Here is a 57671-nt window from a genome sequence, read left to right as displayed (position 1 = left end):
TGAGTTTATTGACTATTTTCTGTGAAATAAATCCTTAGTTATGCTCATCGTGGTGAATAGAACGGGAAATTCTATCAGGACTTACGCACACTCTACGATTCTTGGCGTTCTTGGCGTCTTCTCTACGAGACGCGAAGCGCGAAGGCGGTTCGATAAATTAAGCTTTTTGGCGATTTTTGCGTAAATCCTATCTATAAATGTATGCCACGTCGAGTAGCCCACCAACTCTTGGATCTGCATTTCTCACTTGTGAGAAATGCAGGTTTGTGCCCCTACCAAAAGCCTCTTTGTTGAAGTGAGGGAAACTATTGCATTCTGGCGTTGGCGTACCGCTTTTGTTTATCTGCTGAAGTCGCTATTTAACGTTAAAGTTAAGTCGCTATTAGGATTAATTACAACGACTTGATTGGTAGAAGTGGAATCAACAATGCCGCCAATTGTAGCACCAGCCGCAGCGCCGCCGATAACTTTTCCAGCAGTGATAGTGCGATTACCAGTGATGCCAGAAATTCCAGTGGCGGCAGCAGCCCCAATTGCAGTATCTCTCAAAGTCGAGAGAACGTTACGATTTTGATTTGCGCCAACGGCTGTACCAATGGCAGTACCAGTTAAGACTTTGCCAAGTGTAATATGCTTGTTACCAGTGATGCCAGAAATTCCGGCGGCGGCGGCGGAGCCGACAGCAGCATCTTGGAGAATAGCTGTGATGTTAGGACTACGTACATCTTGTGTAGTTGTGATTGGACGCGAAGAGGCATTAATTGGAAACTGCTGACCATTGATAATCAGCTGACTAGCGACAAATTGAGAACCACCGTCTACAGGTTGCAATTGACCAACAACTTGGCTACCAGCAGGAATAGTTAGAGTTCCCTGATTATTTTTGATATCAGTTGCGACTGTCAGGGTTAGAGGTGCAGTTTCCTTGGGACTAACAACGATTTTCTTGGCATCCAGATATTTAACAGGAATAGAAGTTCCAGAGTTAAGTAGGGCAGTGATTGAGGAGCCAGTCGCATCTGCAATATACTGCCCAGGAATACTAGAGGTTTGTCCAGAGGGTGTTAAAGCTTGACATAAAAAAGCTGAGACTTCAGCACGACTAGCTAATTGATTAGGTCTGAGGGACTTAACATCAGGGTAATCTACGACCAGACGTTTTTCAGTAGCAGCAGCAATACCACTCTGAGCATAAGTAGGAATAGAACCGGCATCAGCAAAGTTTGCAGTTAAGGTGGTAGTCGGAGACTGAGTAGGAGAGTAATTTAAGCCACTAGCTAAAGCGACGAGAACTTGAGCGCGAGGAATATTTTGAGTAGGATTAAAAATCTGTCCAGGGTAGCCGGACAAGAAGCCTGTCTGGTTGGCTGTTGCAATTGCATTATGGGCCCAGTAATTGCTGGGGACATCTGCGAATTGAACTGGATTACGACTCTTTTGTGCATTTGGGAAAGCCTTACCAATCATAGCGGCAAACTCAGAGCGGGTTACAGAGGCATTGGGACGGAAAGTACCATCTGGGTAACCACTGATAATTCCTTGTTGAGCCAGTTGGGCAATACATGATTGTGACCAATTGCCTTGAACATCAGTAAATGTCGATTGAGCAAATGTGGGACTGGCAATAACCAAAGGTGCGAATGCACTAAAAGTCATTTGTAGTAACAAAGATAAGGCAGTTCTCGACTGAGATTGAGATATTTTAGTCATGGAATGATTGACCCCAATTAAAAGTGTTTTCTCTTATTTGCAGGTGCTAATGAAGATAAAATGTTGCAGTATTTTTTCTGTAATATCTTAACTGATGCACAATATACTAGTCTGGAATTGAACAGGAAAGTTCCATAAGAGTCAGTTATGTGATTGGGGGTCTAAACCCAATGGCACTAAGATATCGGCAAATCCTTGAGATTCATGGTTTTGGGGTGTGGGGTTGCAGGTATTGGGGTGTGGGAAATTAATTCGATATTGCTCTGTTTGACGTACTAAAATTCAATTGTCTTAAACACTACACCCAACACCCTACCCCCAACACCTTGTCCAAACTAGGTTTCACGTTTTATTAGTGCCATTCGTTAAATGGCGATCGCAACTTCATTTTGAAGTGAGATAAACCTGTTAACGAGTTTAAACGATGTAGCATTAGCCCTTAACAATCAAAGCAGTAGCGATAGAGTTAAAACCTATTCCTACTCCGGTTGTAGCGCTGGTTCCGAAAACAATGAACACTTGCAAAGTTTTTTCAAAACATTGTTGACAAGAGTGTGATGATTAATTAAAAAAGTCAATAGGCTCAATGCACCGCTCTCATCCTAAAACCAGACTTGAATCTTCTCTGGACTTGCTTTTGACGCTTCTAAGTATCCTTGTAATTTTTCTTTAAATGCTTCCCTTTTCTTTGGATCTTGTTTGTCCTCTAGACTGTATTTAGCCCAAAGGTAAGCGGATTTTTTTTGACTTTTACGGGTACGAAACCCATAAAATCGGGTTATCAAACAGCCTTAATTGGCGGTTTAGCAGCGACGGCTGCATTTATTTTGGCGCACTTATTTAAGTGATCGTGTCTCAGAGAGTACCGACTGAAACTTCCGCCCCATTGCTTTTGCTTATATCAGGGCAAACACATCACCAAACCATTCATTGAGATGAAAATCACAAACCAATGCTCACCGAACCTCTAAAATCTGTTGCGATCCCAACACCATTACGAAACGCTGAAGTTGTCTGGTTTGACGACGTTTGTGGGGGAGATACACAATATTTAACTAGACGAAAAACGCCGGAGCAACTATGAACACTGCGTTTCGGAAAAAGGTGCTTTAAGAAATTGCTTGAAGCCATTCTCTGCCAATAATTTTCTCGCTTGGTTAAATGGCATGGGGTCTACAAAGAGCGATGCCTGCGGTGTTCTCGAAGAATCGCACACTCACTCTATGCGATCGCTCCCTAGCGATAGCTACGCCCGCCATGTACCACAAAATTTTTTTGCAATAGGTCTAATTGTTAACAGTTAACTTCAGAGCTTAATTTACCTAATAAAGTTAAATTTTCAAATCTATCAACTCCTTTTCAGCCTGAAGCCAATGTTCTACAGACTTGCCATTTGGATAGCCCATTTGTTGCCAGATTTCATAAGCTTTCAAACGGATTTTATTGTTATCTGGGTAGTTACTGATAAAATATTCACAGGAATTAGTAGTAAAATTATAAGGAGCTTCTCCAAAAAAATCCTGCCGACCCAGAATTTCATCTGTAAAACGGGAACAATTTTGTTTTATTGGGCAATTTTGTCCTGGACACATCGTAATATCGTAAGCCATATATATTTTTCCTCTCAAAAGGAACTTATTTAAAATTTAATTGGACGGATATTGTCTAGATGAAACTACATTATTTGAGCATAAGTATTTGGTTAATAGCACTGAGCCGACCCCCAAAATATGATGTCAAATTGGAGTAATTGTAAAGCAATCACCTCCGGCATCATCAGCGCGATTGCCCCTTCATTCAAGCGATCGCCCCAATCAAGCGAGGAAAAGAGAGTGATCGCTATAAAGTGGGCGGGTACGCCATATCACCTTTACTATTTATTTTCTAGTACATTACTAGCCAGTTGTGGCGTTCGCGCAGCGTCTCCAAGAGTTGCGATGACCGAGCGCTGTGAATTGGCTGCTCTTGTTCTTCTACAGCGTTGGATCAACAACTGGCGATTTGTGGCTGTTTTGTTCTGTTGATATCTCATTTAAACGGCAATTCAGAGACTTGTTATGCCAAATTGCCAGAACCTTTGAACATAGCGCCGTCACTTCAAATTGTTCACAAGTTGAAAACCAATAGAAGCGATCGCCGCCGGCAAGCAATGCGATCGCCCGCTCAGATTGTTGGGCAACAAGGTGAGCTTACTTAATTGGTATTAACAGATTAATGATGTTTGTGTTTCCCGTGATGCTTACCCTCTTTCCAAGGTTCGCCAGAAAAAGGTTGTACGCCAACTGCTGGATAGCTGTCATGATTAGGACTGAATACTTCAAGTGCAGCTTCAGTCACATATCCCAACGTTTGTTCTAAACTAGAAATACCAAATTTAATAGACATTTCACGAAATCCTTTACGCGAGATATGCTTATTTAAGCAAGCCATTATGTCAGTCACTAGAGAAAAAAGTCATGACTATAACCAGGAGTTTAGTCACGGTTATAGTTGTGACTTAGAGACGGACAAAAAATCAAAAAAAGCGACACCGATAGCGCAGCGGTAGCGTAGCGGTAGCGTAGCGGTAGCGAGTCCACCAGCGTCCGCAGGAGCGTCGCAGCCCGTCGTAGACATCGCTCTCCCGATTCAAGCGAGGAAAACATTAATATCGTTTTAAACTCTCACGAATCAACCTTTGGTGATGAATTTACCTACGAGATTATCAAGCTTGATAAACTGATTTGAATCCGCTTCGGGTGTGTCAAAGTTACCAGCGATGGTGCTGTAATCTACTGTGGCAGTGCCATCACTAAAGTTGTAAATACCACCACCATCGCCAGACTCTTCTCCACCAGAACTGAGTTCGATCCCGAAAGCTTTATTCTGCCTAATAATGCTGTTGCCAACCGTTAGGGTGCCATCATTGTAGATGCCACCGCCAAAGTGTGCCTGATTGCCACTAATGGTGCTGTAGTTCAGTGTGAGGCTGCCTAATTGAGTATATGTAACAGTGCCAGAATAGTCGCCAGAGTCATCGGCATTATTGTAGATGCCACCGCCGGCAGTAAGTGCCGTATTGTCAGTTATACTGCTATAACTTATGGTAACGATGCCAAATTGATTGTCGCTACCGTCCCCATTAGAACTAGAGTTGTAGATGCCGCCACCATAATCGCTGGCATAGTTATTACTGATAGTGCTGTTAGTAATCGATAGAGTACCATTATTGTAGATACCACCTCCAGTGGTTGCCCGATTGTGACTAATAGTGCTATTTGTTACCGTGAGTTTAGAGATATCTATATACCCTGGCTGATGATACCCTGGATAATAAATGCCAACATCGTATATACCACCGCCCTCGCCGCTTGTCGAATTACCAATAATAGTGCTTTTACTCACCGTTATAGTGCCATCGTTATAAATGCCGCCCCCATGTTCGCTGGCATAGTTATTACTGATGATGCTGTTATTCACCGTTATAGTGTCATAGCTGTAAATGCCGCCACCGTCGTGTTGTGCCCAATTGCCACTGATGGTGCTATTATCCACCGTTATAGTGCCATAGCTGTAAATGCCGCCACCGTCATATTGTGCCGAATTGTCACTGATGCGGCTGTTACTCACGTTTATACTACCACCGCCGTAAATTCCGCCGCCAACGCCGCCGCCGACGTTAGCGATGTATTCTGCTAAATTACCAGTGATGATGCTATTATTCACCGATAGGATGCTATTCCCATCATTGTAGATCCCGCCGCCGTACCATTGTGATAAATTGCCACTGATGCGGCTGTTATTTACGGTTATAGTGCCATAGCTGTAAATTCCGCCGCCATACCATTGTGATGAATTATCACTGATGGTGCTGTCGTTCAGTGTGAGACTGCCACTGTTGTAAATACCACCGCCTTGAGCGTCATAATAAATTGATGAATTATCAGTGATGGTGCTGTGGTTCAGTGTGAGACTGCCACTGTTGTAAATACCACCGCCAGCGACAATAACTGCATTAGAAGAATCACCATCATATAGTGGTACCGTGTCAGCAGCAATAGTCGAATTGTTACTTATGATACTGTAATTCAGTGTGAGACTACCACTGTTTAAAATGCCACCGCCCTCACCAATGCTAAGTCCGTGGAGGGTTGCGTTACTCTTTACAGTGTTGCCAGTGATGATGCTATTGCTCAAGTCAAGGACACCTTCATTGGAGATCGCACCACCACCTCCGGCGCTATTGTAGCTATTGGTAATAGTCAGCCCATTGATTGCAGATGTTACACCACTGCTAATATCAAAAACACGGTCAGCACTATCATCCTTAATTGTTAGTAAGCTGGCATTTGTGCCTTCAATGGTCAGGTTATCTGTGATACTCAGACTACTACCAGTCAAACTAATGGTATGAGCCAAACCATCAGTAAAGAGTCCACCAAAATTGATAATGTCTTTTCCTGTCAGGGCATTGGCATCTAGAACTGCCTGCCTTAGTGAACCTGCACCACTGTTGTTAGTATTAGTGACGGTAAATGTAGACATTCAGATGACTCCTATTTTTTTCTCGTTGTATAAAAATTGATATCAAGAATCATGCTGATATTACTACGAATCTGCAAGCATTTTTTCTACTGCTACCATCTGTGAAACGTCAAAGCCAATTTCAGTCAATCGCAGAGATATGTTGTTCCCACAATCGCGCCAGATTGGAGCCAATTTTTGTGGCAGGTTTATCAAGGAAATGTGGGAGCGGTGGGGGCAACCGTTTAGTTAAAAAAAGTAATGAGGTTATTCCACCTTCTCTGCTAAATAACAGTAAACATACTTTAGTTACTCATAAGTCTTAGTTAAATACCTATATGGGCATGATGCGAACGCTCTTTTTTCCTCTTTGAATTGGGAGCGGTCAAGCTACTGAATAGTAGTTTGACTCCGCATCCCAGGCGGTGGAGAAGTCAGCACTCCGAGAATAACGAAGTAGTTACTTTCTAATCTTGAGAGCTTTTCCCTGAACAGTTGGGGCAGAGGGAACACCTAGTAAACTGTTGATAGTGGGGGCTATATCGATATTGTGAATTGTGCCGATATTGCCACGGCGCTTGATGTCGGGGCCTGCGGCATAGAAAATGGCACTGAGATTAGGTATTTTGGGATCGTAGCCATGCGCCCCATAGAAGTTAGGCACGGAAAAAACTGAATTATCCGCGTCGCCTAAACGAGTTACAGCCGGAGTTTGTCTTCCGTCAAAGTTATATCCTTCACCCATGATTGCAAAGACATCACCAGTATCTTGACCAACAAATTCACTTGTACCCAGTCCAAAACTTGGGTCGTTTAAATTAGTTGGTAGGGGACGAGGGTATATCTGATCAAAAACTGCCTTTTTTTGTCGTCCAAGGACATAGTTAGGATTGGTGTCTACTAATTCTCGCAAAGCTGTGATGATTTGTTGTTGTAGAGTTACATATTCAGCACGAGTCACAACGCCGTTGGGTTCACGCCCTTGAAGATTGATATATATGTTGGCGGCTGGACCTGATGTCACAGCACGGACTCTAGTTAAGTCAAAACCTCTACTTCTGAGGTAGTTATTAAGGTTAACTTCTGTATGGAAGGCAGAAAAACCGTGGTCGGAAACAACTATGATGTTACTATTAGGTTGACCTTGACGATTTGTACCTACTGCGTTCATGATGCGTTCTACAGCATTATCAGCAGCCCGGTAAGCTGTCTGTACATAGCTTCTATATCGAGTGACTTTGGCTTGATCTTGTCCTACGCCAATAGAGGATGGATTTGTGGGGTCACTGGGCTGGCGAGAATCACTTAAGAGAAACTGGTGTTCCGATCCATCTGGTTGTTCAATATAAACCATAACTAAGTCGGCATCAGGGTTTTGGTTGATTGCTCTCAATGCCAGTCGAGTTTGATAGTCTACAAACAGTTTAACTTGGTCTTCATAAATAGCTTCTAGCTCCCTGTCGGGGAAAGTTGTAAATCCAGGGCTGAGGCGTTCTGGAATCCGAAAATCAGCCTGGGGTGCCCAGAAGCCTACGTTCTTGAGAATGTCATCAACACTAGTTTGTGCTGCCGGATTTTGAGGAATCGCGTTAGCAGAATAACGGGCAATCCGCACGATGTTCAGGTCAGGGGCAAGATTGCTGACGTAAAATGCTGCTCCTGCCTGCTTGGAACTACCTGACAAGTAAAATAGACTAGAACGGCGATCGCACGCTCTAACATAGGCAGGGCCAGTTGCAGGTAAACTAAAAGGCCCGACTGGAATACCAATTTGAGCATCAAAGAAGACTAACGTATCATAGTTGGTCTTGCGATCGTTACTTGTATCTAATGCCGCAACTTGGATATCATAGCTAACGCCACCAACAGTAAAGCGATCGTTTAAAGCAGCTTGCTGAATCGGGCTATAGGAAACTCTTCCGGCATTATTGAGTTGACTAACTATTTGGCTAGAAGCCGCACTAAAATTTGCGGCGGTTAAACTAAAACCACTCGCACCTACCCCAGCAAAAGCACCAAAAGGAACTGTGTACGATACAGTTCTTCTGTTAGCAGGTTGAATAATTGGGCTATTGGCTAAACCCGGTACTCGTACATCAACTCCATCTGCACCGGGAAAGGTAGCGGCCACAACTTTCTTCCCATTTTGCTGGAGTCCAACCCACACAGGTTCAGCAGTAGGTTGTAAACTGGCAGCAGCCCCAAAAGTTGAATAACCACCGATGGGAGCGCCAAAACCACTGATATTAGAAGTAAAGGGACTAGCAACCAAGTGGAATGTGTTACTGTTAATGTCATTGCGAGCTGCGGTTGAACCTGTACCAATTGCTATATGACAAGCCGCAGTTAGGGATGCACTACAAGTAATGTTTCGCTCTGCGTAAACTCCTTCCCTTTTCAGAAGTCCCAATCCCTGTCTTCGACTCAGCACACCTTTTTTAAGATACTGTTCCACAAAATCTGGTGTTGCGCCATCCAGGGAAATCAAAATCACTTTCGGGTGTGGTGTACTTGATACGGTTTTAGCCACTATGGAATGTACAGTTAAGCTGAAGAAAAAAGTCACAAGCACCACAATGGATAGGTGCATAAGTAACTTATGTCTCAAAGTCTGCCATAGCCACTCAAATGCTTTGTTTATTCCATTGAATTTTAAATATCTGCTCACTTGTCCTCCCTAAGTAAAACGCCATAACTTGATTAAGATGATTAATCCTCAATTTATTCAAGGTATCTTAACGAAAGACTATGAAAATCTTAAGTAAAGGAGTACGGTACACGCCTAGAGGATGGCTTTTTCATCATTCCACCTCTTGAACAGTGCTTGGTAGAATTATTACCAATCGCTTTTTGGCTGTGCCGACAACAAAATACGCCCACTTCTGGCTGACATAAGAACGTGATGTGTAGTCAAATTCAATTCAGCATTTATAGGGTTTGCCGAACCAAAAAAATTGCAGTTTTCTACACCTTAGGGACTTCCAAGAAATAAATTATCCAAATAAACGAACCACAGAGGCGCAGAGAACACAGAGAGAGGAGAAATAGAGAGGGTTTTTGGGTCAGTTTTGGGACATTTTTTTATTTGGAAGTCCCTTAGAAACTTATCTCATATTGACCAGCTAATCAGCTCAGGAGCAGGATAAGGTGGGCATTGCCCACCCTACTACTACAACGGACGGTAGACGCGATAATTGATTTCGGGGAAGATATTATCCATTAACTCGACTTTTTCTAACCAACCACTGTCAACTTTGCCGATTTTAACGTCTTCATAGAGCTTATTAAACCGCATTAGGTGCGATCGCGTCCGTCTAACCGCATAGGGTACCATTGTTCCCGTCCGCATAATAAATGCCCAGTCAGAAGATTGTGCTAATAACAATTCCCGCGCCGCTTGGTTCAAGGCTTTCACCCCCAATTCATCCTCCGGTTCCAGGTGCGAAATTTCAATCATTCGTTCAGCAGCTTTGTGCAAATGCGGATAAATCCACGCATTTGTTTCATTCAACCAATACTCGTGGAAACCCTTAAAACCCCAACTCGACTGCGAAGGACGACAGACTTGCTGAGTTCGCTGATCCCGCAAATAGTCTGCTAAATGGGTCATTTGATATGTTCCTTGGTCATACCACGACTTGCGGAATAAATAATCAATAAACCAAGGGCCTTCATACCACCAATGTCCAAATAACTCTGCGTCATAAGGCGAAACGATAATTGGCGGTCGCTGCATTAGAGCATAAAGATGCTCAGATTGCCGCTCTCGGTTATACATAAAGTTAGCAGCGTGTTCTGCTGCCTTTTCCTTAGCCCAATACGGATCATACAGCGCTTTATCTGACAGCCCTAAGCCACGCCCCGTAATTTTGTGATACTTAATACCCGTATTTTTCCGTTGACCATTGGGCATAATGTAGGGCTTGATGTACTCATATTCTGCTTCCCAGCCCAAATCTTTGTAAAATTCTCGATATTCCGCCGCCCCAGGATAGCCCACTTCCGAAGACCATACCTGTTGGGAAGATTCATGATCTCGACCAAAGACAGCAACACCTGTTTCGGTATAAATTGGGGCATAAGTGCCAAAACGCGGACGGGGACGGGCGTAAAGAATGCCATGCCCATCAGTGAGGAAGTAGCGTAACCCAGCATCAGCGAGCATCCGCTCTAAACCTTCATAATAGGCGCATTCCGGCAACCAAATGCCTCTGGGTGCTTGTCCAAAGTTTTGTTCGTAATGTTCGCAAGCTACCTGAATTTGCGCCCACACTGCTTCTGGATACATTTTCATCAACGGTAAATAGCCGTGGGTAGCGCCGCAAGTGATGATTTCCAGGTTGTTACTGTCTTGGAACTTCTTAAAAGCTGTCACCAAGTCGCCGTCGTAGCTTTCCCATAGCTGACGCGCTTCGCTAAACTCAGTAGCGTAATGTTCGGCTAAATAACGAAGATGCCCATTATTGATATTATGTTTTGCTTCTAGTTGTATAAGTTCTTCTAGTTGGGCTAAGTGTGCTTCATAGCGTTTTTGAAGCAGAGGATCGCGAAGCATCGACACTAGAGGTGGTGTCATACTCATCGTGATTTTAAAGTCGATACCGTCTCGCTTTAAGCCTTCAAATACTTTCAATAAGGGGATGTAGGTTTCTGTGATGGCTTCATAGAGCCATTCTTCCTCCAGCACGTAGTCACTTTCTGGGTGACGAACGAAGGGCAGATGTGCGTGGAGTACAAGCGCGACGTAGCCGATAGCCATAGTGATTTTTGGGGTGATACTTGTAAGTTGAAGGTCGAGAGTTTTGGCTGAAATTAACAATATTTTAAGACTTTATGGGGATCGTAAGAATAGTTTTCAATTGAGTTAAATTCAGTGCTTGTAGAGGCATAACCATGTTCATTGGTGTCAAATTAACGTAGAAGTCAGGTAAGAGAAAGCGTTCCAGAGTTGTCCTCATCCCCTAACCCCGAATCCCAACATGGATTCGGGGAACTAGAGAATTTGCTCCCCTCTCCCATTTTGGGCAGAGCAGGGTGGTTTCATCCAAAGAAAGAAAAAATTGGCATTAATTCCTCTCACCATTTCAAAATCAGCGAACGTACAGTGAGGTTCAAGGGACTGACAAGAAATAAATTATCCATCTTGTGGGGTGGGCAACATGAGCGCCCTAAATCTGGGACGGATGTGGACACCCATCCCACAAGAAAATTTGGGATGTTTTTTTATTTGTCATATCAAGTCCGGATAATTAGTTATGATTCCCACAGTCATTGCACCCCACCCCCAGCCCCTAAGAGCCGGCTCTTAGGGGAGACAAAGCACAGCTTTGGCGGGGTGGGGTTCTTCGGGTTTAGTAAGTATTCAAGCGGACATGATATCAGTCCCCAACTAGAAATATTTTTTATCTCACGGAGAAGCCCCCAGACGCAGAGAGAAAGTTTATTCTCAAGAAATCCCCCCAACTTTCTGGAAACGACAGTTGGGAGGAGCAAGTTTTAACTAAACTGTATGGTTTTATGAAGAATAAGCATCCATTGGCAGACAAGAACAAACAAAATTCCGATCGCCAAAGGCTGCATCAATGCGACCTACAGTAGGCCAGAATTTATACTCACGAGTCCAAGGTGCAGGATAGGCAGCTTGTTCACGAGAATAAGAATGATGCCATTCTCCGGTGATGAGATTTTCAGCTGTGTGGGGTGCGTTCTTCAAAACATTATCTTGGATATCAACCTTGCCAACTTCTATTTCGGCAATTTCTTGGCGAATAGAAATTAACGCATCACAGAAACGATCCAACTCTTGTTTAGATTCACTTTCTGTAGGTTCCACCATGATTGTACCCCCTACAGGCCAGGAGACAGTTGGCGCATGGAAACCGTAGTCCATCAGACGCTTGGCAACATCATCAATTTCGATCGCAGCTGATTTTTTGAGCGATCGCAAATCTAAAATACATTCATGGGCAACTAGACCATTTTTCCCCTGATACAAAACCGGATAGTACGATTCCAGTTTCTTGGCAATGTAGTTAGCGTTGAGAATCGCCACCTTAGTTGCATGGGTTAAACCATCTGTACCCATCATTGCAATGTACATCCAAGAAATCACCAAAATACTCGCACTACCCCAAGGCGCAGCAGCAACCGCACCAATATGCTGGGTACTGGAAATTTCCTCTTTCCTAGTCCCCAGTCCCCAATCCCCAGTCACTACAACAGGATGTCCCGGTAGAAACGGCACAAGATGAGATGCAACGCCAATTGGCCCCATACCAGGACCACCGCCGCCATGAGGAATACAAAAAGTTTTGTGCAGATTTAAGTGACAGACATCCGCACCAATATCTCCAGGACGGCAAATACCCACTTGGGCGTTCATATTTGCCCCATCCATGTAAACTTGTCCACCGTGACTATGAACAACAGCGCAGATTTCTTGAATTGGCTCCTCAAAGACACCGTGAGTTGAGGGATATGTTACCATCAAGGCGGCTAATTCATTACTGTGTTTTTCTGCCTTAGCCCTCAGGTCATCAACGTCAATATTACCTTGTGAATCACAGGCAACAGCCACCACCTTCATCCCACACATCACCGCACTTGCCGGATTTGTCCCGTGTGCCGAAGTGGGAATCAAACAAACATTACGGTGTGCTTCACCTCGATTTTCGTGATATTGGCGAATCACCAAGAGTCCCGTATACTCACCCTGAGAACCAGCATTTGGTTGCAGAGAAATTCCGGCAAAACCAGTAATTTCAGCTAACCATGCTTCAAGTTGCTCAAACAGGATTTGATAACCTTGCGTTTGCGACGCAGGTGCAAATGGATGAATCTTGCCAAATTCCTCCCAACTCACCGGAATCATTTCAGCAGTTGCATTCAACTTCATTGTGCAAGAACCCAAGGGAATCATCGATGTAGTTAGCGATAAATCCTTGCTTTCCAGCTTGTGCAAATATCGCAACAACTCAGTTTCTGAATGATAGCGGTTAAAGACTGGGTGAGTCAGATAGGTGCTGGCGCGGGCAAAGGTTGAGTTTTGTAGAGATGATTTGCGCCGTGCTGCAATTAAGTCGCCAATTTCTTTAAAACCGAAAAACAGACTATCAGGCGCTGCAAAAATCTCCAAAAGCTCTATTAAATCATCTGCTGTAGTTGTTTCATCTAGAGAAATACCAACAGCAGTGTCATCAAAAATTCGTAGGTTAATATTTCTTGCTTGACAAGCTTCGAGAATTACTTCCAAGCTGCGTGTTCCCAATTCCACCCGCAGTGTATCAAAGAAATGTTCAGAACTAATTTTGTAACCGAGATGCTTTAGTCCTGCTGCCAACATTAAAGTTAGCTGGTGGATATTCTCTGCAATTTGCTTCAGTCCAGCAGGCCCATGATAAACGGCGTACATACTCGCCATTACCGCCAGTAGAACCTGTGCAGTACAGATATTACTAGTAGCTTTTTCGCGGCGGATATGCTGTTCGCGGGTTTGCAACGCCAGACGTAATGCAGGCTTACCTTGGGCATCTTTTGATACACCCACAATTCGCCCTGGAACCAGCCGTTTATACTCTTCCTTCGTAGCGAAGTATGCCGCATGAGGTCCCCCAAACCCCAAGGGAATACCGAACCGTTGAGTACTACCGACAGCAATATCAGCGCCAAATTCCCCAGGAGGGGTCAGTAAAGTTAAACTTAAAGGGTCTGCTGCTACCGTCACCAATGCACCCTTAGCATGGGCTTTTTCGATAAAAGCGCGGTAGTCGTAAATGATGCCATCACTTCCAGGATATTGCAGAACAGCCCCAAAAATTGGTTGATCAAAATCAAATGTTTGATGATCGCCGACAATGATCTTAATCCCTAATGGTTTAGCGCGTGTTTGCAACACATCGATAGTTTGGGGATGGCAATCACCAGAGACAAAATAGGCATTTGCCTGATTTTTGGAGACACCATAGCTTAGGCTCATTGCTTCGGCTGCTGCTGTAGCTTCATCAAGTAACGAAGCATTGGCAATTTCCAAACCTGTGAGGTCGATAATCAGGGTTTGAAAATTTAGCAGCGCTTCTAATCGTCCTTGGGCAATTTCTGGCTGATAAGGAGTGTAGGCAGTATACCAACCGGGATTTTCCAAGATATTGCGTCCAATCACAGGTGGGGTGATGCAGTCGTAATATCCCATACCAATGTATGAGCGGAAAACCTGATTTTTGGCAGCAACTTTTTTTAACGATGCCAGTGCTGCATACTCACTTTCGGCTTCTGGTAACTTTAGTGGTTGCTTCAGCCGAATTGCCTGTGGAACTGTTTGGTCGATGAGGGCGTCCAGGCTGGGAAACCCCAAAACCTTAAGCATAAGGTGGATGTCATCGGAGTTGGGGCCAATGTGTCTTGGCACAAAACTACTTAACTTTTGACTTTTTTCGTCCAGCACTTGCTGCTCATTAGACTTAAGAATAGGGGCGTTTAATACCACAAATTACTCTCCAGATGGTAGTATTTCATATTTTGCAATAAATACTCTTAAACTGGGGGCTACTAAGTCCACCAAGTCAACAATGCTTGGTTCGTAGTGAGCGCTAAAGCGCTCAAGTCAAGGACTAAAGTCCTGACTACGAACTTATTCATCCATCAAAGTTGGTCTGGTGGACTACTGGGGACTGGGAAGATATTGTATGGGTGAACAAGAGTAATTGTTAGTTACCTCCCCCACTCCCCACTCCCTACTCCCTACTCCCCTTCTACTTGGGCGCGATACTCATCTGCTGTCAAGGCATCCTCAACTTCGCCAGGGTCATTGATACGCACTTTCAAAAACCACCCTTCCCCGTAGGGGTCTTCTGACACTTCTTCGGGAGAACTAATTAAGGCTTCATTCCGTTCTATAACTGTGCCTGTTACTGGTGAATTCAGTTCCTCAACGGCTTTCACTGATTCAATTGTGCCAAAATTTTCTCCTCTAGTCAGAGCATCGCCAATTTCTGGCAGTTCCAAAAAGACGATATCACCCAATTCATGTACGGCAAATTCAGTAATGCCAATGGTGGCAATTTCACCATCTAGTCGCACGTATTCATGAGAATCCAGGTATCTGAAATCTTGAGGATATTCAAAAGACATATCACTTCCTCTCCCTTATTAAAAAAATTATTTCCCCAATAGTCATCCAAGCCATATCTGGTAATGAACCTGACTGTAGATTGAATAACTCACAACACATTATTCCTCAAAAACCTTGGCGCCTGTTAGTTGGCGACACGATTTTTTGACCGATAAAAGGGACGTTTAACTATAACTGCTGGATAAGCTTTACCGCGAATTTCTACTTCTAGCTGCTGACCAACAGTTGCTAGCTGGGTGGGAACGTAGGCTAAGGCAAGGGGATAACCCAGTGTAGGCGACAGGGTGCCACTGGTTACTTCTCCGACAATTTTACTTGCAGATAACACTTGATAGCCGTGACGGGCAATGTTACGTCCTTGGGTTTGCAAACCGACTAATCGGCGTTGCACTCCAGCAGCTTTCTGCTGTGCTAAAACGTCCCGTCCAATAAAATCGCCTTTGGTATCTAAGTGAACTAGCCACCCCAAACCTGCTTCAAGGGGTGTGGTGGTGTCATCGATATCTTGTCCGTAAAGTGCCATCGCCGCTTCTAGCCGCAGGGTATCTCTGGCACCAAGTCCACAAGGGATAACGCCTGCGTTATGGAGACTTCGCCACAATTCTACTCCTACATCTGGATCTACCATCACCTCAAAGCCATCTTCTCCGGTGTAACCTGTGCGGGCTAGGAAGGCAGGTTTGCCTAGTAGGGTTGCTTCCAAATGTCCAAAGGCTTTGATTGGTTGTAAGTCTTCTTGCACTAATGGCTGAAGATATTTAATCGCTTTTGGCCCTTGCACGGCAATTAAGGCTTTATCTGGTGAAAGGTCTTGGAATTGCAGCTTATCCAGGTCAAGGTGTTGCAATAGCCATGCTTTATCTTTATCGGAGGTTGCCGCATTGACTATGATAAATGCCTTCTGTATACCAGTGGTGTCTTCACCTTGGTAATAAACAATGATGTCGTCAATAATTCCGGCTTGGGGATTTAACAATACGGTGTATTGTGCTTGACCGGCTTGCAAACGACTCAAGTCGGAAGGTACTAGTGGCTGGAGTTGGGAAATGAGGTTTTTACCTTGGAGGGTAAATTTTCCCATGTGGGAAATATCGAACATTCCGGCTGTATTTCTGACAGCTTCGTGTTCGCGGCTAATACCACTAAATTGCACAGGCATTTCCCAGCCGCCAAAGCTGGTAAAGCGGGCTTTGAGTTCTACACCCAGTTGATATAAAGGGGTTCGCGCCAAAGATTGGGCGTTGTCTTCTTGATTAGCCACAGATAATTATTTTGCGTAGATGCGGAGCAACTTGCCGTTAGGCATCGCACCTCAACATCTATCATCCTACGAGATGCTTTCTAATTTTACAGTCTTGTGTGTCAAATTGGGCATGGGGCATGGGGCATTGGGTATGGTTATTCTCCTTGTCTCCCATTCCCTCATCTACTTTGTCCTCTTCTGTGAGGTTTAATAGTTAATGGTGGAAGTGTTGAGATTTATTAAGAAGACATTATGAAATATTTGCAACTGTTAGCTAGCTTTGTCTTAGCTATGGTTCTTTTTTTGTTTCCCCTATCGGCACAAGCTGCAAGTTCTTCCAGTATTACCCGTTCTGTGGGGAATGATGAACTTAAGGGTAAGGATTACTCTGGTCAAAGTTTGGTTGGGACTGAGTTTACCAATCTCAAGTTAGAGAATGCTAATTTTAGCAATGCTGACTTACGTGGTGGCGTGTTTAACGGTACCTTATTGGAGGGAGTAAATCTGCATGGTGCTGATTTTAGTGAAGGTATAGCCTATCTCAGCAGGTTTAAGAATGCTGATTTAAGTGATGCTGTGTTGACTGATGCAATGATGCTGCGTTCTACTTTTGATGTCGTGGATATCACAGGTGCAGATTTTACGAATGCAATTTTAGATGGGATACAAGTGAAAAAGCTTTGTGTTAAGGCAAGTGGTGTGAATTCTAAAACTGGTGTGGATACTCGCAAGTCTTTAGGATGTAAGTAGACTCTCACCCCTTCTTCGCTGGTGGAGAGGGGGATCTAAAATGTACCTCTAGATAAAGTACGCTTGGCTTAAGCGAAACTCAACGCTCCTGGACAAGAAGCAGCCGACTGCCTTGGTTGAAGGGAGAAGAAATCTCTAAACAGGTCTAGGCAGGTTTAGGTAAGTATTTTTAAGCAGATTAACTGACCAATACCCTTGAGAATTTGCAAAACGGCGTACAATTCCTTCGCGGATGCAAACGGAGCAAAGACCCTTGACAAATCGTACTGTGGTGTATTGGTTTGCGTCACTTTGACAAATAAAATATCGTCTCCATTCGTTACCATCCCAAACACAGGTTTACTGGGGTTGGGGTTAGCTATCATATAAGCTAGAGCTTGCGGTACAGCCGACCAAACTGAGAGCGTGGTTTTTTTCGACTCCAACACCATCACCCATAACTGCTCTTGTAGCACTAAAACGTCAATCCGTCCGCGCAGTATCTCCTCGCCATCATCCACCACGACTTCCACGGATGATTCAGCCTTAATTCTGAAAGGTGGATCGTAAAATCCAGAGAGTGCAAGTATTGGTGACACCAACAACAATATAACTGTCCCTTCTAGTAAATCACCTCCAGCCCGGTGATAGAGATACCTGCGCCGCACAACATCGACAGAGGCTTTTTCCGCTTCTGTAATTTCAGACAATCCCTCATACCACTCTGGGAAAAACTGCTCGTCTTCAATACGGACAAAACCGAATCGATTTTCTGCATCTTGAAGAGTGGTAATCGCCTCTGTGATTGCTGTCGTTTGTGTCATTGCTTCTAGGTAAAAATTGGTTTACTACATTATCAAAATCAGCATATTTTTATATCCCTAATTGACGCGTAGGCGTAGCCCGTCGTAGACATCGCATTCTACTATGATCATATAGCGGTTTGCAGTTGAGTCCAATACAGACCTAACCCCCAACCCCTTCCCTACGAGGGAAGGGGAGTAAGATTCAAAGCCTCTCTCCTTGTAGGAGAGAGGTTTGGAGAGAGGTCAAAACTGTACTTCACCCAAGCGAGAACCGCTATAAAATTCTAAATTCCTCCTCAAGGACGCTGCAAAAATACCCTTGGGAGGATGGCGCTATTGAGTAAATCAGTATCCAATATATCAGGGACTAAGCAACATCCCCTACAAGGAGACTGATTGGATGAATTTGCAAGCAATATGGAAGTTATTCCAAGAGACATTCAAGGAATGGAGTGAGGATAAAGCTTCACGGTTAGCGGCGGCATTAGCTTATTATACGATTTTTTCTATTGCACCGTTGCTAATTATTGTAATTGCGATCGCAGGTGCAGTATTTGGCGAAGAAGCGGCAAGGGGTCAAATCGTCGGACAAATTCAAGGTTTAGTCGGGATAGATGGCGCAAAGTTCCTCGAAACAGCCATCAAAAACGCTAACAAACCACAAACAGGAGCGATCGCTTCGATCGTTAGTGTTGTAGTTCTGCTATTAGGTGCTACAGGCTTATTTACTGAGTTGCAAGATGCCATGAACACGATTTGGGAAGTCAAAGCCAAACCCGGACGTGGCATAAATAACATGATTCGCCTACGCTTTTTGTCTTTTGCAATGGTAATCGGTATTGGCTTTTTACTTTTAGTTTCTCTAGTAATTAGTACGGCATTAGCAACATTAGTAACATACTTTAGCAACTTGTTACCAGGTGTTGATTTTATCTGGCAGATTATCAATTTTATCCTCTCTTTTGCGATAACTACACTGCTATTCGGACTAATTTTTAAAGTTCTACCAGATGTCAAAATTGCTTGGAGTGATGTTTTAGTTGGAGCTGCTCTCACCTCAGTTTTATTCTCTATTGGGAGATTTTTATTAGGACAATATTTAGGGAATGGTAGTTTTGGATCAACATACGGTGCTGCTGGCTCACTGGTGGTAATTTTAGCTTGGGTTAACTATGCCGCACAGATTCTTTTCTTCGGTGCAGAGTTTACCCAAGTTTATGCCAGAAGGTACGGAAGCGGAATAGTTCCAACGAAAAATGCCGTACATCTATCTGATAAAACAAAATATAATGGCACGGCTCCAACGGAACAAGCATCTACGAATAAAAAGCCATCTTCTCGCTTTGTTAACGGCTTATTCCAGTATTTTAGAAAGCCCAAGCGCTTAAAACAGAGAAGAAAAAATCAGCGATTTTAATCCTTGATTGCTGGAGATTTATATGTGTAAATCTTATAGGTATTGAAGTATCTAACATCAAGTCCAGGCAATTATTTATGATTCCCATATTTCAATCCCCTCCCCGCCTGTGGGACTACGGTGTACACACAAGTCTTCTAACATTACTCCACAAGCTTATGATCCCCCCAACCCCCCGATAAATTGGGCAGGGCTGTTTTATTCCCTAAAAGGCTCTGATTTACAAGCGTTTCAAGCAAAAAAGTCAGGTGACTAAAAAATCTGATTGGGCGAGAAAATCGCGTAGGCGTAGCCCGTCGTAGACATCGCACTGAAATTTACTCGTTGAGGTGGTATCTTTTCGATAACCAAATCAAGCAAATTTCTGACTTATACTATTGACAAAATCTCTAAGAGATCGAATGAAACAGCCCTGCCTTAAAAAGGGGGGCAAAAACCTCTGAAAGTCCCCCAATTTATCGGGGAGCCACTGCGGTCTTCTCCCTTGGCGCTAGCCTCTCCCAATGTGAGAAGGGGAGACGCTAAGAGCGATAGCGCCGGCGGCAAGCGAGTCCGCGTACCCTTACAGCGAAGCAAGCTACGCTTTTAGCGTCTCGTAGAGAGCGTCTGGGGGTTTCCCCCATGAGCAAGTGGCGTGGATTTAGGGGGATCTCCAAGGATTTTAATTTGGAACAGAGATGTGTGTATACCGTATGACTGCGGAGAGTGATCTTCAGGTTTTATACTTAATTCTTTCAGAAATTTATTGAAAAAGCGAGAAAATCAGTGCTAATGGAAAAATGGTTTTTTATCAATTGGCAGGCAATTTTTGTTCCTAGCATCAGCATCTTTGAGTTGATTATCCGTGGAACGCTGGTTTATTTAGCGCTGTTCTCAGTGCTACGCCTGCTTCCTAGCCGACAACTCGGAACACTAGGAATAACTGATTTACTCGTAGTTGTCCTATTTGCTGAAGCGGCTCAAAATGCTATGGCAAGTAATTACACATCCATTACTGAAGGCGCTATCCTGGTAGGAACAGTGATTTTTTGGAGTTACTTGCTGAACTGGTTGGGCTATAAATTTCCGCAGTTCCAACGTTTTCTGAATCCGCCACCTCTGCTATTGGTAAAAAATGGTCGGATGATTGAACGCCATCTGCAACGAGAGTTAATTACAGATGATGAGTTGATGAGCAAGTTACGTCAGCAAGGTGTAGAATTTTTAGCTGATGTGAAGTTGGCATATATTGAATCTGACGGCAGGATTAGTATTATCACCTCGGATTCAAAAACTCCTTCCGTCCCTGAGCAAAAAATAGCGTTAAAAAGCGATCTACATTAATTAGACTGTAAAATATGACGGTTGTATTCTGTGCCTAATTGTGATTGAGCGCTATACTTTGCCCGAAATGGCTAATCTGTGGAGTGAAGCCTATAAACTAAAAACTTGGCTGGAGGTTGAAATTGCTGTTTGTGAGGCTCAAGCTGAACTTGGTTACATTCCATCTGAAGCCGTTGAAGAAATTAAAGCCAAGGCAGATTTTGACCCAAAGCGGGTGCTGGAAATTGAGGCTGTAGTCCGCCATGATGTCATTGCTTTCTTGACAAATGTCAATGAATATGTTGGTGATGCCGGACGCTATATTCACCTGGGTTTAACTAGTTCGGATGTTTTGGATACGGCTTTAGCACTGCAATTAGTTGCCAGCCTAGATATATTATTGCAACGTCTGGAAGATTTGATTGAGGTAATTCGCCAAAAAGCACGGGAACATCGTCATACAGTGATGGCTGGCCGATCGCATGGTATTCACGCTGAACCGATTACTTTTGGTTTCAAACTAGCTGGTTGGTTAGCAGAAGTGTTGCGGCACCAAGAACGCCTGATAATACTCCGCCAAACCATCGCTGTGGGTAAAATTTCTGGTGCGGTGGGAACCTATGCCAATGTTGAACCCCGTATAGAAGCGATCGCTTGCCAGAAACTCGGACTCAAACCCGATATAGCCTCAACCCAAGTTATTTCCCGCGATCGCCACGCCGATTACGTGCAACAATTAGCGTTGGTAGCGGCATCCATCGAACGCTTTGCTGTAGAGATTCGCAATCTACAGAAAACAGACGTTTTAGAAGTTGAAGAATTCTTTTCCAAAGGTCAAAAAGGTTCCTCAGCCATGCCACACAAGCGCAACCCCATCCGTTCGGAACGACTGACGGGAATGGCGCGACTCGTCAGAAGTCATGCCGGTGCAGCTTTAGAAGACGTTGCTTTATGGCACGAGCGGGATATTTCTCACAGTTCTGTAGAACGGGTGATTTTGCCAGATGCTTGCACTTTGACACATTTTATGTTAATGGAAATAACCGACTTGGTGAAAAACCTGTTGGTTTATCCTGAGAACATGAAACGGAATCTCAACTGTTATGGCGGCGTTGTTTTCAGCCAAAAAGTGCTACTGGCATTAATCGACAAGGGAAGCAACCGAGAAGAAGCTTATGCGATCGTCCAAGAAAGCGCACACGCTGCTTGGAACAAGCCAGAAGGCAACTTCCAGGACTTAATTAGCAAAGACCCACGTGTTACCCAAAAGTTGTCTCCAGCAGAACTAGAGGTTTGTTTTGACCCCCAGCAACATCTCCGGCATTTAGAAGAAGTTTATCAAAGATTAGGAATTTAGGATTAATTTGCTTGTAGTGAGCGCTTGAGCGCTTACTACTAAGCTGCTAACAAAAAAATACGCGGATATCTAAAAAAATATATATAAAGGTCAGACGTTCAGTTACACCGCGCATACCTGGGAACATTGCCCCTGGCTTGGGTTGTTAAATATCAAGTATTGCTGCAAGCCCTGGTGGGATATGCACAATCCGGGTTTTATCCTTGCCTTTGGTGATATACTTAGCTCTGAGTCGCCCGACGCAACTTTAGGGGAACGCAGTCAGGCAATAGGAGGAAAATATTTTCCCTCAAGGGATTTAAAAGCATGAGGGCAGAGGAACACAAAGGCGTTGCTGAAAGCCTCTTTGTGGGCGACAGCGAGATCAGGGCGTTGCTGATCTCGCACGACTGGTCACAAACGCCTCTGGGTGCTATCGAAACTTGGTCAGATACTTTGAAAACTGCGGTACAGATTCTGTTGACAGAACTTGATCAAGTCAACCAGCAGAAAAAGACGCAGATAGAACCTGCTTTCCGCCCGCAGGATTGTACGCAAACAGCCACCTTACGCCAATCTGCCGAAGCCGATGCCTTTCGAGTCGCACTCACCAATGCGCTGCGCTCGCTCACCGATGCCAACGAGATTCAAGCTACCGCCGCTCGCATTCTGGGCGAGTCTCTAGGGGCAAGCCGCGTCATTTACATTGAAGTGTTACCGGGCGGCAATGAGGTGATCGTTCATAAAAACTACACGAACGGCGTTGCCGAACTGAGCGGGCTGTACAATCTAGGAGACTTTGGGCGCAACCTGACAGATGACCATCGGGCGGGGCAAACGGCGATCGTTCCTGATGTGGAAAACTACCCTAAATACACAGCCAGCGAGAAGGCGATGTATCAAACGATTGATATTGCCGCGCATATTGATGTGCCCCTGATCAAAAACGAGCAATTTGTCGCGTTGCTGGCGGTGCATCAGGCAAACCCTCGTCCGTGGACGGAACATGAGGTGAGCCGAGTCGAGGAAACAGCAGAGCAGACGTGGGCAGCCGTTGAACGTGCCCGTGCTGAAGCAGCATTACGCAAGAGCCGCACCGAACTCGAAGGGCAACTGCGGAAGTTCGACGCGATCGTCTCTGCAATTCCCGATTTTATTTACACCTTTGATTTAGCGGGAAGGTTCACGTATGTCAGTCCGGTGTTGCTCAATCTTTTGCAGAAAACTTCGGATGAAGCTTTGGGAAAAAACTTTTTTGAGCTGGATTATCCAACGGATTTAGCGACCCGACTTCAGCAACAGATTCAACAGGTGATCGCCACGCGCCAGCCGCTCAAGGATGAAACACCCTACACTAGCGCCATCGGCACGCGCGCCTATGAATACATTTTCGTACCACTTTTGGGCATAAACGGCGCAGTAGAAGCAGTGGCAGGCGTGACGCGAGACATCACCGATGTCTCCGACGAGCTTCGCTTACGCAAACGGGCAGAGCAAGCTTTGCGCCAAAGCGAGAAGCAGGCTCAAAATATTCTGGAGAGCATCGCTGAAGCCTTCTTTGCACTGGATGAGAACTGGCAGTTTACCTATATTAATCCATCTGCCGAAACACTACTAGATCGCACTCCAGGCGATTTAGTTGGCAAGAATTTGTGGTCAGAGTATCCAGGACTCATTAGCAACGAGTTGGCGCAGATTTACTGGAGCGCCATGCGCGATCGTGTGGCTGCGTCAATGACCGCGTTTTACCCGGATCACGACCGCTGGTACGAGGTTCGCAGCTACCCCGCCCCAAACGGCATCAGCGTTTATTTCAGGAATGTGACCAAGCAAATTCAAACTGAAGCTGCCCTGCGGCAGAGCGAAGCTCGCTTTCGCCGTATGTTTGAATGCAAAATGGTGCCAATGGGCGTTTATACCAGTACAGGTGGAGTGGTTGAAGCCAATGATGCCCTGCTCGATCTGATTGGCTACACTCGTCAGGAGTTGGAAACAGGACAAATCAAGTGGCAAGCAATAACTCCGTCTGAGTACTCGTCACTCGACGAACACGCCTTAAGCGAAATTGCTACTCAAGGCTTTAGTACTTCCTATGAGAAAGCTTACATTCACAAAGATGGTAGCCAGATTCCGATTTTCGTCGGAGCGGCATCCTTCCTGGATGATCCGAACAGTGGCGTTTTCTTTGTCATTGACCTCACCGATCGCAAACGGGCAGAAGAATTTTCGCGGCGAACCGCCGAATTTAATGCTTTCCGCGTCTCTCTCACCGACGCGCTCCGCCTCCTTGCCGACCCAGTAGAGATTCAAGCTACGGCCAGCCGTGTGCTGGGCGAATATCTGGGTGCAAACCGGGTGGCGTATTTCGAGGTTCGCGGTGCTGATTACGTCGTTGAGTGTGATTATGTTAATGGAGCCGTAGCACTCGCCGGCAACTACCCGGTTGATTCGTTCGGGCCGAAGCTGCTCGCAGCCTACTGCACTGGTCGCGCCGTGTCCGCGTCCGATGTGGAAGCCGATCCCAACCTGTCCCCAGATCAGCGAGCAGCCTATGCCGCGATCCAGATCGGTGCTTACATCGGCATACCCCTGGTCAAGAGGGGCGAGTTCGTAGCGGGGCTGGCAGTTCACACATCCGAACCGCGAGCTTGGACACCGCATGAGGTGTCCTTGGCGGAAGAAGTAGCCGAGCGCACTTGGGCGGCAGTCGAACGCGCCCGCACCGAAGCAGCACTGCGCGACAGTGAAAACCGCTTCCGCATGGCGATTGAAGCTGCCCAATTAGGCACCTGGGACTGGAATCTCATCACCAACCAATTAATTTGGGATGAGGGTTGCAAAGCCATGTTTGGCTTACCACCAGAAGCTCTTTGCAGCATTGAGGTCTTTTTTGCCGGACTGCACCCCGACGATCGCGATCGCCAAGAACAGGTGGTGCAATGGACTTTGAATCCAGCCAGCAGTGGCAAGTATGACGTAGAATATCGCACGATCGGGATTCAGGATGGAGTTGAACGGTGGATTGCGGCCAGAGGACAGGCTTACTTTGATGCTGCTGGCAATCCACAACGCTTTGTCGGCACTGTACTCAATATCACTGAGCAAAAACGCATTGAGGCAGAACGAGAACAACTCCTTGCTAGTGAACAAGCCGCAAGAGAGGCAGCCGATCGCGCCAACCGGATCAAAGATGAGTTTTTGGCGGTGCTGTCCCATGAACTGCGATCGCCTTTGAACCCCATTTTGGGCTGGACACGCCTGATGCGAAGCCGCAAACTCGATCCAGCCCGTCAAATCGAAGCTTTGGCAATCATCGAGCGCAATGCCAAGCTGCAATCGCAACTGATCGAAGACTTGCTCGACATTTCCAGCATCATGCAAGGCAAGCTGACCTTAACGGCAACTCCCCTCAGTTTAGCATTTGTCATTTCTGCTGCTGTGGAAACCGTGAGTTTGGCGGCAGAGGTAAAGAATATTCAAATCACGCTTGACCTTGACCCAAAAATCGCTCCCATCTTCGGTGATGCTGCCCGACTTCAGCAAGTGGTCTGGAATCTGCTAACTAATGCCGTCAAGTTTACTGCCAACGGTGGACAGGTGACGGTTGAACTGAGGCAAGTCGAGTCCGAAGGAAGCAAGGTTGGCAATCAGATGGCTCAAATTCAGGTGATTGACACTGGAAAGGGCATCAGTCCGCAATTTCTGCCCCATGTGTTTGAGTATTTTCGGCAAGAAGACGGCTCAACCACCCGCAGATTTGGCGGTTTAGGGTTGGGTCTGGCGATCGTTCGGCAAATTGTGGAACTGCACGGCGGCACGGTCAAAGCGGAAAGCCAGGGTGAGGATCAAGGTTCAACCTTTATTGTACAATTGCCGATCCTGCAACAGGCAATACCCCTCGTTCCTGAACCAATCTATACGCAAGCAGACTCAGAAAGGCTGTTAGAAACGATTCAAGTTTTGCTCGTGGATGACGATACCGATACCCGCGAATTTCAGACTTTCCTGCTGGAGCAAAACGGGGCAAAGGTGATCGCCACTGCCTCTGGCTTAGAAGCGTTGCAGGCGCTGGATCAGTTTATTCCAGATGTGATTGTCAGCGATATCGGGATGGCAGAAATGGATGGCTATATGCTGATGCAGCAGATCCGATCTCGCTTACCTGATCAAGGTGGAACGATTCCGGCGATCGCACTAACTGCCTATGCCGCAGAAATTGACCAGAAAAGAGCCATGCAAGCTGGATTTCAGATGCACCTGACCAAACCACTGGAGCCAGAACAATTCGTCAGCGCGATCGTGAACCTGCTTAAACTAAACCGAGTCTAGAACACCGATTCAGTAATCAGGATCGACTAGCAGACTGTTCAGTAGTGTTAGTAAATGTATTATAGAGGTAGCATTTAGAGGATGTTTGAAAAGTCGGTTAAGCACTAAAAAAAGCTCTCAGGGTATAACGTGTAAATACGTAGATACAGCCTGAGGGGGCGACGAAATAAGCTAAAAAGTAGACTCTATAAAGATACCAACAACATTTAGTATTGCATTCCTAAAGACTATCTGTTTGATGCTGGAATTATTGCCCGCGTTGGGTAGTATAAATAACAAATATAGGACTAGTATTTGATTTTTTAAATCCACCTAGTGGCGTGGCAAGGCTAATTAGATTTTTTCAAAAACAATTTACGATTCCTATATCTACTTATTTATTAGTCTTACGAGTGCTTTGATGATTGAAATTCTAGCGACACTTTCTGCATCTGCGGCAGCAGGAATGAGAATAGGCATACCTTTGCTGATTATTGGACTATTGCAGGGTAGTAACTTGTGGTCACAAGTTCCAATCTTATCCCACATTTCTCCACCAATATTATTAGGCTGCCTCACCAGTTGGTCATTAATTGAATTATTCGGCTCAAAAAAGCTCTGGGGGCAAAGATCGCTCCAACTAGTTCAGTTATTCATGTCTCCCATCGCGGGCGCAATTATGGGGTTAGCAGTAGCTAACGCAACAGCAACGCCAAACTGGTTGATTGCCATAATTGGGGGTTTGTTAGCTTTGGTACTCCAGCTAGTCCAAGTTGGTTGGTTCTATCGGTTACGTGGCTTACCATTGTGGGCAGTCTTTCTTCAAGATACCTTATGCGTTGCTCTAGTACTTTTTGCCTTTGGCGCTCCTTGGCAAGGAGGATTAATTGCTTTAATACTACTTTGGTTTGCAGTTCGTAGTGCTAAACAGTGGTATGACTGGTATCACAAGGGCATAGGGCATGGAGCATAGGGCATGGAGCATTTGACTTTTCACGGTATCTGGAAAACCTCACCGAACAAGGCAAAAGTAAAAAGTAAAAAGGCACTCATAAAGAAAAAGAAAAATGGTTTGAGAGCAACTAAATTTATTTATGGAATCAAATAAAAACATTTATTTCTCGCGCTACGCGTCTCGAAATAATACGTCATTATTAAATCCCCTAAATTTATGATACTGTTGGCGAATTAATAGGGGGTCTAACCCCTTATCCCCAATCCATGTTAATTCAGTGCGTTTCAACGCACTTCAGCTATTAGCCTGCAATTTATTGCGGGGTTGGAAAGCAACGCAAAAGCAAGGTTTTAGGGGTGAGGGGTCTAACCCTTCACGAATTCGCCAACAGTATCATTTATTTATGGGGATTATCTTTTTACTTTGAACACAGCATAGCCAGCCATCTGTCTATTTCTGTAGCTTTATACTATTGACAAAATCTCTAAGAGATCGAATGAAACAGCCCTGCCTTAAAAAGGGGGGCGAAAAGTCTCTTTAAGTCCCCCAATTTATCGGGGGATTTAGGGGGAGCTAAAAAGTTAGGAGGCTAAACGAGCAGTTTGAAAACACGCCCTAGGCTTCCTTAGATGGCTACGCCAACGCCAAGGGCGAATAGAACTTATCCTAATGGAGACGCTAGACGAAAGTGGGTGGGATAAAGGAAAACTTTTCCAATATCCAATACCCAATACCCAATACTTCGGCTTCTCTACGAGACGCTACGCGAACGCTCAGTACAAGTGCCCAATGCCCAATGCCCAATGCCCTTTACTGCAAAATTCCAATCATGTGCAAGAAGCCGTGACCAGTAATTAGCTCGATAATTAAGGCAATAAAACCGAGCATAGCAATCCGACCATTCCAAACTTCAGCGCTAGTTGTCAGACCCCATTCCCAACGCTCTTGAGGGTACATTTTCACCCTTTTTTTCATTTGGGCAGCTTGCGAAAGCTCTAAACTGGGGTTTTTCAGCGCATCAATCACTAATTCGGCGAGGGCATTAATAAATACTGGATGGGTATTGGGAGCAGGTACGCGGCGGAAGTTGTGAATTCCTGATTCTTCGGCTACTTCCCGATACTCAATATCAATTTCTTGTAGTGTCTCAATATGCTCTGAGACAAAACTGATTGGCACCACAACCAAATCTTTCACACCTTGTGCGCCTAGTTCAATCAGTGCATCTTCAGTATAGGGTTGGAGCCATTCTACTGGGCCGACACGACTTTGGTAAGCTAAGGTGTGAGCATTGGGTCGATTGAGGGTCTGCATAATCAGAGCAGTACATTCCTCAATTTCTTGCTGGTAAGGGTCGCCGGCTTCTTCAACGTAGCTTTTAGGAACGCCGTGAGCGCTGAAGAATATATGAACCTCATCGGGGTTAGGAAACTGCCCAAGTTCCTGGGCTATGAGTTCCGCCATTGCTTGGAGGTAGCCTGGTTGTTTGTACCAAGAAGGAATGACAGTGTAATCAATAGGTTGAAGTTTTGGATTTTCTTGCCACAGCTTTTCTATCAGCCGAAAACTAGAGCCACTAGTACTGATAGAAAATTGGGGATATAGTGGTAATATTACCAGGTGTTCTATATTATCTTGGGTAATCTGTGCGATCGCTTCTTCTGTATAAGGATGCCAATAACGCATTCCCACGTACATACTAGCTTCTTGCCCCAAACAAGCCAATTGTTCTTTTAAAGCTTCGCCTTGCGCTTCTGTGATCCGCCGCAGTGGGGAACCACCACCGATTTGCTTATAATTTTCTTGAGATGTTCTGGTTCGCCGCGTGGCGATAAACCAGGCTACGGGCTTTTGCAACCAGCGAAATGGTAGGCGAATAATTTCCGGATCGGAAAATAGGTTGTACAAAAACAGCCCGACATCCTCTAGCTTATCGGGGCCACCGAGATTGAGTAATAAGACGCCTACACGACCCATAGCAGTTACTTTCCCCCAATCTTTTCAGGTTTTTTACTAATGTTAACAATATATCTTTATTAAATATAAAGCTTAATAGCAAGGAAATATGCAATGGCAACAATTTTAAGGGATTGGAGTTACCGATATCAGTGGTTGTATGATGGTATCTCCCGTTTAGCAGCCTTAAGTGTAGGTGGTGAAGCCCGTTTTCGACAACTTGCTTTACAAGGCTTAATAATTGACTCAGATACTCAAGTTTTAGATTTATGTTGCGGCAGTGGTCAAACGACGGAATTTTTGGTAAAGTTTTCACAAAACGTAACAGGATTGGATGCTTCACCCAAGTCTTTGCAACGGGCGCGGCAAAATGTACCATTAGCTTCTTATGTAGAGGCTTTTGCCGAAGATATGCCATTTGCAGATAATCTGTTTGATGTGGTGCATACGAGCGTTGCATTACACGAGATGCAGCCTCAGCAATTACGAAAAATTATTAATGAAGTTTATCGGGTGCTGAAGCCAGGAGGGGTATTTACACTGGTGGATTTTCACGCTCCGACAAATCCGATATTTTGGCCTGGGGTATCAGTGTTTTTGTTGTTGTTTGAGACGGAAACAGCTTGGGAATTGTTGAAAACTGATTTGGCTAAGTTGTTAACTGAGACTGGCTTGGAAGTGGGTAAGCCAACTTTATATGCAGGTGGTAGTTTGCAAGTGATACAGGCGAAGAAGTGAAGGATAATTTGTTTGTGTAGGCTTGTGCAAATAGTGATTGTTATATTGAAGTTATAGCGATTTGCAATGGAGTGAAGTTGCAAAAAAATTGTAGGTTGGGTGGAGGCTTTGCCAAAGCCAACATCCTGATACCCAACATCCTAATATATGTTGGGTTGCGCTCCGCTCCACCCAACCTACGTCTACGTCTAATGCAGTATTTTAGCCTAGAGGGTCCACTACGTGCATTTCAAAAATCAAATACTAGTCCTATAGCTGTTTGCAATGGAGTGAAGTACAGACTCTCGTAGGGATACAAGTATGTTGTGTCCTTACCTGTACACCTAATTCTAATGAAAAGTACTAGAAGAAATGAAATTTTGAGGTTGATAGATATGACACAGGAATTAATAGACCTCAGAACTTTTATTCAGGAAGGACGTTATGCAGATGCCTTGGCAATTGTAGATGAATTAGAAGGCATGAGTAAACAAGCTATTCTGCGAAATATCCAAGCTTATTTAAAGATTCTGCTGATTCATTTGATTAAGAACCAAGTAGAACAACGATTAACTGGTTCATGGGCAAATTCTATTCGTAATTCCATCCGAGAAATTAAAAAGCTGAATATCAAAGATAATAAAACCTCTTATTATATTAATTTAGGCGAATGGCAAAATTTGATAGAAGAGGAAATTATTGAAGATGCCATCGCAGATGCTAGTGAGGAAGTGATGAATGGCTCATATAATCAATTCCAACTCGCTGAAATGGTAGAGATAAACCAGATAACTCAGACTGCGTTGAAGTTTTTAGCGCTAACTTATTCCTATTCAGCTAAGGAGTTAGCCTCATCTGTGGCTGAAAATTTGACTCAGCTACCCGGTGGGGAAGATTGGAAAGCAGGTAAACGGTGAAAAAAATGACACAGGAATTAATAGACCTCAGAACTTTTATTCAGGAAGGACGTTATGCAGATGCCTTGGCAATTGTAGATGAATTAGAAGGCATGAGTAAACAAGCTATTCTGCGTAACATTCAAGCTTATTTAAGGATTCTACTGATTCATTTGATTAAAAACCAATTAGAGCAGCGATTAACAAATTCGTGGGTGGCTTCTATTCGTAATTCACTTATAGAAGTTAAGAAACTCAATATTAAAGACAATAAAAAATCCTATTATATCAATTTAAACGAATGGGATATCTATATTGATGATGAAATAGAAGTAGCAGTGCGTGATGCTAGTGTAGAAGTTTTGAATGGAATATATAATGAATTTCAACTGGCTGAAATGGTGGATAGAAACCAGATTATTCAGACGGCTTTGAAGTTTTTGGCACTAACTTATTCTTATTCAGCTAAGGAGTTACCCGCAGTTGTGGCTGAAAATTTGACTCAGCTACCTGGTGGGCAAGATTGGAAAGCAGGTAAACGGTGAAAAAAATGACACAGGAATTAATAGACCTCATACCAATTTTTTATGAAGCTGCATAGAATTCGATCCCCCCGAGCAAGCCTTAATAAGGGGGGAACCGGAAAAACATCTAAAGTCCCCCAATTTATCGGGGGATTTAGGGGGATCAAGATATGTGCAACTTCACATTAAATTGGTATCAGAACTTTTATTCAGGAAGGACGTTATGCAGATGCTTTGGCAATTGTAGATGAATTAGAAGGCATGAGTAAACAAGCTATTCTGCGAAATATCCAAGCTTATTTAAACATTTTGCTGATTCATTTGATTAAGAACCAAGTAGAACAACGATTAACTGGTTCATGGGCAAATTCTATTCGTAATTCCATCCGAGAAATTAAAAAGCTGAATATTAAAGATAATAAAATCTCTTATTATATTAATTTGGGCGAATGGCAAAATTTGATAGAAGAGGAAGTGATTGAAGATGCGATGCCTGCGGCGGGCTACGCCAACGCTGATGCTAGTGAGGAAGTGATGAACGGCAAATTTACTCGCTCTCAGTTGTCGGCGATGCTAGATAAAAGCCAGATTTTAACTACAGCAAATAGTTTACTAGCTTTAACATATACTTATTCGGCAAAGGAATTACCAACGATTATGGATGATTATCTTAGTCAGTTAGCTGGTGGAGAAGATTGGGTAAATCGGGAAAAATAAGGCGATCGCTCTTTGTTCGGCGATCATACCAAGTGTTAAATTAAAATTAGCACCGTCAACTCTTGAAGGGAATACAAATGACAGCAGATACTACTGTAAAATATCAAGTTCTCAAGGCAGTAGAGGAAATGCCTCAGGACGTTACTTTTGAGGAAGTGATGGAACGCCTTTATTTCCTGTACAAAGTTGATCAAGGTTTAAAGCAAGTCGAGACTGGTAATACCATCTCACACGCAGAAGCCACAAAGCAAATTAAAATATGGCAAGAGTAAGCTGGACGATTCAAGCTTTAAATGATTTAGAAGCAATTGGCGATTTGATTGCACGGGATGCACCAAGTTTTGCCCAGGTATTTGTAAATAGGCTGAAAATTTAACTCAGCTACCCGGTGGAGAAGATTGGAAAGCAGGTAAACGGTGAAAAAATGACACAGGAATTAATAGACCTAAGAACTTTTATTCAGGAAGAACGATATTGTTTATCGCATCTATCTCTAGTTGAGTCGTCAGTTGATTCGTCTTGATGGCGAGTTCATTTTGCGCTATAATTTCCTGAGGACTTAAATCAAGTAACGCCCAACCATTACTAGGAGTAAAAGCTATATTTATTAAACGGTATCCTGCCTTATAATTGTTCACGATTGTACTAGCAACGAGTTGTGAAATATTGTTATTATAAGCATAAAAACTATTGCCAGAGGTATTTGTACCGAAAATTACCCACCCTCCATTTGGAGCGAATGCAACAGTGGTGATAGAATCGTTTTTTTGATATAGAGCCTTTATTTCATTAACAACATCTTTATTTCAAGCTTGTCAATTGCCTAAAATAAAATATTTAGACAGTTTAAGGAGAAATTAAATAATTCTTAATTAAGTTTTATAACGGTTTCAAATCCTGTGAAAAACTACTTTGTAGATAGCGATCGCTCTTTGTGGCGAAAACTGAGGTAGCAAACGCAGCCAGTATTGCAGTAAACTGATTGGTGAACCGTAGTATTCGCATTATAGTACTGTACGGATAACCAACAATCAAGTTTTCGTCAATTTAAGGTAGAGATGATGCAAGAAGTAACTCGCCGCAAATTTATTGCAACAGCCAGTCTAGCGACGGGTTTTGCCCTCGCAGTACAACCAATTTCTGCCGAAGCGATCACCACCGATGCTAAGGGGTTAGTAGCTGGTGCGGTGAAAATTCCGGTCAAAGATGGCGAAATCCCCGCTTATAGAGCCGCACCAGCCACGGGTGAAAATTTCCCTATCGTCCTGGTAATTCAAGAAATCTTTGGTGTACATGAGCATATTAAAGATATCACTCGTCGCTTTGCCCACTTGGGGTATTTAGCGATCGCACCCGAATTATTTGTGCGTCAAGGCGATGTCTCAAAGCTAAGTAGCATAGACGAAATTCGCCCAATTGTCGCCAAAGTGCCAGATGCCCAGGTGTTATCTGATCTTGATGCTACAGTAAACTGGGCAAAGAAATCAGCTAAGGGTAATGGCAACAAGTTGGGAATTACAGGCTTTTGTTGGGGCGGTCGCATTACCTGGTTATATGCTGCACACAATCCCCACGTTAAAGCAGGTGTAGCCTGGTACGGGCGACTGGTGGGCGATGCTACCGAACTTCAGCCGAAGTATCCCATCGATATTGCATCAGCCCTCACAGTCCCCATTCTCGGACTCTATGGTGGCAAAGATACGGGTATTCCCGTAGATACAGTAGAACAGATGCGCGATCGCTTAAAGTCCAGCAGCAGCAAATCTGAAATCATCGTCTACCCTGATGCACCCCATGCATTTTTTGCCGATTATCGCCCCTCCTACCGGGAGAAAGAAGCCAAAGAAGGTTGGAAACATCTTTTGGCATGGTTTAAAGAGCATGGTGTGTAGTATGAGGCAAATACAGACCTAACCCCCAGCCCCTTCCCTACTAGCGTTGGGGAGTAAGATTCAAAGCCTCTCTCCTTTTAGGAGAGAGGTCAGAGTGTATTGCATACAAAGGAAAAACGCTATAACTGAACCGTATTATCCTCGCCCCTCGATCTTCCCAATATATGCAAAACATAGAAAAAGCCCCCCATCGCGGGAGGCTGAAAATTTAGCGGAGACAACTTGTGAGACTACGCCGTAATCACAGCGATCGCTCCTCCGAATGCTGAGAAAATCGCGGAGACGAATGCTGTGGCAAAGAGCCACCAAGCGGCTGTAGCTGCGGCTTTGCGGGTTTCTTCTGCTTGGCGTTGGGCTTGATGCTTAACCTCTTCTAGGCGGCGTTGGGCTTCGTGCTGTATGCGTTCTGCCCGTTGCAATACTGTGTTGCGCGCCCGTTCAATTTGGTCGATGATCCGGTTGGCATCTTCCTCGGAGATGTCCTCACGAGAACTCATAATTGCCACTAGGGTATCACGGTCGAAGGAGGAGAGGCGATCGCGCAGGGCATCAAACCCCGCTTGGGGATCGTCAAAAAATGTGCGAACATCGCGTTTGATGTTGTCATAGTTAAGTTCTGGGCGATCCAAGGAGTTGAGATAGTTACGGATGCGGGCAAAAACCCCGTCAATTGCATCTTGAATGCCTCGTTGGATGCTCCGCACTTGTTCGACAAATTGATCCCTTACGGATACCATGTTATCGGCAATCCGCGCCGCTTCTTCATCAGAAATATCTTCCCGAATTTTCAGCAGGGCGATGATGGTAGAACGGTCAAAATGGGAAAGGCGATCGCTAAAACTTTCTACGCCCACTCGCGGATCGTGCAACAATAATTGCAAGTCGCGTTTGATACCTTCGGGATTAAGTTCTTCCTTACCAGTTTGGCGCAAATACTCTTCCAGATAACCTTTGAATGTTTCCATTCTTTGCTGGGTGCGGCTAGCTAGGCGACGAGGCGCACGTACAAAGTTACGAATGGAAGTTTGGGTGGAATCAATGATTTCATTGACTTGTTCTTCACTCAAGTCTTGACGTTGACTGAGTAATTTCACCAGTGTATCCCTGTCTACCTGCGACAACCGACGGCGGAGTGCGACGGCTCCCTCTTGGGGATTTTCAAACAATTTGGTCAAATCTCGTTGAATACCTTCTGGATTCAGTTCTTGTTTCCCAGTATTCCGCAGATAATCTGCGATCGTCGTGGTAACAGAGTCATATTGCTCTTTAGCTTTATCCACTACAGCTTGGGGTGTGTGGCGAATATTATGCCATGACTCCTCAGTAGCATTGATGATTTGATTAACTTGGTCTTCACTCAAATCTTCGCGCTGACTCAACAATTGCACTAAGGTATCACGGTCAAAGCGAGATAACCGCGCCCGAATTGAGCTAATTCCAGCTTGAGGATCTTCCAGTAATCTTTTGAAGTCGGCGCGGATGGCATCAGGATTCAATTCTGATTTTCCGGTGTTACGCAGATATGATTCTACATTCAACCACAGGGTTTCTGCTTGATATTGTGCCTGTTCTGCTAGTCCTTTGGATTCTACCAAGATGCGATCGCGTTGTTTTTCCAACTCGTCGAGAATGCTGTCTACTTCATATAGCTGGACATCATTACGTTGCAGCAATATCTCTCGAATTTCCTGACGTTCAATGTGCGCTAATCGCAATGTCAGGGTTTCATAATCTGCGTCTGAGTCTTCCAACAGTGGTTTGAAATTCTTCTCAATGCCTTCGGCTGTCAAATCTGCCTTGGGAGTAACGAGTAGATAACTTTCTACTGCGCGTTGCAAGTCTTGGACTATCTCTCTTTCTTCGATCGCTCTCACTGTCACCAGCACTTCTTGGCGGACAACTTCTAGCTGATTTGCAATGCGCTCAATTTGACCTTGAGTAAGCAATCCTCGTTGTTGGAGAATTTTGGCGAAATCGTTGCGGGATAGTCGTTCTAGTTCCCTGCGGACGATTCCAGGGTCAGCAGCTGGGTCGTAGATGACATCATGAAATTCATCGGCAATTTTTTCTGTACTCAGTTGCCAAGCATAAGTATTATACAGGTAGTTTTCCACATCAGCCCGAATTGGGCTGTAGGGTTGTGATGGTGTTGGTAAGCCTAGCTTATCTGCTTGTTCGGTGACTTTATCTTTGGCGCTGGTGAGACTACCCAAGATTTTTTCCACATCCAAATCAGATAAATCTGTGCGTCCTAAAACAATGCCGGTTAAGGCGGATAATCCTTGCTGGAGTGTACTTTGAATTGGCCCGGTAGCTGGCTTTTGGTCAGAACCTTTAGAATCACGCTTTTCTGCTAATAACCGCTCCAGCTTGGCGTTGAGTTCATCTGTTTTGTTTTGTCCGGGTGGGAGTGATTTGAGATAATCCATTAACTCACCCAAACGATCTTCGGTGGGTGGATGCTGACTGACTACTTGCTGCCAAACTTTATACAACGTATCAGCAATGCGGCTAACGTCTTTTTTGGAAAGATCGGTGCGACTGCTGACTAACTCGATGAACTTTTGGCGATCGATGTTGCGGATATCTGGAGTCCCGGCGATCGCTTTTAATTGCGGATCGTTGAGTAAATTTTCAAAATCACTCCGAATTTTCGACACATCTAGTTCTGGAGGACGGATTTTTTCTAAGTAATCTTCAATGTTCTCCCGGATACTCCCAGGGTCGATGGCGCTTCCTAGTTCTCGACGGATAGCGGCGGCGGCGGCTTCAGCTGTGGCGACAACTTGGTTATTGACAGCTTTCGCGCCGAGTGCGGCGGTAGCAGTCCCCATAATCGCCTGAAGGCCGGATGTTGCCGTATTGACGACTGAGCCAATTAAGGAGCCGACGGTGGTGAAACTTACCAAAACCAATAGTGAAAAGTAAGCACCCCAAATCACCAAACCAAGAATTGCTCCTTTCCCTGGATCTGAAAATAACAGGCTTAATTTTACTGCGAGGAAAGTGGCGATTAAAAGTGCGATCGTCACTGTGACTAATGTCCAAATTCCTACTGCTGTGCCGATTTTGCGAATCGTACCGCCGAAACTTTCGACTTCCCCATTATCTGAATTCGAGTCAGATGAGTGCCCCAGATAGGAAATACCGGCTGCAAGGGAGAGATTAGTTAGAACTAATTGGAAAGCAAAGGCTAGAATCACACCGGAGATTAAAGCCACAAAAAAGCGCGGCCCGGAAGTGAGAACCGATGCCTGTGCTGGTGTGATGTTTGAGGCATCTACTTGAGTCTGTGCTACCCACAATAGGGGTTTGTATAGTCCCAGCATGATTTCCGTACTTTGGAACATTGGATTTCCTTCTACTAAGTTTAAATTTGGGGAATTAAGATTTTCTTGAGAAGCAATTCTTAGTATTTATGTTTTTACCTATGGCAATACCTAACCTTTTAGATCAGAATCGTGGAATTTAGCTGTTTAAAGCATCTCTCCAAAGGCTGAAATCCTCATTAGCGGAAGATATAAATTTTACTACCTCTTGGCAAAAAACTTAATCAAGCAAGTTGGCACATAATATTATGCATATACTATTATTTTTTAATTTTCAATGGCTTGTTAATAGAGATTTATCTTGGATAAATTATAGTTAGCTCTAGATTATCAATCAGTGGAATAAATGCCTATAATTATTATTCGCTCAGGTTTTAAGTGAAGCTTTTAGTAATAAAAATATGAATAATGCAATAAAAGGTGTACCTTGGGAACAGTGCCGAGGCATTGAAACCACGGATGTGAATGATTATCTAATTCTAATTCAAGCTCCTATTGAGAAGGTAGCACAAGCTATTAGTCAGGTGCGACAAGTAGTTGTATGGGAACGAGATGTATACGAACATGAGATAGAAATATTAGCCTATGGCTTCATCATCTTTCAGTTCCGAGGACACTCTTGGACTGTAATTAGTCAGGCAAGTTCTATAGGCTACAGTGTTACTCTAGATGAGGAAGACGCCCAATCACTTTCTAACTTACTGCATACAAAAGCAATCTGTTATCTAATTAGTGATACTGGTCTAAAAATTGGGTATAAATTTTATAACTGTAATGAGTTATTAGAGGAGCTATACTTTACATCCGAAATTGAAGGGGAATTCGATGATGAATATGAGGAAGAAGAGGAAGAAGATGATGATACGAAAATAGAAGGAACCTACCACTTCCAATCCCATCTCCGTCAACTCAATGCTAAGGATATTGAAAACCCTTACGTTTTTACTGATACTTTTTTGCGAGAGCAGGATGCCTATGTTCCTGCTTTTTTCCATCGGTGTTATCTTAGTTTGGGTCAGCGAATAACCATGCGTCTAGGAGGTCTTAAGCATGAAGATTTGGAGCGTATGGATTATTTGGTATTAACCTAAGTTGCTAGTTATAGCGTTTCTCAATCTAGTGAGGTACATCTTAAGCCCCCTCTCGAAGAGCGGGGAGGGGGTTGGGGGTGGGATTCTTGTACCTCACTCAACCGAGAACCGCTATAGTGTCTACAAACAGTGTTGTTTAATACAAAAAACTTTTTGCTACCGACCAGAGGACTTTTAAAACATCCTCTAACCGTATTGAGTTAAGAATATTCGTAGGTTGGGTTGAGCAGAGCGAAACCCAACAAACCTCGCAAAATGTTGGGTTTCGTTCCTCAAACGCCACGTGCTACAAGTCGGCATAGCCGACGCCAGTCGCTCATGGGGGAAACCCCCAAGACCGCGCTGGCTCCCCAACCTACACATTTTTATTTTTTAGCCTTAGAGGATGTTTGAAAAGTCCTTTTATCGGTAGCAAAAAGTTCTAGATCCCCCTAAATCCCCTAGGACTTACGCACAGGTAACGGAAAACGAACCACAGAGGACACAGAGGTCACGGAGGAATGAGAGTTTAAGAGGGTTTTTGCGTAAGTCCTATCCCCCTTCAAAAGGGGGACTTTGATTCCGGTTCCCCCCTTAAAAAGGGGGGTTAGGGGGGATCAATCAGTGCCAAAAGTTATAACCAACCACTTTTCAAACAGCCTCTTAGCAGTATTGCATTGGTTTCTACCCGAAGCTGATTTATTTAGTGGCTAAAAAAGCCACCTAGTTGTAGGTGACTTATCCATGATCAAAATTTGACAAAAATTACTGAAATTTTAAACAGCGATTATTCATCAATACAATTGGGAATACCCAAAACGGCACAGGGGAAATTAGAACCTAGTGCTTCAATCATCGGATGATTGACAGAGTTGCAACCTAAAAATAGAATATCGGCAGATTCTAATTCAACAACTTTGCCAAGTTCTGTATAAATGCAGCCAAACCGCAAATGAGATTTGAAAGAACCCTGCCATTCTTCAGCCAGACTTCGCGCTTGCCAGAGAATTCTATCTGCTTGTTGTAGGGGAGTTACCACTGTCTGCAATTTGGGTTGAGTTAATACCAGTGTGACAGACTTTGATACTTCACTAATCTGACATTCTAATGGCGGCTGTTGTTGTGGAAAGCTCAAGATATTTGGATACTGACTGCTTTGATTATCTTCTAGCACATAAACGGCTTGAACTGTAACTTGGGCATTAGTAGCTAAACGGGTTTGATGGGCAATCCAGAAAGCAATATCTAATGCCGTATGACTGTTAGGAGATGCGTTGTATGCAACAATTAAGTTAACTGCTTTTGAGCTTTGAGGTTTTTTAGAAAAAGGTTTTTTTGGTTCTGGCAGCAGTACCATTTGGTCAATTAAGTCATTTCGACCTGTGGCACTTTGCAGACGTGCTAACATTGGTTTGATTTGCACAGCTTTACTTCTCCCAATTAAATGAGTTAGCAATGAGAAGCTGGGGGACAAATTTTGGATTTTGGACTTCGGCTACGCTCAGTCGAACGATTTTGGATTTTAGATTGAGTGACGATAACCAAAATCTCAAATCTTAAATCGGTCAAGGAAACCCCAATAATAACTGTATTACAGCCAAAATCTTGGGGGTTCCTTCCATTGCCTACGGAGTTAGCTGACGGGCTAAGACTGGAAGGTGTCTCTCGTAAGATTAGCCCCAAACATTGGTTCCTCCGTTCCAAATCCAGCTTTCATGAATTTGAATTAGGCTACCCACTAAAAAAAATGATAATCTAATTTACTAGTCTTGGGCAAAATATCGGTCAAGGAAATTTAGGGCGTGGTTGCGGAGTTCAAAATATTCTTTTGAATTTCGCATGGTGGTGCGATCGCGTGGACGCTCAAAAGGAACTTCTAAAATCTCTCCTATACTAGCAGATGGTCCATTGGTCATCAAGACGATGCGATCGGACATATAAATTGCTTCGTCTACATCGTGGGTAATCATCATCACTGCTTGACGATTATTTTCCCAAATATCCAATACCTGCTGCTCTAATTTGCCACGAGTTAGCGCATCTAGTGCCCCAAAAGGTTCATCCATCAGCAACATTTTGGGACGAATTGCTAAGGCTCTGGCAATACCGACTCGTTGTTTCATCCCTCCAGAAATTTCATCAGGATATTTGTCAGCCGCCGCCGTCAAGTTTACCATTGCCAAGTGTTGATTTACAATGCTAATTTTTTCAGCCTTATTAGCATTTTTTAGCACTTCATCCACAGCTAAACGGATATTTTCTCGCACTGTTAACCAAGGTAACAGCGAATAGTTCTGAAATACCATCATCCTTTCGGCTCCGGGCTGACGAATTTCTTTTCCATCTAGCCTGACTGAGCCAGAAGTGGCTTTTTCTAAACCAGCTACTATCTTTAGTAGGGTTGATTTCCCACAACCTGAGTGACCAATTACAGAAATATATTCATCTTCACCAATGGTCAGATTAACCCCATCTAAAACGAAAAAGTTATCTTTATTAGGTGTCGGATAAGACTTGACTAAATTTTCGATTTCTAAAAATCCGGTGCGGGGCAGAACTTCGGTCTGGGTATTAATTGGTAATGAGGTATATTCCATCATCAAATGCTCTGCAAATAATTTGGGCAATCAATCAATATTTGAACTTGGGATTTAAGACATGAAAAAACGAGTTGGAGCATTAGCCCTGATAGCAAAACTATTCAGATAACCTACTGGATCGCTAGGGTCGAAGCCTTTCTTATCTATAAATACTTCTGGTGGTTCGACCTTGTAATCATCCTTGGGACATTGGATGTCCATTTCTGATGCTATCTGCCGATATAAATCTGTTCTCCACCCAAGTTCTGCTACTTTTTCGGCATTTTTGGGGAATTTGTGAATTTGTCCCCAACGCGCTGCTTGTGTCATTAACCAGATACTTCTCGATCTCCATAAAAATGTTGAGTGTTCTCCTGGCTGTTGGGGAAGGTTGTTAGGAATATCGAAGAAAATCGTGGTGTCAGCAGCTTTGATGGTGCGATCTTTGCCGTCAAAGCCGCCATAATTGTAGTTACCGAGAATTCCCGGACTTGTAAACTTCGCAATTGGGGCATCTTTCTTTTTGGGTCTAGCACCTGTAAAGGAACGCTCTGTAAGCAGTTCGGCTACTTCTTGGCGGTTTTCTACTTTGCTGCAATATTGACAAGCTTCAATCATTGCCTTGACTAGTGAACGATAGGTTTTGGGATATTTGTCGATGAAAGATTCCATTACTCCCAAGAGTCGATCTGGGTGTCCCAACCAGACTTCTTTCCCTTGGGCGAAGGTAAAGCCGATGTTTTCGTTACCTGTTATTGCTCGTGTATTCCAGGGTTCTGCAACCATGTAAGCTTGCATGGCACCAATCCGCACGTTTGTCACCATTTGGGGTGGCGGAACAATAATAATCCGAAACTCCTTAAGCGGATCAACACCTGCGGCGGCGGACACATAACGGACAAAGTATTCGTAAATGGCGGAACTGAGAACAACCGCCCAAACTTTGCCTTCTGGCGGCTGCTTGTCAAAGTAGCCTCGGAAATCGCGCCCAAAGGCTTCTAAAGCACCATCGCCATATTTTTCTTGATACTCATACCACGGACGCAGCCCAAAATCCCACATGGCTTTGTTCATTGTCATGGCGTTACCGTGGCGGTGAATAGTCATGGCTGCACACAAGGGGGCGTGGCGTGCGCCTTCGGCACCAATTCTGGCGTTGGTGACGGCACCAGATACTACGGGTGAAGCATCCAGGCGACCAAATATTAAACCGTCGCGGGAGGTAGCCCAACTAGCTTCGCGGTTGAGTGTGACGTTCAAACCATATTTGCGGAAGAAGCCTTTTTTCCAGGCGATCGCAAATGGCGCACAATCATTAACGGGAACGTAACCAACGGTAATATCTGATTTTTCTAAATCTTGGGATCTAATTACTGGTTGTACAGCTAAGGCTTCTTCAGTTAGTCCTTTGGCGGATCGATCTCCTGAAATCGCACAGGAGGACAAGGCTATGCCGGTTGTGGTTGCTCCTATTCCTTTGATAAAATCTCGTCGAGTCCAGTTAATATCACCCATTTTTGTAGCTCCACTGGTGATTAATTACTCCTGCTTCCGGTGCAGAGTCTTATTAAATCTTGCTGTTTTGATAGCAGGCAAATTTTGTTAGTTGGAAGTTTTAGGGCGATGAGTTACTAATTCTTGGATTTTGCCCACGGCGTAATCTAGAATTAACCCAGTTAAGCCAATTACAAACACAGCTAAAAACACTGAACTCAGGTTTAAACGACTCCATTCATCCCAAACAAAAAAGCCGATACCAATACCGCCCGTGAGCATTTCTACGGCAACGATTACTAGCCAAGCTATGCCTAAACTAATTCGTAAACCTGTAAAAATATACGGCAAACTTGCAGGCCAAATGATTTTTGTAATTCGTCTCCAACGCGGCATTTCTAGCACTCGTGCCACATCTAAATAATCTTGGGGAACGCTAGAAACTCCTAAGGCGGTATTAATAATTGTCGGCCATAAGGAGGTAATAAAAATGACAAAAATGGCCGAAGGTTCTGCTAAATTGAAAATTGCTAAGGCGATAGGCAGCCAAGCTAAGGGCGATACAGGTTTAAAAATTTGAATGATCGGATTGAGCGCTAGCATTGCCGGTCTGGACATCCCAATGAGAAACCCCAAAGGAATCGCTACTACCGCACCTAGCAAAAAGCCCAGTAATACCCGGTGCAGACTTGCGATCAATAACCAACCAATTCCTAAGTTGCCTGGGCCTCGTTGGTAGAAGGGATGTAAGATGTAGTCTAGATTAGCGATTAGCGCTTCTGGTGGGGTGGGCATTAATTCATGATTGGCAAGTGCAATAATCCACCACAACACAATTATTCCCAAGAAGCCCAATACAGGTAAAATGAAGACATCTCTAAGGATGACAGGTTTTGCCTTTTTCCAAGTGGTTTGCCCAGCGATCGCTGCGATCGCTGCTAAATTTAGTTGAAATATCATTTAAAACCTCAACCGATTTAAGTGCAGGTACAAAAAACTTGAGCAGTACCAGCCTTGGACAAGACTCAGCAATTCACTGTCAAAGTACAACTGTCCCAAAGCTGACCGCATCTTCATGTAAACATTCCCTTTGGGAAAAGCAACCCAATTCGTGCTGTTTCTTCTGGTATTACCCATAGTTGCGTTGGATGGAGTGTCATAATTTTTGCCCCCGGATCTTTGCCTCAACCTGCGACTTCTTTTGTGCCCACTCTCACGATCATTTCAATAACTGCACACTGTTCTCAAATTAATTGACCATCTAGTTGTGGGTCTGACCCCTGACTAATTCCCCAAAAACACCATAAATTTAGGGTATTTAATAAGGATACCGTATTTCTTGACGGCAGTTGCTACAAGTCTGGAAACCCGACGCCAGTCGCTCATGGGGGAAACCACGCCAGGTGCAACAAGAGTGGCTCCCCTTAAAAAGGGGGATTTTGATCCGGTTCCCCCCTTAAAAAGGCGAGCCAGCGCGGTCTTGGGGTCTCCCCAAGTAGAGCGACTGGCGTGGGCTAGGGGGGATCAGCAAGTGCCTAAAATTATAGCCAACCACTTTTAAAATATCCTCTTAGGACGCTGTTAAAAAAGTGGCAGAGGGCAAAAAATATATTTTCTTCCCCCTGCCCTCTGCCTTGATTCGGTAATTATTCTTTATTAATTATTTTTAATATTTTAATTATCTGCTTAACAGTCCTAACTGTCTACTTAACTGTCTTAACAGTCTTAACTGTCTACTTAAGTGACTTAACTGCCCACTTAAATATTTACTTAACTGTCTTATCCGCTATTGCATTTTCTTCATAAAGCTGAGATTATTTGAAAGATAAGTTAAGCACGTTGGTTCTAAAAAAGCTAGCTTAGTTTTTAATCGAAAAATTGATTTTTGGTTCTAACAAATAGATTAATACATTTTTATCTATTGCATTTATTAATTACGAATTATCTTATTTGGAGATTAAAACCTCGTGACAAACCAGGTATATAGCCAATCAGTTCTGACATTTGATGGTCAAGATGATTACATAGATTTTGGCAAAAATGATTTTGCTGGTGTTTTTGCCCAGGGAAGTTCAGCCTTTACGATTTCAGGATGGGTTAATCCTCAAAAACTAACAAATAAAGCCAGTACTTATGGCACGCGCAATGTTTTTTTTGCGCGTTCTTCAGATCGATATAGTGATAATTTTGAGTTCGGCATCAGTGAATCAGGGAGCCTAGATGTATACATTGATGAAACTGTTGAAAAGAAAATTAAAAATTTTGGCAATGGAGAATTAACTGTCGGACAATGGCACTTCTTTGCCATTGTTTTTAATAAAGGTCAAGTGAGTATATATCTTGATGACCATGAGTATTTTGGTTATTTTACAGGTGACTCTTTAAACAAAGCAACTAGTTCTGTGACTCTGGGCGCGACTTTACACAACAACATATATTTCACAGGTCAATTAGCTAACATTAGCATCTGGAATTACCCCTGTCCCCCAGTGGAAATCCAGAGGCATCGGTATCAGCCTCTAGTGGGAAATGAACAAGGATTAGTCGCTTACTGGGCATTAAACGAAGGACAAGGAACAACTGTAAAAGACCAGACTGTAAATGGCCATGATGGAAACTTGCGTGGCAATCCTAATTGGGATTTAGCACAAATTCCATTTGGAATTACACAATCATCGAATGACAGTGAGAGACAAGATCGGGCAGCGAGTAGTTCTGAGAATGGAGATTCTACGGAAACTTTGGTGCTGGTGGAAGAGAGCCAGTTGATTCCAGAAGTTCTCTCCGTTAAAGTAATTGCTGTCAGTGAAGCCGAGTTGCAGCAAATGTCTATTGAGGTTCCCCCAATTGTAGAAACTGGTATCCCAACCCAGACGAAAACTGTGGTAGGGGTAGCGAAGGACGAGCGTCACCCAAAGACAAAAAAAGGGACAACAAGACAGAGCGAAAAAGCTGCGAACATTCAAACTACCCAAGCAAAAGAGGAGAAATCTGAAACAGCCAAAACTAGGGAAAGTCAAGTTGCAGTCAATACTCAAGAGCAAACATTAACTCAGGAGCGATCGCAAAAAACTATGAGTACTAAAGCCAATCCCAAATATAAAATACTTGCCATTGATGGAGGCGGTATTCGAGGCATTATTCCAGCCATGATATTAGCAGAAATTGAAAAGCGGACACAAAAGCAGATTTTTAGTTTGTTCGATTTAATTTCTGGCACTTCCAGTGGTGGAATTCTAGCACTCGGATTAACCAAACCCCGATTAAATTTAGACGCCACTGATAGTTTGCCCGTCGCCCAATACAGCGCTGAGAATCTCCTCCAAATATATCTTGAGTATGGGGCTGAGATATTTTACGAGCCATTCTGGGAACAAATACTCGGTCAACTAGAGGATATATTCGTCCAACCAAAATATTCTTCTGAAGGCAGAGAAGAAATTATCAGGCAATATTTTGGCGACACTCCTCTAGAAAATAATCTCAAAGAAGTTTTCGTAACTAGCTACGACATCGAGCAGCGAATTCCCATATTCTTTACTAACAAACTGGAAAAGCAACAGACAGAATCGAAAAGATTTCGCAAGTTATGCTCAGGTTTTACCCTCACAGATGCAGCATTGGCAACTAGTGCAACTCCGACTTATTTTGCTCCCTATCGCGTTGGTAGTTCCCATAATAACAACGGCTTTTATACTTTAGTCGATGGCGGAGTAGTCGCTAATAATCCAGCTAATTTGGCTATTTTAGAAGCGCAAATTAGTAGGCAAGAAAACCAACAAGTTCTGAATATAGAGGATATCTTAGTCGTATCCTTGGGTGCCGGTTCCCTAACTAGTATTTACCCTTATGAAGAAGTTAAAAAATGGGGGCTATTGCAATGGGCAAAACCTCTGTTAGATATTGTGCTTGACGGTGGCAGTGAAGTAGTAGCTGGACAATTAGAACGGTTGTTTGAGGCTAATAATAAAGGTAATAAAAGTTCTTATTATCGATTTCAAACATTCTTAAAAAGTGAACTCGAAACAATAGATAATGCCAAGCCAGAAAATATCCGGCAGTTACAAGCTTTAGCTAACACACTGATTCAAGAAAAAAGTCAAGAAATCGATGAATTATGTAGTATTTTATCAACCTAAATCTGAGATTTTCTTAATAAGAACGGAGTGGAGCCAGTAATTTTCAATAGGTCGAAATGGGGTCTTTAAGTAAGGCATCTTATCGGATTGTACTGGGGGTAAACTCTACGACTTGGCTCAGGCAGCCGAAGTTTTGCACGGTCGCCACCTGGCAGACGGTGTAAACTTATTTATTGTACCTGCAACTATTGAAATCCGAGAACAAGCCCAAGAGTTAGGCTATCTCGACATTTTTGAACAAGCAGGGGCACAGATTCTCAAGACAGGTTGTGGGGCTTGTATCAATTCTGGACTTGGGGTTTTGGCAAAAGAAGAAACAGGGATTTATGCAACCAATCGCAATTTTAAAGGACGCAGTGGCGATCCAACGGGCAAAAATTATTTGGCCTCACCAAGAACAGTGGCTATATCTGCTGTAAATGGAAAAATTAGCGATCGCTTTGATTGAATTGGGCATTGGGGATTGGAACCTCAACCAAATCTAACTATCATATTGGAGTAAATAGATATAGAACTCAAAAAATATTAACCCAATCTGAGCGCGAATGACTCTTATTTAGTTTAGTCTAGTTTTGAGATCGGTTTCTTTATTCACAAAGATTCCATTCTCATACCTTTAGTAATGTTTTAACCAACAAAGGATTTTAGGTAATTCAAATGGACGAAATCGTTAAGAAACTTGCTGGTCTAGGTCTTCCTGGCGTAATTCTCGTGATTCTAACAGTCGCATCAGGGGGGAGTTCCGCCGCCGTTGCAGCTGCTATCACAGCTTTGGGAGGACCATTTGGCATCGTCGGAGGTATAGCAATACTTGGTCTAATAACGGTTGTTGGGGATACTGTAGCCGGATACGGAATTGAAGCTGTTCTCAAGGCCATTTATACGGAACGTAGTAAAACCGAATCGGTAAGATTCCTCCTCAAAGAAATTAAAGATTTACCCATTTCAGAGGAGCTAAAACTAAGACTTAAAAATGAACTTAGCCCAGAAATCAATATTGATGCAGAAGAGGTTCAGCCGCCAAAAACAATTGAAATCGTCGAAGAATAATTTCAACTAAGTAAAGTTGAAATTCCAGGCAAAATGCGACTAAATTAAGCACGATCGCGCTTAATTTATGTCAAATCATCAAATGGACTCTGAGAGGTTGTTTGAAAAGTATTTAGCTGTGATTTTAGGCACTTGTTGATCCCCCCTAACCCACGCCAGTCGCTCTACTTGGGGAGACCCCAAGACCGCGCTGGCTCCCCTTAAAAAGGGGGAAGAATCAAAGTCCCCCAATTTATCGGGGGATTTAGGGGGATCTAAAACGTTTTGCTACCAAGAGAAGGACTTTTCAAACATCTTACTTTTAGGACTTACGCAAGAAACTTCTTAAACTCCTATTCCTCCGTGTACTCTGCGTCCTCTGTGGTTCGATTTTCCGTTACCTGTGCGTAAGTCCTAATAAAATCTCTATTCCTTAATTACTAGTAACTTTATTCATGGAAAAAACTATTATCACTAACTCTACCCAGTCTCTTGATGATTCTTCTGTTTTAACTGAGCAGGAGCTACATCAAATATTATTTGAATGGAATGATACAAGGGCAGATTATCCTCAGCATCTATGTATACATCAGTTATTTGAAGCACAAGTAGAAAAAACTCCAGACAGTATTGCTGTTGTCTTCAAGGAAGAACAATTAACTTACCAAGAGTTGAACTACCGAGCCAACCAAATAGCACATTATCTACAAAGCTTAGGTGTAAAACCAGAGGTGCTGGTAGGGATTTGCGTTGAGCGTTCGTCGGAGACGTTGCCGGAGGCATCCCTAGAGATGATCGTAGGACTACTGGGAATTCTCAAAGCTGGTGGCGCTTATGTACCGCTAGACCCAGCCTATCCCAAAGAGCGTCTAAACTTCATGCTGTCAGATTCACAAGTGCCGGTGCTGTTGACACAGCAAAAGTTCGTTGAAGGGTTTGCTGCAAGCGGCGCAAAGTTGGTTTGTCTGGATACTGACTGGGAATCAGTTAACCAACACAGCCAAGAGAATCCTACTAGCAACATCACAGCTGAAAATCTGGCTTACGTTATCTACACCTCCGGTTCTACAGGAACACCAAAAGGGGTTGCCATACCACATCGGGCTGTCAATCGGCTAGTATGCAACACCAACTACATCAAGTTTGCGTCGAGCGATGCCTACGGCGGTCAACTACGGGTTGCTCAAGCCTCAAATACTTCATTTGATGCAGCTACTTTCGAGATATGGGGATCTCTCCTGCACGGGGCTAGGCTGGTGGTAATTCCTCAAAATGTTGTGCTTTCGCCCCAGTATTTCGCAGCGTACATCTGCGAACAAAAGATTAGTGTATTATTTTTGACACCAGCCTTATTTAATCAGTTAGCCAGCATTGTCCCTGAAGCATTTAAAGACCTGCATCACTTACTAATTGGAGGCGATGTTCTTGATATCAAGTCTGTTAAAGCAGTTTTTAAGAATGGTTCGCCACGGCGATTGCTGAATGCTTATGGCCCCACTGAGAGTACAACATTTGCTTGTTGGTATCTAGTCCAGGATATTCCCGAAGGGGCTATAAATATACCCATTGGTCGCCCGCTTTCCAATACACAAATATATATACTGGACTCCAAACTTCAACCTGTTCCCATTGGTACTGCTGGTGAATTATATATTGGCGGCGACGGTCTAGCACGAGGCTACTTAAACCGTCCAGAATTAACTGAGGAAAAATTTATCCCTAATCCCTTTGAGGCAGGGGGCACGAAGCTGTACAAAACTGGTGACTTAGCCCGTTATCTACCTGACGGCAACATTGAGTTTATTGGGCGAGTCGATAATCAGGTGAAGATTCGGGGCTTCCGCATTGAATTAGGAGAAATTGAGGCGCTTTTAAGTCAACATTCAGATGTACAGGAGGCAGTAGTAATCGCCCGTGAAGATATCCCTGGCGATCAGCGCCTTGTCGCCTATATTGTCCCTAATCAACAACTTGATGCGAGTGCCATTACCCTAAAACGCTTTCTTCAGGAAAAATTGCCCCACTACATGGTGCCAGCAGTCTTTGTATTTCTCGACTCGCTGCCACTCACTCCTAATGGTAAAGTGGATCGTCGGCATCTTCCAGCCTGCGATCGCACCCGCCCCGATCTCCAAGAAACCTTTGTCCCATCTTGTAACCCCATTGAAGAGACCTTAGCAGTGATCTGGACTGAGTTACTGGCACTTAAGCAAATTGGAGTCAATGATAATTTTTTCTATCTAGGTGGTCATTCCCTCATCGCCACTCAGATCCTTTCTCGTGTACGCGAAGTTTTTCAAGTCGAGTTGTTCTTTCACCACATCTTTGAAAAACCTACCATAGCTGGTTTAGCTGAACTAATCCAACAGCACAGCCGCCTAAAACAGAATTTGCAGGTTAACTCCATACAAAAAATTCTGCGTGAGGGAATCTTGCCAGTTTCCTTTGCTCAAGAGCGAGTGTACTTCATCCAACAATTGGCTCCTGAAAGTAGTGCCTACCAATTCCAGGCAACTATAAGATTTAAAGGTCAACTCAATGTGGCGATATTACAACAGTCCCTCAACGAAATTGTGCTACGTCATGAAATCTTTCGCACGACTTATCCGGCGGTGAATGGACGGCTATTTCAGGTAATCCACCCAGCCCAACCAATCAGCTTCAGAGTAGTTAACCTCCAGACACTCCCTGAATCTGAGCGTGAAGTAGAGGTGCAGCGCCTAGTTGAGGCAGAAGTCCAAAAGCTCTTTGACCTGAATCAATTACCTTTGGTTAGATGGGTTTTGTTCAAGTTGAGCGACCAAGAAAATTTGTTGATCCACGTTGAGCATCACATAACTCATGATGGTTGGTCATTCAATGTGTTTCTGGGTGAACTGTTGCAACTTTATCAAGCATTCTCACTCGGAGATCCTTCCCCGCTTAGTCAACCACTGCTTCAGTTCGTGGATTTTGCCCATTGGCAGCGACAGTGGGTTAAAAGCCAGGAAGCCCAGCGACAATTAGCCTATTGGCAGCAGAAGTTATCTGGTAGTTCACCGTTGTTGGAATTACCCGGCTATCGCCCACGACCGACAGAGCAAACTTACAATGGCGATCAAATTAGGGTGGAACTTCCCATCAACTTGTGCGAATCTCTGCGAGTTCTGAGTCGTCAAGAGGGTGTCACCTTATTTATGACGATGCTGGGAGCTTTCCTAGTAATATTACACCGATATACTGGGCAGGATGACTTGAGCGTAGGCACTGCTGTTGCTAATCGGCGGATGCACGAAGTAGAAAAGTTAATTGGCATGATTGTCAATAACCTGGTTCTACGCACTGATTTATCTGGCAATCCCACATTTAGAGAATTACTTGGCCGTGTGCGCCAAGTGACTTTGGAAGCATACACCAACGAAGATTTACCCTTCGATCAGGTGGTGGAGGTTCTGAAGCCAATACGGAATTTGAGTTACAATCCCCTGTTTCAAGTGATGTTTAGCTTCCATGATTCTCCCATGCCAGACTTGAGTCTGCCAGGTTTGGATATCAGCTTGCGTGAACCGATCAGTAATAAATCAGCAAAGTTTGATTTAGATTTTCTGGTTATCCCACGTTCTGAGCAAACTGTGCAGAACGGTTGTAAAACGGGAGCCAAGGGAATCACCCTAGTCTTAGAATACAACAGCGATCTCTTCGATGCTGCCACAATCCAAGGAATGCTAGAGCAGTATGAAACTGTACTAGAGGGGATTGTTGCTAACCCACAGCAGCGAGTTTCGGAATTACCACTACTAACGCAGACTCAGCAGCAATTATTGGTGGAGTGGAATCAGACTCAGAAAGAGTATCTGAATAAAGAGTGTATCCATAAGTTATTTGCAGATCAAGTGGAGCGCTCGCCCGATGCTGTCGCTGTTCAGCAAGCAGGTCAACAGCTAACTTACCGCGAATTGAGCGATCGCGCCAATCAACTTGCACATTATTTGCAAAGTTTGGGAGTCAAACCAGAAACCCTAGTTGGTATCTGCATTGACCGTTCCTTAGAGATGATTGTCGCCTTACTCGGCATTCTCAAAGCCGGGGGTGCATACATTCCCCTTGACCCTGCCTATCCTCAAGAGCGGTTGGCTGATATTCTCGCAGATACCCAACTGAGCATTCTGCTGACTCAAGAAAAATTCCAATCTAAACTACTAAATTATGTCGGAAAAACGATCTGTTTAGATCGAGACTGGTTACAAATTGCTCAACACAGTCCAGCTAACCCGATTAGCGAAATTCAGCCCCATAACCTCGCCTACATTATTTACACCTCTGGTTCCACGGGTAAACCCAAAGGGGTGATGATAGAAGTGCGATCGCTGATGAATTTTATCATGACCGCCACCCACGAATATGGAATTAAGGCTGGCGACAAAATTCTGCAATTTGCATCTATCTGTTTTGATGCATCTGTTGAAGAAATCTTACCTTGTCTTTCAGTCGGTGCAACATTAGTGTTACGAACCGAAGAGATGTTGCACTCCAGCGATGAATTTTGGCGGTGTTGCCGAGAATGGCAGTTAACTGTTTTGGATCTTCCCACAGCCTACTGGCATCAGTTAGTTGCTGAACTTAGCCCTGAAGACTCCCGAATTCCCGAAAGTCTGAGAATGGTGATTATTGGCGGCGAAGAAGCTCAACTTGAAAAAGTGAAGCGCTGGCACACTACTATGGCTCATCTCTCCCATCCACCCCAATTAATTAATAGTTACGGGCCAACGGAAGCAACGGTTATAACCACCTTAGATATCTTAACCCCAGCAGCCAACTCTGTGGCGATCGGACGACCAATAAGCAATGCTCAGGTTTATATTCTGGATCAATATCTGCAACCAGTGCCTATAGGAGTTCCCGGAGAACTGCACATTGGCGGAGCCGGATTAGCTAGAGGGTATTGGCAACGCCCAGAGTTAACCGAGTCAAAATTCATCTCCAATCCCTTCCAAAGCAGCAGGGGAGCAGAGGAGCAGAAATTCCCCAATCCCCAATCCCCAGTCCCCAGTCCCCGCCTTTATAAAACTGGCGACATAGCACGATTTCGACCAAATGGCAAGCTAGAATATCTCGGTCGAGTTGACAATCAGGTGAAGATTCGGGGCTTCCGCATTGAGTTGGGAGAAATCGAGACGGTGCTGAGACAACATTCACAGGTTTTCCAAGCAGTCGTCATTGCTCGTGAAGATATTCCGGGGCAAAAACGCCTTGTAGCTTATGTTGTACCCCACGAGTTGCAACCAACTACCGATGAACTGCGCCATTTCCTCAAGCAGAAGTTGCCTAATTATATGGTGCCTTCGGCTTTCTTGCTGCTGAAAGCACTACCAATGACTCCGAACCAGAAGGTAGATTATCGCGCCCTCCCAGCCACCCAATTCTTCCGCAGTGCAGAAGATAACTTTGTTGCACCCCAAACCCCTACAGAAGAGAGATTAGCGGCGATTTGGTCGGAAATCTTAAAATTAAAACAAGTCGGCATCCACGATAACTTCTTTGAATTGGGCGGCGACTCCATCCTCAGTATTCAGGTAATTTCAAGAGCCAATCAAGCAGGTATCCAAATTGCCCCTAAACAGCTATTTCAATACCAAACCATTGCTGAATTAGCTGCCGTGGCTGGCATCACTCGCCAAGTTATAGCCGAACAAGGGTTAGTCACTGGCAAGGTAGTGCTGACACCCATCCAACAGTGGTTTTTTGAGCAGAATTTGCCCGAACCTGATTACTTTAACCAGTCAGTAATGCTAGAAGTACCGCCAGACTTGCAACCAGAGCGATTACAGCAAGTTGTACAAGAATTGTTACTGCATCATGATGTTTTGCGATCGCGCTTTGCACGTCTCCCTTTGGGAGAATCGCAGTTTGTGCAAGAAGGAGAAAACTGGCAGCAGATTAACGCCCCGGCTCAAGAACCTGTACCATTTAGCATTATTGATTTGTCGCACCTATCGGCAGAAGAACAACAAACAGCAATAAAAGCGGCGGATGCGGAACTTCAGGCTAGTTTAAATCTATCTACTGGAGCGATGGCACGAGTAGCACTGTTTCAATTAGGCAATAATCAACCTGGTCGGTTACTGTTCATCATCCATCACTTAGCAGTAGATGGCATTTCGTGGCGGATTTTGCTTGAAGATTTGGCTACTGGTTATCAGCAAATCAGCCGTAGCGAAGCTATTAAATTACCACTTAAAACAACTTCTTGGCAATATTGGGGCGATCGCCTGACAGTATACGCCCAATCATCAGATGAGTTAAATTACTGGCTAAGTAAGTCTAATTTGAAAGTTACCGCCTTACCAGTAGATCATCCTTCAGGTCAAGAAAATAACACTATAGCCTCAACTGCTTCTGTCTCACTTTCTTTAACTGAAGAACATACCCGCGCCCTTTTGCAGGATGTACCCTCGGTCTACAACACTCAAATTAACGATGTGCTGTTGACTGCCTTAGTGCAAAGCTTTGCCCAATGGACGGGAGAACCTTCCCTACTCGTTGATTTAGAGGGACATGGACGGGAAGACTTATTTGAAGATGTGGATTTGTCGCGGACTGTGGGCTGGTTTACCACCTTATTCCCCGTTCATTTACAGCTAAAAGAAGTTGACCATCCAGGAGAGATTTTAAAGTTAATTAAAGAACAACTGCGGCGCATCCCGAACCGGGGCATCGGCTATGGACTATTGCGATATTTGCACCAGGATCACACAATACGCACGAAACTACAAGCGCTACCCCAAGCGGAAGTAAGTTTTAACTACCTTGGTCAGTTCGATCAGGTGCTTCGGGCATCTGCTGTGTTGGGTTTGGCTGAAGAATTTAAAGCTGAACAGAGTTTACTGAATAGACGCAGCCACCTATTAGGGGTAAGCGGATTCATTCATGCCGAAAGGCTGGAAATGACTTGGACTTACAGCGACAAAGTTCATAAACGAGACACCATTGAGAGTTTAGCCTTTGGGTTTATGGAGGCATTGCGATCGCTCATTACCCACTGCCAATCCCCTGATGCTGGAGGTCATACACCTTCAGACTTCTCAGCAGCCAGACTCAGCCAAAAACAGCTTGACAAATTCCTCACTAAAATAAAAACGAAGTAGTAGTCTGTCAATAAATAATTGATGGATAGATTCCTTGTAGAGACGGCGATTTATCGCGTCTCTCTAACTTTAGTGCTAAAGCGCAACTACGAACTAAATTAATACCCCTCAATTTAAACTTGACGGACTACTAGTAATCATTCCCCAATCCCCATTGTCATGAACAATATCGAAGACCTTTATGAACTTTCACCAATGCAGCAAGGGATGCTCTTTCATACCCTTTATGCACCAGAGTCAGAAGTTTATTTTGAGCAGTTGCTTTGCATCCTCAAAGGAGAATTAAATTTTCCTGCCTTTGAGCAAGCTTGGCAACAGGTTGTGGCGCGGCATCCAGTTTTACGTAGTTCCTTTTATTGGGAAGAAATAGAAAAGCCCTTGCAAATGGTGAGTAAGCAAGTGGATCTCTCGTGGGAAGAACTGGACTGGCGGAATTTCACCCCCGATGAACAACAACAGCATTTAGAGGATTTTTTGAAATGCGATCGCCAAAAAGGATTCGATCTATCTCAAGCTCCTCTAATGCGCTTCACCGTCATCCAGCTAGAGGAATATACTTACCAATTTATTTGGACTCATCATCATATCCTTTTTGATGGCTGGTCGATGCAGATTATCCTCAAAGAAGTTTTCGCTTTTTATGAGGCTGATCAGCAAGGCGAATATTTGCACCTGATACCCTCTCTTCCCTATCGAAAATATATTAATTGGTTACAGCAACAGGATATTCTTCAAGCAAAAAACTTCTGGCAACAAACCCTCCAGGGATTTTCAAATCCTACCCCTTTAATAGGAAACAGGAAACAAGAACAAGGAATATACTATGAGCAAACTTTTCAATTATCTCAAACGGTAACTGAGAAATTGCAATATGCAGTTCGACAGCATCATTTAACTCTGAATAATTTGGTGCAAGGAGCTTATGCGTTGCTGCTTTCCCGCTACAGTGGGGAAAGTGATGTAGTGTTTGGTGCAACTGTATCTGGTCGTCCACCAACACTTGTGGGAGTAGATTCGATAGTGGGGCTACTAATTAACACTCTCCCCATACGCGTACAAGTCAGTGGAAAAGCAGAATTATTAACCTGGCTCAAGCACTTACAAAGTCAAGCATTTGAACAGGAACAGTATACCTATTATTCCCTAGCAGAAATTCAGCGTTTGAGTGATGTTCCCCCAGGAATGCCTCTGTTTGAGAGCCTTTTAGTGTTTGAAAATTATCCCCTAGATTCTGCTGAACAGGACACCAAAAAAACTTTAGAAATTAGTTATCTTCGTTGTTTTGAACGCACGAATTATCCACTAACGGTTGTGATTAATCCTCAATCACAATTGTCTGGAAGGATTATCTATGATGCCAGTCGTTTTGATGAACAGACAATTGGGCGGATGATTGGACATTTCCAAACATTGCTAGCAGGAATGGCAACTAATTTACAACAAGATATTTGCCAATTATCTCTTCTCACTGCAACCGAAGAGGAAGAATTAATTCTACAAGAGAATAGTCAAAACTTAGATTCTATTCATTATAAATGTATTCATAGTTTATTTGAAGAACAGGTGGAAAAGACTCCCAATGCAGTAGCACTTGTATATGAAAAACAAGATTTAACTTATCGGGAGTTGAATAATCGTGCCAATCAATTAGCTCATTATTTACAAGCGCTGGGAGTTAAACCCGAAGTGCGGGTGGGAATTTGTGTCGAGCGATCGCTAAAAATGGTAATAGGAATACTGGCTATCCTCAAGGCTGGTGGGGCATACATTCCGCTAGATCCAGATGATCCAACAGATCGACTGGCCTTGATGGTAGAAGATGTACAAGCACCGATTTTATTAACCCAGACTGATTTGCCAGATAAACTCCCAATCCATAATCAAACTGTGGTGAATATTGACTCAGATTGGGAAATAATTGCTCAACAAAAAGAAGACAATTTGCTCAGTGAAGTTAATCCAGAAAACTTAGCTTATATCATTTATACCTCTGGCTCCACGGGAACACCAAAGGGAACGGAAGTTACCCATCGTAGCATTATTGGTTTTATGTTTGGGGTTGATTATATTCACCTTAATGCAGAACAAATTTGGCTGCAACATTCATCGATTTATTGGGATGCACTAACCTTAGAACTTTGGCCGCCCTTATTTTATGGTGGGCGTTGTGTACTTTACCCAGGCAAAATTCCTATACCTGAAGACTTAAGCAACATCATCCAAGAACAAGGAATTAACACCCTGTTTCTGACTACCGCTTTATTCAATCTCATGATTGACACAATGCCACAAGGGTTGTTAGGGATTAAACAACTGCTGTTTGGCGGAGAATCCATTTCTGTACCTCATGTTCGTCGCGCCTTAGAACTACTACCGGGAACAAAATTAATTCATGCTTATGGCCCTTCAGAATGTACAGTATTTACCTGTTGTTACCCGATTCCTCAACAACTCGCTCAAAATGTGCATTTAATTCCCATTGGTCAACCCATCGGTGACAGAAAAGTTTACCTACTAGATAAAGATTTACATAGAGTTCCCATTGGCGTTCCTGGGGAACTTTGTGTGGGTGGGGCGAGTGTTGCTAGAGGTTACTTAAATCAACCAAGATTAACCAGTGAAAAATTTATTCCTAATCCGTTTATTGAGGACGATACACTTTACAAAACCGGAGATTTAATCCGCCGTCTCTATGATGGAAATCTGGAATTTTTGGGTCGAATTGATACACAGGTGAAAATTCGCGGGTTCCGCATTGAATTAGGAGAA

Annotated in this window: 38 protein-coding genes, 1 pseudogene and 1 riboswitch (1 of these 40 only partly in view); of the genes and pseudogenes, 21 read left to right on the top strand and 18 right to left on the bottom strand. The window is 43.9% G+C overall.

Annotated elements, in window-relative coordinates:
* Positions 1–339: 339 nt before the first annotated feature.
* The gene (locus V7K97_RS18205) at positions 340–1710 is read right to left on the bottom strand and encodes an S-layer homology domain-containing protein (protein ID WP_334802411.1); all 1371 of its coding nucleotides are present in this window, start codon (positions 1708–1710) and stop codon (positions 340–342) included.
* Positions 1711–2315: 605 nt separating this feature from the next.
* Positions 2316–2456, bottom strand: a pseudogene (locus tag V7K97_RS18200) (IS630 family transposase); the annotation flags it as partial.
* Between the two features lie 206 nt (positions 2457–2662).
* Between V7K97_RS18200 and V7K97_RS18195 the strand changes: the two are divergent.
* Together V7K97_RS18195 and V7K97_RS18190 are read left to right on the top strand one after the other, a co-directional pair.
* Positions 2663–2794: a hypothetical protein gene (locus V7K97_RS18195; protein ID WP_334802410.1), complete on the top strand. Its 132-nt coding sequence runs from the start codon at positions 2663–2665 to the stop codon at positions 2792–2794.
* A gap of 37 nt (positions 2795–2831) precedes the next feature.
* On the top strand, positions 2832–3014 hold the full coding sequence (locus tag V7K97_RS18190) for a hypothetical protein (protein WP_334802409.1): 183 nt from the start codon (positions 2832–2834) through the stop codon (positions 3012–3014).
* Positions 3015–3041: 27 nt separating this feature from the next.
* Here V7K97_RS18190 and V7K97_RS18185 read toward each other — a convergent pair whose 3' ends face one another.
* Entirely contained in the window at positions 3042–3320 is a 279-nt protein-coding gene (locus V7K97_RS18185) for a DUF2934 domain-containing protein (RefSeq protein WP_334802408.1), read from the bottom strand.
* Positions 3321–3440: 120 nt separating this feature from the next.
* On the opposite strand from V7K97_RS18185, the gene V7K97_RS18180 reads away from it, so the two are divergent.
* Positions 3441–3734: a hypothetical protein gene (locus tag V7K97_RS18180; RefSeq protein WP_334802407.1), complete on the top strand. Its 294-nt coding sequence runs from the start codon at positions 3441–3443 to the stop codon at positions 3732–3734.
* A 187-nt stretch (positions 3735–3921) separates the two neighbouring features.
* Here the strand turns inward: V7K97_RS18180 and V7K97_RS18175 are convergent, their stop codons facing one another.
* From V7K97_RS18175 to gcvT, 7 genes are all read right to left on the bottom strand, one after another.
* Positions 3922–4095: a nicotinate phosphoribosyltransferase gene (locus V7K97_RS18175; protein ID WP_292793489.1), complete on the bottom strand. Its 174-nt coding sequence runs from the start codon at positions 4093–4095 to the stop codon at positions 3922–3924.
* Positions 4096–4380: 285 nt separating this feature from the next.
* Positions 4381–6234 (bottom strand): beta strand repeat-containing protein, encoded by a 1854-nt coding sequence (locus V7K97_RS18170; RefSeq protein WP_334802406.1) that lies wholly within the window; start codon positions 6232–6234, stop codon positions 4381–4383.
* Positions 6235–6673: 439 nt separating this feature from the next.
* Positions 6674–8803, bottom strand: a complete 2130-nt coding sequence (locus V7K97_RS18165; protein ID WP_334802405.1) for an alkaline phosphatase family protein — start codon at positions 8801–8803, stop codon at positions 6674–6676.
* A gap of 579 nt (positions 8804–9382) precedes the next feature.
* Positions 9383–10972 carry a glycoside hydrolase family 57 protein gene (locus tag V7K97_RS18160; protein ID WP_334802404.1) on the bottom strand — a complete coding sequence of 530 codons (1590 nt, stop codon included), beginning with the start codon at positions 10970–10972 and terminating at the stop codon, positions 9383–9385.
* 756 nt (positions 10973–11728) lie between these two features.
* Positions 11729–14695, bottom strand: coding sequence for an aminomethyl-transferring glycine dehydrogenase (gene gcvP, locus V7K97_RS18155; RefSeq protein ID WP_334802403.1), 2967 nt, complete (start codon positions 14693–14695; stop codon positions 11729–11731).
* Between the two features lie 254 nt (positions 14696–14949).
* A complete protein-coding gene (gene gcvH / locus V7K97_RS18150) occupies positions 14950–15339 on the bottom strand; it encodes a glycine cleavage system protein GcvH (RefSeq protein WP_334802402.1) in 390 nt (129 codons plus the stop codon).
* A gap of 125 nt (positions 15340–15464) precedes the next feature.
* Complete coding sequence (gene gcvT, locus V7K97_RS18145; RefSeq protein WP_334802401.1) at positions 15465–16601, bottom strand: glycine cleavage system aminomethyltransferase GcvT; 1137 nt, start codon at positions 16599–16601, stop codon at positions 15465–15467.
* Between the two features lie 234 nt (positions 16602–16835).
* Here gcvT and V7K97_RS18140 point away from each other — a divergent pair, with 234 nt between their 5' ends.
* Positions 16836–17333 (top strand): pentapeptide repeat-containing protein, encoded by a 498-nt coding sequence (locus V7K97_RS18140; protein ID WP_334802400.1) that lies wholly within the window; start codon positions 16836–16838, stop codon positions 17331–17333.
* 155 nt (positions 17334–17488) lie between these two features.
* On the opposite strand, the gene V7K97_RS18135 is transcribed toward V7K97_RS18140, so the two are convergent.
* Positions 17489–18136, bottom strand: coding sequence for a type I restriction endonuclease (locus V7K97_RS18135; protein WP_334802399.1), 648 nt, complete (start codon positions 18134–18136; stop codon positions 17489–17491).
* Positions 18137–18518: 382 nt separating this feature from the next.
* On the opposite strand from V7K97_RS18135, the gene V7K97_RS18130 reads away from it, so the two are divergent.
* From V7K97_RS18130 to V7K97_RS18110, 5 genes are all read left to right on the top strand, one after another.
* On the top strand, positions 18519–19535 hold the full coding sequence (locus V7K97_RS18130) for a YihY/virulence factor BrkB family protein (protein WP_334802398.1): 1017 nt from the start codon (positions 18519–18521) through the stop codon (positions 19533–19535).
* Between the two features lie 771 nt (positions 19536–20306).
* Positions 20307–20858, top strand: coding sequence for a DUF421 domain-containing protein (locus tag V7K97_RS18125; protein ID WP_334802397.1), 552 nt, complete (start codon positions 20307–20309; stop codon positions 20856–20858).
* A 40-nt stretch (positions 20859–20898) separates the two neighbouring features.
* Positions 20899–22194 (top strand): adenylosuccinate lyase, encoded by a 1296-nt coding sequence (gene purB, locus V7K97_RS18120; RefSeq protein ID WP_334802396.1) that lies wholly within the window; start codon positions 20899–20901, stop codon positions 22192–22194.
* Positions 22195–22500: 306 nt separating this feature from the next.
* Positions 22501–26502: a PAS domain S-box protein gene (locus V7K97_RS18115; RefSeq protein ID WP_334802395.1), complete on the top strand. Its 4002-nt coding sequence runs from the start codon at positions 22501–22503 to the stop codon at positions 26500–26502.
* 400 nt (positions 26503–26902) lie between these two features.
* Positions 26903–27454 (top strand): DUF4126 domain-containing protein, encoded by a 552-nt coding sequence (locus V7K97_RS18110; protein WP_334802394.1) that lies wholly within the window; start codon positions 26903–26905, stop codon positions 27452–27454.
* A gap of 792 nt (positions 27455–28246) precedes the next feature.
* Here the strand turns inward: V7K97_RS18110 and hemH are convergent.
* The gene (gene hemH / locus V7K97_RS18105) at positions 28247–29413 is read right to left on the bottom strand and encodes a ferrochelatase (RefSeq protein WP_334802393.1); all 1167 of its coding nucleotides are present in this window, start codon (positions 29411–29413) and stop codon (positions 28247–28249) included.
* 93 nt (positions 29414–29506) lie between these two features.
* Between hemH and V7K97_RS18100 the strand changes: the two genes are divergently transcribed.
* From V7K97_RS18100 to V7K97_RS18080, 5 genes are all read left to right on the top strand, one after another.
* Positions 29507–30130, top strand: coding sequence for a class I SAM-dependent methyltransferase (locus tag V7K97_RS18100; RefSeq protein ID WP_334802392.1), 624 nt, complete (start codon positions 29507–29509; stop codon positions 30128–30130).
* A gap of 374 nt (positions 30131–30504) precedes the next feature.
* On the top strand, positions 30505–31026 hold the full coding sequence (locus tag V7K97_RS18095; protein ID WP_334802391.1) for a DUF29 family protein: 522 nt from the start codon (positions 30505–30507) through the stop codon (positions 31024–31026).
* A 5-nt stretch (positions 31027–31031) separates the two neighbouring features.
* Complete coding sequence (locus tag V7K97_RS18090; protein ID WP_334802390.1) at positions 31032–31550, top strand: DUF29 family protein; 519 nt, start codon at positions 31032–31034, stop codon at positions 31548–31550.
* A 213-nt stretch (positions 31551–31763) separates the two neighbouring features.
* Positions 31764–32246: a DUF29 family protein gene (locus V7K97_RS18085; protein ID WP_334802389.1), complete on the top strand. Its 483-nt coding sequence runs from the start codon at positions 31764–31766 to the stop codon at positions 32244–32246.
* A 77-nt stretch (positions 32247–32323) separates the two neighbouring features.
* Positions 32324–32518 (top strand): hypothetical protein, encoded by a 195-nt coding sequence (locus V7K97_RS18080; RefSeq protein WP_334802388.1) that lies wholly within the window; start codon positions 32324–32326, stop codon positions 32516–32518.
* A 183-nt stretch (positions 32519–32701) separates the two neighbouring features.
* Here V7K97_RS18080 and V7K97_RS18075 read toward each other — a convergent pair whose 3' ends face one another.
* Positions 32702–32884, bottom strand: a complete 183-nt coding sequence (locus V7K97_RS18075; protein WP_334802387.1) for a hypothetical protein — start codon at positions 32882–32884, stop codon at positions 32702–32704.
* A 423-nt stretch (positions 32885–33307) separates the two neighbouring features.
* Here V7K97_RS18075 and V7K97_RS18070 point away from each other — a divergent pair, with 423 nt between their 5' ends.
* A complete protein-coding gene (locus V7K97_RS18070) occupies positions 33308–34138 on the top strand; it encodes a dienelactone hydrolase family protein (protein ID WP_334802428.1) in 831 nt (276 codons plus the stop codon).
* Positions 34139–34368: 230 nt separating this feature from the next.
* Here the strand turns inward: V7K97_RS18070 and V7K97_RS18065 are convergent, their stop codons facing one another.
* Positions 34369–37488 carry an MFS transporter gene (locus V7K97_RS18065; RefSeq protein WP_334802386.1) on the bottom strand — a complete coding sequence of 1040 codons (3120 nt, stop codon included), beginning with the start codon at positions 37486–37488 and terminating at the stop codon, positions 34369–34371.
* Positions 37489–37868: 380 nt separating this feature from the next.
* Between V7K97_RS18065 and V7K97_RS18060 the strand changes: the two genes are divergently transcribed.
* A complete protein-coding gene (locus V7K97_RS18060; RefSeq protein WP_334802385.1) occupies positions 37869–38558 on the top strand; it encodes a hypothetical protein in 690 nt (229 codons plus the stop codon).
* A 766-nt stretch (positions 38559–39324) separates the two neighbouring features.
* On the opposite strand, the gene V7K97_RS18055 is transcribed toward V7K97_RS18060, so the two are convergent.
* From V7K97_RS18055 to ntrB, 4 genes are all read right to left on the bottom strand, one after another.
* Positions 39325–39945: a universal stress protein gene (locus V7K97_RS18055; RefSeq protein WP_334802426.1), complete on the bottom strand. Its 621-nt coding sequence runs from the start codon at positions 39943–39945 to the stop codon at positions 39325–39327.
* Positions 39946–40144: 199 nt separating this feature from the next.
* Positions 40145–40280, bottom strand: a riboswitch (cyclic di-AMP (ydaO/yuaA leader).
* 20 nt (positions 40281–40300) lie between these two features.
* Entirely contained in the window at positions 40301–41134 is an 834-nt protein-coding gene (locus tag V7K97_RS18050) for an ABC transporter ATP-binding protein (protein WP_334802425.1), read from the bottom strand.
* A gap of 54 nt (positions 41135–41188) precedes the next feature.
* Entirely contained in the window at positions 41189–42631 is a 1443-nt protein-coding gene (locus V7K97_RS18045; RefSeq protein ID WP_334802384.1) for an ABC transporter substrate-binding protein, read from the bottom strand.
* An 87-nt stretch (positions 42632–42718) separates the two neighbouring features.
* Entirely contained in the window at positions 42719–43570 is an 852-nt protein-coding gene (gene ntrB, locus V7K97_RS18040; protein WP_334802383.1) for a nitrate ABC transporter permease, read from the bottom strand.
* Positions 43571–44577: 1007 nt separating this feature from the next.
* On the opposite strand from ntrB, the gene V7K97_RS18035 reads away from it, so the two are divergent.
* The 5 genes from V7K97_RS18035 to V7K97_RS18015 form a co-directional block, all read left to right on the top strand.
* Positions 44578–46749 (top strand): patatin-like phospholipase family protein, encoded by a 2172-nt coding sequence (locus V7K97_RS18035; RefSeq protein ID WP_334802382.1) that lies wholly within the window; start codon positions 44578–44580, stop codon positions 46747–46749.
* 76 nt (positions 46750–46825) lie between these two features.
* Positions 46826–47197: an aconitase family protein gene (locus V7K97_RS18030; protein ID WP_334802424.1), complete on the top strand. Its 372-nt coding sequence runs from the start codon at positions 46826–46828 to the stop codon at positions 47195–47197.
* Between the two features lie 209 nt (positions 47198–47406).
* A complete protein-coding gene (locus V7K97_RS18025; protein WP_334802381.1) occupies positions 47407–47799 on the top strand; it encodes a hypothetical protein in 393 nt (130 codons plus the stop codon).
* A gap of 434 nt (positions 47800–48233) precedes the next feature.
* On the top strand, positions 48234–54902 hold the full coding sequence (locus V7K97_RS18020) for an amino acid adenylation domain-containing protein (RefSeq protein WP_334802380.1): 6669 nt from the start codon (positions 48234–48236) through the stop codon (positions 54900–54902).
* Between the two features lie 159 nt (positions 54903–55061).
* A protein-coding gene (locus tag V7K97_RS18015) for a non-ribosomal peptide synthetase (RefSeq protein WP_334802379.1) crosses the window boundary here: on the top strand, positions 55062–57671 show its 5' portion. It continues 591 nt past the right edge of the window; only the first 2610 of its 3201 coding nucleotides appear in the window; the start codon lies at positions 55062–55064; its stop codon lies beyond the right edge, outside the window.

Source organism: Nostoc sp., from assembly GCF_036917815.1.
Classification (GTDB): Bacteria; Cyanobacteriota; Cyanobacteriia; order Cyanobacteriales; family Nostocaceae; genus Nostoc.
This window is presented reverse-complemented; position numbering and strand designations above follow the sequence as displayed.

Coding starts and splice junctions, on each gene's coding strand:
- V7K97_RS18205 (WP_334802411.1), bottom strand. CDS start 1,710: ATGACTAAAATATCTCAATCTCAGTCGAGAACTGCCTTATCTTTGTTA.
- V7K97_RS18195 (WP_334802410.1), top strand. CDS start 2,663: ATGCTCACCGAACCTCTAAAATCTGTTGCGATCCCAACACCATTACGA.
- V7K97_RS18185 (WP_334802408.1), bottom strand. CDS start 3,320: ATGGCTTACGATATTACGATGTGTCCAGGACAAAATTGCCCAATAAAA.
- V7K97_RS18180 (WP_334802407.1), top strand. CDS start 3,441: ATGATGTCAAATTGGAGTAATTGTAAAGCAATCACCTCCGGCATCATC.
- V7K97_RS18175 (WP_292793489.1), bottom strand. CDS start 4,095: ATGTCTATTAAATTTGGTATTTCTAGTTTAGAACAAACGTTGGGATAT.
- V7K97_RS18170 (WP_334802406.1), bottom strand. CDS start 6,234: ATGTCTACATTTACCGTCACTAATACTAACAACAGTGGTGCAGGTTCA.
- V7K97_RS18165 (WP_334802405.1), bottom strand. CDS start 8,803: ATGCACCTATCCATTGTGGTGCTTGTGACTTTTTTCTTCAGCTTAACT.
- V7K97_RS18160 (WP_334802404.1), bottom strand. CDS start 10,972: ATGGCTATCGGCTACGTCGCGCTTGTACTCCACGCACATCTGCCCTTC.
- gcvH (WP_334802402.1), bottom strand. CDS start 15,339: ATGTCTTTTGAATATCCTCAAGATTTCAGATACCTGGATTCTCATGAA.
- V7K97_RS18140 (WP_334802400.1), top strand. CDS start 16,836: ATGAAATATTTGCAACTGTTAGCTAGCTTTGTCTTAGCTATGGTTCTT.
- V7K97_RS18135 (WP_334802399.1), bottom strand. CDS start 18,136: ATGACACAAACGACAGCAATCACAGAGGCGATTACCACTCTTCAAGAT.
- V7K97_RS18130 (WP_334802398.1), top strand. CDS start 18,519: ATGAATTTGCAAGCAATATGGAAGTTATTCCAAGAGACATTCAAGGAA.
- V7K97_RS18125 (WP_334802397.1), top strand. CDS start 20,307: ATGGAAAAATGGTTTTTTATCAATTGGCAGGCAATTTTTGTTCCTAGC.
- V7K97_RS18115 (WP_334802395.1), top strand. CDS start 22,501: ATGAGGGCAGAGGAACACAAAGGCGTTGCTGAAAGCCTCTTTGTGGGC.
- V7K97_RS18110 (WP_334802394.1), top strand. CDS start 26,903: ATGATTGAAATTCTAGCGACACTTTCTGCATCTGCGGCAGCAGGAATG.
- hemH (WP_334802393.1), bottom strand. CDS start 29,413: ATGGGTCGTGTAGGCGTCTTATTACTCAATCTCGGTGGCCCCGATAAG.
- V7K97_RS18100 (WP_334802392.1), top strand. CDS start 29,507: ATGGCAACAATTTTAAGGGATTGGAGTTACCGATATCAGTGGTTGTAT.
- V7K97_RS18095 (WP_334802391.1), top strand. CDS start 30,505: ATGACACAGGAATTAATAGACCTCAGAACTTTTATTCAGGAAGGACGT.
- V7K97_RS18090 (WP_334802390.1), top strand. CDS start 31,032: ATGACACAGGAATTAATAGACCTCAGAACTTTTATTCAGGAAGGACGT.
- V7K97_RS18080 (WP_334802388.1), top strand. CDS start 32,324: ATGACAGCAGATACTACTGTAAAATATCAAGTTCTCAAGGCAGTAGAG.
- V7K97_RS18070 (WP_334802428.1), top strand. CDS start 33,308: ATGCAAGAAGTAACTCGCCGCAAATTTATTGCAACAGCCAGTCTAGCG.
- V7K97_RS18065 (WP_334802386.1), bottom strand. CDS start 37,488: ATGTTCCAAAGTACGGAAATCATGCTGGGACTATACAAACCCCTATTG.
- V7K97_RS18060 (WP_334802385.1), top strand. CDS start 37,869: ATGAATAATGCAATAAAAGGTGTACCTTGGGAACAGTGCCGAGGCATT.
- V7K97_RS18055 (WP_334802426.1), bottom strand. CDS start 39,945: ATGTTAGCACGTCTGCAAAGTGCCACAGGTCGAAATGACTTAATTGAC.
- V7K97_RS18050 (WP_334802425.1), bottom strand. CDS start 41,134: ATGGAATATACCTCATTACCAATTAATACCCAGACCGAAGTTCTGCCC.
- V7K97_RS18045 (WP_334802384.1), bottom strand. CDS start 42,631: ATGGGTGATATTAACTGGACTCGACGAGATTTTATCAAAGGAATAGGA.
- ntrB (WP_334802383.1), bottom strand. CDS start 43,570: ATGATATTTCAACTAAATTTAGCAGCGATCGCAGCGATCGCTGGGCAA.
- V7K97_RS18025 (WP_334802381.1), top strand. CDS start 47,407: ATGGACGAAATCGTTAAGAAACTTGCTGGTCTAGGTCTTCCTGGCGTA.
- V7K97_RS18020 (WP_334802380.1), top strand. CDS start 48,234: ATGGAAAAAACTATTATCACTAACTCTACCCAGTCTCTTGATGATTCT.